Raw genomic sequence first — 56319 nt, 5'->3', positions numbered from 1 at the left:
TTCTGCGCCCACCGCGCTCGCCGTGACGCTCGAGGCGGTCCGCCGGGCGCGCGCGCTGCCGTCGCTCCGGGCCGCCCTCGCGCAGGAGTACGGCCTGGTGCTGTGGTTCGCCTTCACGCAGCCCGACCTCGTCGAGGGCATCCGCGCGCAGGTCGTCGACAAGGACCGCACGCCCTCGTGGTCGCCGGCGCGCCTCGAGGATCTGCCCGCCGATCGGGTCGCCGAGGCGTTCGCCTACGAGCCCACCCCCGCATTGTGGTGACCATCGCATGACCCCTTCGCGGCGGCGCTGGTCGATCGGTCGAATCCTCGACGGGTTCTTCTTCGTCTTCGCCGGTGTCGCCGCGATCTGGCTGGCATACCTCAGCCTCACGCAATCCTTCTCGCTCGGCTGGGGCGGCGTGCTCATGGCGGTCGCGTTCTGGGCGCTGCTGGCCTATCTCGCTCTGCCGCGCCTGCACCGCATCCTCACGGCGATCTACGTGCCCGACTACTTCATGGGTCGCACGCGCACGTCCGACGGGCTGCTCGGCGACCCGGTGAACCTCGCCCTGCAGGGGTCTCGCGAGAACGTCGAGGCCGTGATGGCGGCGGCCGGATGGATCCCCGCCGACCCGGTCAGCCTGCGGTCGTCGTGGCGCATCGTCGTGTCGACGCTGCGCCGTCGGAGCTACCCGCGCGCGCCCGTGAGCCCGCTGTACCTCTTCGGGCGGATGCAGGATCTCGCGTACCAGCAGGAGGTCGCGGGCTCTCCTGCCCAGCGCCACCACGTGCGGCTGTGGAAGTGCCCCGACGGGTGGCTCCTGCCCGGTGGACGCCGTGTCGACTGGCTCGCCGCGGGCACGTTCGACCGGGCGGTCGGTCTGTCGCTGTTCACGCTGCAGGTCACGCATCGCATCGACGCCGACACCGACATCGAGCGCGACCACATCGTCGCGAGCGTGCGCGCGGTGCCGGGCGTCGAGGTCGACGTCATCCGCGACTTCGCCACGGGCTACCACTCGCGCAACGGCGGGGGCGACAGCATCAGCACCGACGGCGATCTGCCGATCATCGACGTCGGCGCTGTGCGGCTGCCCGGACGCGCGGGGGTGTCGGCATCGTGAGCGCGGAACGGCATCCCGAGAAGCGCGTCGCGTTCGAGCCGCCGGTGGACCCGACCACGGCCGATCCGGCGATGCGTCGGCCCGCGTCGATCGTCACCGGAAGCGTCCTCGTACTGCTGCGCGCGGCGGCGGGGGCGCTGTGGGCGGCGAGCGTGGCGTTCTCGCTGCCGCCGTGGCTGCGCGCGTTCGCGGGAGCCGCGAGCGGCAACGCCGACGAGCCGCTCGATCTGAGCGTGTCCGACCTCGGCGTCGGCACGGCGGTGTTCCTGGGCGTGCTCGGCGTCGTCTGCGCGGTGCAGGTGGTGCTCGGCATCCGGATCTTCTTCGGAGGCAACCTCGCGCGGGTGCTCGTGATGGTGATCTCGGTGGGGTCGATCAGCGCGAGCTTCGTGGGGTGGTGGACCTACGGCCAGCAGATCACGGTGAACACGACCCTGATCACCCTGAGCCTCGACATCCTCGTGCTGCTCGCCCTGTCGAGCCGGGATGCCGCGGCGTACGCGCGGCGGCCGGGTCGGCGCCCGCGGCGGCGTCGGGATCGTCGTCGTCGAGGGGCGGATGCCGCGGAAGCGGTGTGAGACCCCGTCGCCTCGGGCCGCGCACAGCCGCGGCGGGTTAGCCTGAGAGGCGCCGCGCGCCCGGGCGGCAGAACGGATGACGCACGTGTTCGACAGCCCCATGTCGTCTTCGGCATACGAGGTGCTCCGCGTCGCGGCCGACATCGACGACGAGGGGCTCCGCCGCGCCTATCGCGTACGTCTGCGCGAGACGCACCCCGACACCGGCGGCGACGCCGCGCTGTTCGTCCAGGTGCAGCGCGCGTGGGAGCTCGTCGGGACGCCGGAGGCCCGCAGCGTCTACGACCGCGGCCGCGGGTCCACCGCGGGTTCATGGGGCGGTGGGTCGCCGGCATCCGCTCCCTCCCGTCCCACCGACACCCGCCCCCGTGCGCGCTCCTACGGGCAGCCCGGCGGCTGGCGTCGCGAGCGTTACCTCGACCTCATCCGCGAGTGGGTCGGTCGCGGCGTCGACATCGCCGACCCGTACGACCCCGCGCTCGTGCGCTCGGCGCCGCCAGAGATCCGGCACATCCTCGCCGACGCGCTCGCCGAGGAGGAGACGGCGCGGCTCGTGTCGGAGCTCGGCATGGGCTACACGGTGTGGCACGACGTGTTCGCCGACCGAGACGGCCGCGACCCCGAACAGAAGCTCGACCACCTCGTGCTCGGTCCGAGCGGTCTCTACGCCCTGCTCAGCGAGGACTTCGGCGGGCCGGTCGGCGTGCGCCGCGGCGAGATCAGCGGCCCGAACGTGATCGGTGCGCCCGTGACCGAGCTGGTCTCTCGCGCCCGCGTGATCGCGCGTGCCGCGGGAGTGCGCTTCAGCGGCGCGATGGTCGTGCTTCCCGACGACGACGTGCTCGAGGCCGTCACCGAGCTCGGCAAGATGCGCGGCACACCGGTGGCCCTCGTCACGCGGAGCGCCCTGACGACGTTGCTGCGCCGCGGCATCCCGGGTGCGCGCGAGGTCGGCGGCACCGAGCTGTTCGACATCCGCACGCGACTGCAGCAGCGGGTGCGGCACGTCTGACGGTTCCCGCGTTGAGGCATCGGTGCTTATGGTGGGGCTATGAGTACCGACGAGACCCCGGATGCCTCGGCATCCGACGACATGAAGCGCAAGTTCAAGGAAGCGCTCGAGAAGAAGAACGGACAGCAGCGGTCGGGTCAGGCGCACCTCGACGGCCACTCCGCCGTGCAGGGCACGCACGGAGCGGTCACCAAGCGCGAATTCCGCCGCAAGAGCGGCTGATCCGCGCCCCCATCGCGCGCATCTCCCCTGAGGTGTCGCCCCCGTTCCGGCGGAGGCGACACCTCAGTGCGTCTCACCGGCGTCGGAGCGGGGCCTCGAAGAACGCCAGCTCGAGGGCCATCGAGCGGCCGTAGGCCGCGGCCATCACCGAGCGTTCGGACGCGGACGCCGACCGCGCTGCACCGTCGACGATCGTCGCCGCCCGAGCCGACGACGCCGCGAACGTCTCGTCGCCGTAGGCGGTGAGCCAGTCGGCGTAGGGGTGGTCGGCGGCGAAGGTCCCCCGCCAGCGGGCGCCGATGTCGGTGTACAGCACGAAACAGGGCAGGATCGCGGCGACCAGGACCGCGTAGGAGCCCACGGTCGATGACGCGTGCAGGTGGTCGGTGTAGTCGAGAGTGGATGCCGCGGGCTCGAGCCCCGCCGGATCGACGTGGGTCCGATGCAGTGCCGCCTCCTCCACCAGGCACGACACCGACGCCTCGGCCCAGAAGCGCTGCTCGTCGACCGTCGGCGCCAGTGCCGCGGCGCGCGCGAGTACGCGCGCGTACTCGCGCAGGTACAGCAGGTCTTGACCGAGATACCAGCCGAAAGCGTCGCGATCCAGATCGCCGGATGCCAACCCCCGCACGAAAGCGCAGGCGTCGACGTCGCCTCTCACCGGGGCCGCGGCATCCCACTGCTCGGTGCTCCATGATGTCGCCGCGATCCGCGGGGCGTTCGACGCGGGCGGACGGAGCTCGATGTGAGGGCGCAGTTCGTGCAGGTGGTCGATGGGACCGTTGCCGCGTCCGACCCGCAGGGCATCGGCGTGCTCGAGGGCACCGGTGAGCCAGTCCTTCGCGCGTGTCAAGGCGTCGGGCCACGACAGACCGTGCGCCGCGAGGGTCGCCATGGCCGACGAAAGCGAGCAGCCGGTTCCGTGGGTGTGACGTGTCGCGACCCGGCGTCCGGGCACGGGGTGGACATCGGCCCCCTCGACGACGGCATCCGGACTCTGTTCGCCGTCGAGGTGTCCGCCCTTCAGCAGGACCGCGGTGTCGGCTCGCGCAGCGAGGGCCTGCGCCTGGGCGACGGCGTCGTCCCAGCTCGTGGCGACGGGTTCGCCGACCAGGACGGCGAGCTCGGGGAGATTCGGGGTGACGAGGTCGGCGCGGCGGCAGAGGGCGCGCACGGCCTCTTCGGCGTCGGCGTCGAGCAGCCGGTCGCCGCTGGTCGCGACCATCACCGGATCGAGCACGACGATGGCGGGGCGCACCTCGGCGAGCCAGGCGTCGACGGTGGCGACGACCTCGGCCGAGCCGAGCATGCCGATCTTCACCGCGTCGATGTCGACGTCGTCGCTGACCGCGCGCAACTGCGCGTGGAGGAACGACGTCGGTGGCACGTGCACCTCGCGGACGCCGAGGGTGTTCTGCGCGACGAGCGCCGTCACCGCGGCCATGCCGTAGCCGCCGAAGGCCGCGATCGACTTGAGGTCGGCCTGGACTCCCGCGCCGCCGGTGGGGTCGGTGCCGGCGATGCTGAGCACGCGGGGGATCGCGCGCGTCGCATCGGGCGTCCCGGGACGCGGTGCGGCGGATGCGGTGTCGAGTGACGAGGCGTTCACGCGACGGCTCCCCACGCGGCGCGGAGGTCTCGGACGACCGCGCCCGGGTCGTCGGCCGCGCACACCGCCGAGACGACCGCGACGCCGGCCGCTCCCGCCACGCGGAGGGCGGTGACGTCACCGACGTCGATCCCGCCGATCGCCACGCAGGGGAGGTCGGTGGATGCCGCGAGCTCGGCGAATCCCTCGATGCCGAGCGGGCGCGGGTGGTCGGGCTTCGTGGCGGTGGCGCGGATGACACCGACGCCGAGGTAGTCGAGGGTGTCGGCCGCGAACGCCGCGGCGGCGGCGAGATGCGCGGAGGTGTTCGCGGTCCAGCCCACGAGGGCGTCGGCGCCGAGCAGGGCGCGCGCGGCCGCGACCGGCAGGTCGCTCTGGCCGAGATGGATGCCGTCGACGCGTGCGCCGCGGTCGCGTGCGGCGAGGACGACGTCGACGCGGTCGTCGACGATGAACGCGCATCGCCCCGCGACGACGTCGGCGAGGTCGAGGGTGCGGGCGAAGAGTTCGGCGCCGGTGGCGACCTTGTCGCGCAGTTGCACGACGGTCACGCCCGCGGCCACGGCCTGGTCGACGATGTCGCGCAGGCGGTCGAAGGGAACCCGGTGGTCGGTGACGAGGTGGAGGGAGAGGTCGGTCATTGTTTACGCCCCGGGCTCTGCGTCGGCGTCGGCTTCTGAGTCCGGGACGGAGGCGGTCCGCACGTGCACCCGGCCCTCGAGGTCTTCTGGGCGGACGGCCGCGAGTTCGTCCAGGAAGGCGACGGCGAACGACCCCGGTCCTCGGGCTCCGGATGCCGCCCGCTCCGACGCCACAGCCCACACCGCGCTTGCCGCGATCGCCGCTTCGAACGGATCGACCACGGCGACGAAGGCCGCCATTGCGGCGCCGAGGGCGCAGCCGCCGCCGGTGACCTTGGTCAGCAGAGCGCTTCCGCCGGGCACGCGGGCCGTGCGCTCGGCATCCACGATGAGGTCCACCTCGCCCGAGACGGCGACGGTGCCGCCCGTGCGGACGGCCAGGGAGCGGGCCGCGTCGAGGGCGTCGTCGGCCGCGTCGGTCGCGTCGACCCCGCGTCCGCCGGCGCCGGCTCCGGCCAGGGCAAGGATCTCCGACGCGTTACCGCGGATGATCGCCGGGCGCTCCTCGAGCAGCTCGTGGGCAAGGGCCGTGCGGATGGGCAGAGCACCCACGGCGACGGGGTCGAGCACCCAGGGTGTGCCGGCGGAGACGGCCTCGCGGGCCGCGTCGCGTTGCTCGGCGGTGGGGGTGCCGAGATTGACGAGCACTCCGCTTGCGATCCCGGCGAACATGCCCGCTTCGCCCGGGATGTCGCACATCGCCGGCGCGGCGCCGAGGGCGAGCAGGGCGTTCGCGGTGAAGTTCGTCACCACCGCGTTGGTGATGCACTGCGTGAGGGGAGCTGCTTCGCGCAGGCGCCCGAGCGCCGTGGCGGGATCGGCTTCCCAGACGGGTGCGGGGGTGGACGGAGACGACGACGTGCGAACGACCATTCGCGACATCCCTTCGCTAGTACGAGCTAGATCAGGTTCAACGGGTGTTCTCTCAGCCCTCGCGGGCACCCCGTGTCACTGCGGGCGACGCTAGCACGACCGGTGCGGGCGTCGTGGAGCAGGCCGGGTGTCCGCGGGCGCGTGACACAACGCAGGAACCGTCGATCGCGGCACGGTCGAGCGCGCGCGATACCGGGATGCGGCCGCCGGATCTCCTGCGTCGTGTCACGTCGCCGGGTCGCGCCGTTCGGTCAGTCGGACTCTCGTCGAGAACGCGCCGACGACGCATCTCCCGCCCCGCGTCGCGGGGTCTGCCCCGGGTTCGGTCGTGCGTCAGAACCGCGCGGAGAACCCGCCGTCGGTGTGGAGGAGCTGTCCGCTGATCCAGCGACCCTCCTCGGAGAGCAGGAACGTCGTGATGCCGGCGATGTCGCGGGGTGTGCCGAACCGGCCGAGGGGGTGGTACCCGGCGAGGGCGTCCCGGGTCTCGGCATCCATCCACCCGGTGTCGATCGGTCCGGGATTGACGACGTTCGCAGAAATCCGCCGGGGCCCGAGTTCGCGTGCCGCCGAGATGACGATGCGATCGAGCGCCGCCTTCGATGCGCCGTACGGCAGATTCCCGGTGGTGTGGTCGCTCGTGAAGGCGACGATCGCGCCTCCGGTCTCGTCGACCTGTCGGGCGAAGGCGGCGATCATCAGCAGGGTCGCCCGGGCGTTGACCGCGACGTGGCGGTCGAAGCTCTCGGCGGTGGTGTCGAGGATGCCGGACTCGACGCCGTGGGCGTGGCTGAGCACGAGGGCGTGGATCGGTCCGCGTTCGCGCGAGACGCGCTCGATGAGTTCGGTCGGCGCCGTGGGACTGGCGAGGTCGCACGGGTAGTCACCGGAATCGAGTTCGCTCGTCACGACCTCCCATCCGTCGGCGTCGAGGCGCGGGACGATGGATGCCGCGATGCTGTTCGCGCGTGCGGCGCCGGTGACCAGGACGAGGGGCATGCCACGAGCGTAAGGGCGCGTGCGGGTCAGGCGCGGCCGAGCTGCATGAGTTTCTCCGGGTCTGGGTAGCTCTCGAAACCGACCCTCTCGTAGAGGCCGTGCGTGTCGACCGTGGACAGAAGTACCCGTTTCAGGTTCAGGGGACGCAGGGCGGCGACGACGGATTCGCTGAGGAGCAGTCCGATGCCGCGACCGCGCGCGGCGGGGGTGACGTACACGTCGCACACCCACGCGAATGTCGCGTGGTCGGTGACGACGCGGGCGTACCCGACGAGCGTTCCGTCGCCGTCCACCGCGCCGAAATTGAGCGACGCGCGGGCGGCCTGATCGACGGTCTCGCGGCTCCGCCCGATCGCCCAGAACGCGTCCTCCGATAGCCATCGGTGCACGACGTCGAAGTCGATCTCGGCGGGGTCCATGGTCACGCGCGGGGATGCCATGTGCTCACCGTAACGACCCGGGCGCGGACAGCAGGTGTGCGTGTCGGCGACGCGGAGCGTGGGCCCGTTATGGCGCGCGCGAGTCCGGTGAGGGAACGCGCGGGAGGGATCAGAACGGCGGGGTCCCTTCTTCGGGGTCGGGTGGGGGTGGGTCGTCGGGGAGGAATCGGATGGCGGGGGAGTAGGGGAGGGGTTCGTCGGTGTAGGTGCGGCCGGTGGGGCTGGTCCAGTGGAGGACGCCTCCGGGGTGTTGTTTCACGGTCCAGCGGGTGAGGTGCTTTTGGGTGTGGTGGCGTTGGCAGAGGTGGGCGAGGTTGGTGATGGTGGTTGTGCCGCCGAGGGCGTGGTCGTGGGTGTGGTCGATGTCGCAGCGGGTGGCGGGGGTGGTGCAGCCGGGGAAGCGGCAGTGGCGGTCGCGGGCGCGGAGGTGGCGGTCGATGGCGGTGGTGCGGTGGTAGGTGTCGGTGTGCAGGACGGTCCCGGTGAGGGGGTGGGTGATGACGCGGTCCCAGGGGAGGGTGGTGGTTTCGGCGAGGGTTTTGGCGGTGCGGGCGTCGAGGGGGCCGTGGCCGACGAGTTCGGCGGGGTCGAGGTTCTCGTTCTCCGGGGCGAGCATGGTCAGGGCGGGGACGATGACCTGGATGCGGGCGCGGAGGGTGCCGAGGGTGCCGGGGCCGTCGTCGGTGCGGGTGGGGTCGGCTTCGGGTGCGGCGGTGAGGAGCAGGTCGGCGAGGATGTCGGCGCGCAGCTGCGCGGTGGTGCGTTCATCGGTGAGGGCTTCGGCGGTTTCGGGTGAGGAGCCGCGGGCGTCGATGATGGCCCGGCTTTGCTGGGTGAGGCGGTCGTAGATGCCGACGGCGAGGACGGTGGGGAGGGTGGCGACGAGGTCGGACATCCCGTCGACGCCCGGGATGAGGCGGACGCTGCGGGTGTCGCGGCCGCGGTGGTGTCGTTCGGTGAGGGTGGTGGGGTGCAGGCGTTCGGCGAGCATCGCCAGGCGGGAGCGTAACCGGCCGGGGCTGAGGTCCTCGGCGGTGGCCACGGCGAGCAGGTCGAACTCGGCGCGGGCCTCGACGGGAAGCGGGGCCCCGATGTCGAGGATCGCGTGCACGTGGGCGCGGGTGATTGCTGCCGCCTCCCACGCGGCGAGGGTGTGCGGGTAGTCGTCGACGAGGGTCATGGCCCGCCCGATCTGGGTCTGCATCGAGCGGTCGGAGAGGTTCTCGGCGGCGGCGAGTTCGGAGGCGACCTCCCGTAACGCCAGTTCCGCGGCGCGGGCGGTGGCGCGTTGGTCGGCCATGACCTCGAGGGCGAGATGCCCCGCTTCCGCGAGCGCGCGAATGCGAGCCACCTCCGCAGCGGCCAGGGTGGCGCCCGCGCAGAGCACGTCCTCGAGGACCGCGGTGAGGGGTCGCGGCGGGTGGGGTGGGTCTGGTGGGGGAGGGTCCGGCGGGGGTGCGGGGACGGTGTCGATGTGCATGTGTGCATGCTAGCGACGACCTCCGACATTGAACCTGGTCGAGTGGAGTGGGCGGGGATGAATGCGCCCCTGTCGCATCTGGGGAGAAGGGATGCTCCCTCACGGTGCAAGGTGACGCCCGTCCTTACTCGGATGTAGGAGGAGCGGTTGCTTCGGCGGGCTGAACGACCTCGATCCGCGCGTCAGCCCTCGCCCAGCGCCGCCCGCACCAGCGCCACCGCGTCATCTGGGTCGATCCCCAGACGCCGGACCGTCTCGGCATACGCCCGAGCAGCCTGCGCCGCCTGGGACGACGCCTTGTCGCCCCCGCGGACGATCGTGCCGGCGCGTCCACGGGTCTCGACGTACCCGGCCTCCTCGAGTTCGCGATATGCGCGGGCGACGGTGTTCGCGGCGAGGTTCAGCTCGGCGGCCAGCGTCCGCACGGGCGGAAGGCGCGTCCCTGCCACGAGCGACCCGTCGTCGATGGCGGCGATGACCTGCGCCCGCACCTGCTCGAACGGCGGCGTGGGCGACGTGGCATCCAGGGAGAAGTCCACGGTTCAGTCGTTCAGGCCGAAGAGGTCGAGCGGGTGCGTCAGACGCCACCACGGACTCGGCGGTTCGATCTCGCTAGCGAGGCGCACGTGGACGGTGTCGGCGTCGACGGGACCGGTCGCGGTGAAGGTGCCGACCGTCGTGCCGGGGTCGGTGGCCTCGCCCAGGTCGAAGCTCGCCGAGGTTTGCGCTGCGCCGCCGTTCCACAGCACCACGGTCGCGTCGGAGGCGGTGACCAGGTCGATGTCGTCGCTCCACCGCGTCTCGACCTTGCCGACGACGGTGCCGGCGACGACCGAGGGGGTGGGCTGCAGTTCCTGCTCGATGCGCGCGAAGAGGTCGCGGGTCGCCTGGTTGCGGGTGTCGGGTCCGGGCTGGCCGAGAACCGCGGCGTAAGCGCGGATGGTGGCGTCACCGACGGTGATGTCTTTGGCGGTCAGCAGGTTCCATGCGTCGAGCGTGCCGGTCTTGACGCCGATCACGCCCGGATCGGAGAGCAGGGCGTTGCCGTTCGTGAACGTGCCCGCACCGGGGAGCGTCAGCTCGGGCGTGCGCACGATCTCGGCGATCACGGGGTTGGCGAGAGCCCGTTCGGCGAGCGCGATCAGGGCGGCCGGGGTGGCGGTGTTGCCCTCCTCGATGCCGGTGGGGTTCACGATCGTGATCCCCTCGATGCCCCGCTCGGCGAGGTACTGGTTCGCGGCGGTCGAGAACTCGGCATCCGTTCCGAAGAGGTCGGATGCCAGACGCTGGGCGTAGTTGTTCGCCGAGGCGATCAGCATGCCCTGGAGCATCTGCAGCTCGGTGAGGCTGCCGTCGACGGGAACATCGAGAGAGGACTCGCCCCGCGCGCGGTACTGCCAGTAATCGGCGCTGTCGGCTTGCGTGAACGCGTACGACGGTCCCTGCTCGCCGGGAGCCAGGGGCAGGCGGTCGAGCACGACGAGGGCGGTGACGACCTTGGTGATGCTCGCGATCGACTCGGGCGCCGTGGCCGCCGTCGTCAGGGTCTCGGGAACGCCGTCGATCGCGATGGCGGCCTCGCCCTCGGCCGGCCACGCGGGAGAGGCGGCGGGGGCGGCGACGGGTTGCACGCCGACGACGCGGGTCGTGGGGGCGACCGCGTTCAACGGCCACAGCAGGGTCGCCGCGGCGTACAGCCCGAGGATCAGCACGATCAGCACCGGCGGCACCACGGTCGCCGGACGCAGGCGACGGCGGCGACGACCCGCCAGCAGATCTACCGGCCGAGAAGCGGTGCCCGAGACGACGAACGCGGGTGCGGGGCGCGTGTCGGCGGCGTCGTCGGGGTCGAGCCAGGTCAGCGCCCCGATCAGGACGGGGGCTCCGGATGCCGCGGGCGTCCGGGACGCGGAGGCGGGTGCCGTGCGCGCCGGGTCGACGGGGGTGCCGGATGCCGCGGGACCCGCGGACGCGGGAGCGTCTGCGCCGGGACGGTCGGACGACACGCCGCTCGGACTCGTCGTCGCGCCCGCGGACGGGGCACTCCCGGCATCCATCGCCGACACCGCCGGGTTCGTGGTCGCTTCGCCCGTCGCCCCGGAGTCGAGACCCGCGGACGCCCCTCGACGGCGCTCGTCGCGTCGCGTGGCCGGGGTCTGCTCGTGCACCCGCCCACGCTACCCCGGGCATCCCCCTATACTCGTCACGTCAACCACGGGAGTCCGGTGAGCCGGGCTGAGAGGAAGCGATCCACGCTTCGACCGTCGAACCTGATCCGGATCATGCCGGCGCAGGGAGGAGTAGGAAATGCACACGTCCACGTCTGCGCGCACGGCACCCGCCGTGGCATCCGCGAACCGCTTCCAGTGGCGCGTCGTCGACATCGTCGTCGCGGCCGTGCTCGGTGTCGCGATCGGTCTGGTCTTCTGGGGATGGAACACCGTCGGCGGCCTCTGGTTCGTCGTGATGGACGGCCTCACCCCTGGGCTCGGCGGTATCGCCGTCGGTATCTGGCTGATCGGCGGTGTGATCGGTGGTCTCGTCATCCGCAAGCCCGGGGCGGCGCTGTTGGTCGAAGTGATCGCGGCCGTGGTCTCGGCGCTCATCGGCAACGTGTGGGGCGTGACGACGATCTTCTCCGGCCTGGCGCAGGGGCTCGGCGCCGAGCTCATCTTCCTGGCCTTCCTCTACGTGCGCTTCACCCTGCCCGTCTCGATGCTCGCGGGCGTCGGAGCCGGCGTCGGAGCGTGGGTGCTCGAACTGTTCATGTCGGCGAACATCGAGAAGTCGGTCGAGTTCAACCTCCTCTACCTCGGCACCCTCGTCGTCTCGGGTGCCCTGCTGGCCGGTCTCGTCGGCTGGCTCCTCGTGCGCGCCCTCGCCGCCACCGGGGCGCTCAGCCGCTTCGCCGTGGGCCGGGAAGCGCGCCGCGACGTCTGATGACGGGCCCCGCGCACGTCGACGTCGAGGGCTGGGGATGGCGCTACGCCGGTCGCAAGCTGGCCGCCACGCGTGACGTCGACCTGACGATCGAGCCCGGAGAACGCGTGCTGCTGCTCGGTGCGTCGGGAGCCGGGAAGTCGACGCTCCTCGCGGGCCTCGCAGGTCTCCTGGGCGGCAGCGACGAGGGGGAGAGGACCGGGCGCATCCGCGTCGACGGGCGGGCGCCGGAAGAACAGCGCGGCCGGATCGGCCTGGTGCTGCAGGACCCCGAGTCGCAGATCGTGCTGTCGAAGGTCGGCGACGACGTCGCGTTCGGCTGCGAGAACCTCGGCGTGCCCGCGGACGAGATCCCGGCACGCGTGGCCGAGGCCGTGGCATCCGTGGGTCTGGCCGTGCCGCTCGACCGCCCCACGAAGGAGCTCTCGGGCGGGCAGAAGCAGCGCCTCGCCCTCGCCGGCGTGCTCGCGATGCGGCCGGGGCTGCTGCTGCTCGACGAACCCACCGCCAACCTCGACCCCGAGGGTGTCGGCGAGGTGCGCGCGGCCGTCGAGAACGTCGTCCGCGCCGACGGCGCGACCCTCGTTCTCATCGAGCACCGCACCGACGTGTGGGTCGACCTGATGACCCGCGTCGTAGTCCTCGCCCCGGGTGGCGGCGTGCTGGCCGACGGACCGCCCGCGCGGGTGTTCGCGGAGTACGGCGACGCGCTCGCCGACGCGGGCGTGTGGGTGCCGGGGCGCCCCGTCGACCTCCCGGTGCTCGCGCCGTTGGAGACACCGGATGCCGTGCTGTCGGCCGCGGCGCTGTCGATCGGGCGCGAGAAGCGCACGGTCGTGGCATCCGGGCTCGACGTCGTCGTCCCCCGCGCGGCCGGAACCGTGGTGACGGGGCCCAACGGCGCCGGCAAGTCCACCCTCGCACTGACCCTCGCCGGGCTGCTCCCCGAGCTCTCGGGCGAGGTCGTCGCGTCATCCGGGCTCGCCGCCCGCGGCATCCGTCGCCCCTCGCGCTGGCGGTCGACCGAGCTGCTGACGCGCATCGGCACGGTGTTCCAGGAGCCCGAGCACCAGTTCCTCGCCCCGACCCTGCGCGACGAGCTCGCCGTGGGTCCGCGGGCTCTGCGGATGCCGGCGGCCCAGGTCGACGCGATCGTCGACGAGCTGCTCCACCGGTTGGATCTGGCATCCCTCGCCCTCGCCAACCCCTTCACCCTGTCGGGCGGGCAGAAGCGGCGCCTGTCGGTGGCGACGGTTCTCGCCGCCTCGCCGGAGGTGATCGTGCTCGACGAACCCACGTTCGGACAGGACCGCCGCGGGTGGAGCGAGCTCGTCGGCCTGCTGCAGCGGGAGATCGCGCGCGGGCGCACGGTCGTCGCCGTCACGCACGACGCCGACGTGGTGCGGCACCTGGGGCAGCATCGGATCGCGCTCGGCGGTGCGGCATGAGTGCCCCGACGCTCGTGTCGGCGCGGCCGGTGTGGCTCGACGGGGTGAACCCCGTCGCCAAGGTCGCGATGGTCGTCGTGCTCGCGGTGCCCCTCTTGGTGTCGATCGATGCGGTGAGCGCGGCCACGGCCATCGTGCTCGAGCTGCTGTGCGTGCCGCTCACGGGTGTCGCCCTCGGCGTGGTGCTGAAGCGCCTGCTGCCGGTGCTGATCTTCGCGCCGGTCGCGGGGATCAGCATGCTGTTGTACGCCCGCCCGGGCGGGACCGTCTACGGCAGCTTCCTGTTCGCCACGATCAGCGACAACTCGATCTCGCTGTCGATCGCGGTGCTGCTGCGCGTGGTGGCCCTGGCGTTGCCGATGATCCTCCTGTTCGCCCGCACCGATCCCACCGAGCTCGCCGACGCGCTCGCGCAGGTGGCGAAGCTGCCGAGCCGCTTCGTGCTCGGCGTGCTGGCCGGCGCTCGCACGGTCGGACTCTTCGTCGACGACTGGCGCACGATGACCCTCGCGCGTCGCGCGCGGGGTCTGGGCGACCGGGGGGCGGTGCGCCGGTTCTTCTCGATGGCGTTCGTGCTGCTGGTGTTCGCCGTGCGTCGCGGTACGAAGCTCGCCACCGCGATGGAGGCCCGCGGTTTCGGCTCCGGCATCGATCGCACCTGGGCGCGCCCGTCGACGCTGTCGGCTCGGGATGCCGTCGCCGTCGCCGGCGCGGTGCTGCTCATGACCGTGGCGCTCGGGGCCGCGGTGGTGACGGGCGCGTTCCGCGTGGTCGGATCCTGAGGCGGTTCGGTTTCGCCGTCGTGGGGTCCTGGCGTCCGCGCGGGGAGGACGGCTACGTCGCGTTCCAGAGTTCGCGGTAGAAGGCCAGGCGAGTGGCATCCGGGGCCACGCCGTAGGCGTCGATGAGGGCGTCGTGCCATCCGGGTCCGTAGTTCCACTCGGTCGACATGGCCGCGACCGCGATGTCGGCCCACCGGTCGGCGACGCCGAGAGCGCCGAGGTCGACGTGCGCGGTCCACTCGCCGTCATCGCCGATGAGGGTGTTGGGCGCGCACGCATCGCCGTGGCACACGACCAGCCGGTCGACCGGCGGGGCGTGGCGAAGATCGTCGGGGACACGGATGCCGCGGACGGCGGCGTTCGCGACGCGGTCGGTCACGCTCCACGAGAACGGGCATCGCTCGAGCGGCAGGGCGTCGTGCAGAGCGCGGAGCCCGCGACCGAGCGCGCGCACCGCCCGCGCCGGTTCGGCGATCCAGCGCGGATCGACCGCGGAGAGTCCCGCGACGCCGGCGGTCACGAGCCATTCGTGCGTGGCATCCCGACCCTCCGCGAGCACGCGGGGCACGGGCGTGAAGGGCGCAGCCCACCGCAGACGCTCGGCCTCGGCGCGCATCGAGGTCTCGGCGTCGCGCGGCCCCCACTTCACGTACCGGATGCCGTCGGCGTCGGTCGCGCGGAATGTCAGGCCACCGAGGTTGTTCCGCCAGACCGGCTCGAGCGCCGCGCCGCCCGCGAGCGTGCGGACGCGGTCGGGGACGGGCTCGCTCGCGTCGGGGATGCTCACAGTCCGATCCTCGCGCACGCGCGGGGCGGGGTCACCGGGCGTGCTTCAGCTCTGGTCGATCCGGGCGAGCGTCCAGAACACCCGGAGGAGGTGCCCGGGGGTCGTGGACACACGGGGGACGCATCCGGCCGGGCGGTCGCGCAGTGGCATCCACCGCGAACCCCGCGCGTCAGAGCACGTACTCGAAGCACAGCGAGAGCGGCATCGTCTCGATGTACGGCTCGTACACCGGGATCGGCGTGAAGCCGGCGGTGGCGTACAGGTGGAGGGATTCGGGCTGCATCCGACCGCTCTGCAGGATCACGCGGGCCGCGCCGCCGCGACGAGCGAGGTCGACGATCTCAGCGGTGAGGGCACGGCCGACGCCGCGCCGGCGCGCTGCCGCGACGACGACGAGACGCTTGAGCTCCCACTCGTCACCGAGGCGGCGGAGGATCACGTGCCCGAACGGGGTGTCGTCGGCATCCAGCGCCAGAAGCGTCGCGACCACCTGCTCGGGATGCACCGCGAGCGCCGCCTCGCGCTTCGCGGCGAACGAGGGGGTGTCGTCGGCATCGGCGTCGCGGTAGCGCTCGTCGAGATCGTCGTCGAGGATGCCGCGCAGCGCGACCGCGCGTGGATCGTCGACCGGCACCTGTTCGATGCGGAACCCCGGCTCGCTCACCCGACGAGCCTACGTGGGGACGATCCGCCGACGGGCGGGTCGAATGACCGGCGCCGCGACCCGCCCGTGCTGTGAGAGCGCTCGGTGTGGTGAGCGCCCGGGTGGTCACGGGGCACAATGACACGAGGGGGTGTCATGGGGCTGTCGCTCGTTCTTTTGGCGATCAGCGTCGCGGTCGCGACGACGGTGCTCTTCGTCGCGCTGCCGCGCGTGGGTACCCCCGGAGTGATGCTCCTGTTCCTGCGGTTCGCCGCGGTGTCGGGCGTATGCGCCGTCGGATCCAGCGCGATGTACCTCATCTACGCCACGGGTGGCGGCATCCTCAGCCTCGTGATGGGCGACGTGGCGATGGTCCTCGCCCCGGCCCTGATGTTCGTGGCCCTCGGGGTGCTCGACGGACGAGGGGCCGTCCGATCGTCGCTGATGGCGGGGGGACTGGCCGTGGCGGTGGCCGTGGTCTCGGCGACGGTGCCGCTCCCGGGCTCGCTGGTCGTCAAGGCGCTGGCGCTGACGGCGGCGTGCACGGCGACCGCGTGGACGGCGTTCCGCTCGGGGGCGCCGGCTCGCGGTCCGCTCCGCCTCATCGCCCTCACCAACGCGGTGTACGCGGTCTACTGCGTCGCGCGCGTGGTGGCGGGGGTCGTCGCGGGGTGGGAGTCCGCGGTGTACCTCGCCGCGTTCTCGTTCGCCCCGGCGACGATGCTCGGGGCGCTGGCCGTTCTGCTCACGGGGCTCGCCGTCGTGCGCCTGCGTTTCGGTCGACGCCGGATCGAGAGTGCGCACAGCCGGCCGGGGGGCACGGCCGTCGTCATCGGGGACTGGGACCTGGCCTCGACCGCGTACGGTCCGGATCGCATGCGCACCCTCGTCGCCGAACTCCGCGCCGCGGCCACGGACGTCGACCCGGGTGCCGCCCACGTCCCGCGCGGAGCCGCGCTCTCCGTGTCGGACGCCGAGGCGGTGGTCGGGAGTCGGCTCGCGGCGGACTACGCGTGGCCGCCGGAACAGGTCGCGCTGCTGGTCGACGGAGCCACCACCGGGCCCGTGCGCACCCACCCGGGTCGCGGCCGGGGGCGACGACGCCGACCCTCCGCGCGATCCTGAGTCTCGACTAGGGTGGGACCGGGTTTCAGCTTCGAAGGAGAACGCATGGACATCGCAGGAGCCTCCGCCCTCGTCACCGGCGGTGCATCGGGCCTGGGCCTGGCCACGGCCCGCCGTCTCACGGCGGCGGGCGCGCACGTCACGATCGTCGACCTGCCCTCCTCGACGGGAGCCTCCGTCGCCGAGGGACTGGGTGGTTCCTTCGTCGCCGCCGACGTCGCGGATGCCGAGCAGATCGCGGCCGCCGCCGCCCACGCCGCCGAGGCCGGCCCCCTGCGGGTCGTCGTGAACTGCGCCGGCATCGCCCCGCCCGCGAAAGTGCTGGATCGCGACGGCGCCCCGAACCCACTGGCCGACTTCGAGCGCGTCATCCGGGTCAACCTCATCGGCACCTACAACGTGGTCGCGCAGACGTCGGCCGTGATGGCGAGGACCGACCCCGCCGAGGGCGGCGACCGCGGCGTCATCGTCAACACCGCCAGCGTCGCGGCCTTCGACGGCCAGATCGGTCAGCCCGCCTACTCCGCGAGCAAGGGCGGGGTGCACGCGATGACGCTGCCGATCGCGCGAGAGCTCGCCCGCCACGGCATCCGGGTCGTCACCATCGCCCCCGGAATCATGGAGACGCCGATGCTGAAGGGGCTGCCGCAGGCAGCGCAGGACTCGCTCGGCCAGCAGGTGCCCTACCCCTCGCGCCTCGGCGCTCCCGACGAGTACGCGCGTCTCGTGCTCGCGATCGTCGACAACGGTTACCTGAACGGCGAGACCATACGCCTCGACGGCGCGATCCGGATGGCACCGAAATGACCGACGGCATCCTGCTCCACGTGGAGGACGGCCTCGCCCGCGTCACGTTCGACCGCCCGGCTTCGCTCAACGCGATGGACTTCCCCATGGCCGCGCGCTGGCGCGATGTCGCGCACGAGGTGACCGCCGATGCGTCCATCGGGGCGGTGATCCTGGATGCCAACGGCCCCGCGTTCTGCGCGGGCGGCGACGTCGTGGCGATGGCGACGACCGGTGCGTCCGGCGCGGACGTGACGCGCACCGCCGAGGCGATCCACGACGGCATCCGTACCTTCGCCGAGGCTCCGCTGCCGATGGTCGCCGCCGTGCAGGGAGCGGTCGCGGGCGGCGGGCTCGGCCTGATGCTCACCGCCGACTACGTCGTCGCGAGCGAGAACGCCCGCTTCGTCAGCCGTTACGCCAACATCGGCCTCACCCCCGACCTCGGCGTCTCGACGCTTCTGCCCGCGGCCATCGGCCAGCGCCGTGCGCTTCAGCTGCTGCTGCAGGACCGGATGCTGTCGGCCGCCGAGGCGCGGGACTGGGGTCTCGTCGCCGAGGTCGTGGCATCCGGAGATCTGGCCGCCCGGGTCGAGCAGATCGCGCGCTTCTGGCTCGACGGCGCGACCGCGGCGTTCGGGCAGGCGACGCGACTCGTGCGCGTGGGAGCCGGGCGCACACTGGCCGAGAACCTCGTCGACGAGGCCGCGACGATCGGCGCCGCCTTCGACACCCCCGAGGCGAGGGCGCGCGTCGCGGCGTTCGCCGCCGCCTCCGCGAAAGGACGCTCATGAGCACGTCGCCCTCGCCCGGCGCCCCGCTGGCCGGCAAGACGATCCTGATGTCGGGCGGAAGCCGCGGCATCGGCCTCGCGATCGCCTTGCGCGCGGCCCGCGACGGCGCGAACGTCGCGTTGCTCGCGAAGACCGACACCCCGCATCCGAAACTCGAGGGAACCGTGCACACCGCCGCCGAGGCGATCCGCGCGGCGGGCGGGCAGGCGCTGCCCATCGTCGGCGACGTGCGCGACGAGGCGTCGATCACCGAGGCCGTGCTCCGGACGGTGGGGGAGTTCGGCGGCATCGACATCGTCGTCAACAACGCCAGCGTCATCGACCTCTCGGGCTCGCAGGAGCTCGCGACGAAGAAGTACGACCTCATGCAGGACGTGAACGTGCGCGGAACGTTCCTGCTGTCGCGGGCGGCGGTGCCCCAGCTTCGCGATGCGGCGAACCCTCACATCCTCTCGCTCTCGCCGCCCCTCAACGTGACGCCCAAGTGGCTCGGGGCGCACACGGGCTACAGCCTCGCGAAGTTCGGCATGACGATGGCCACCCTGGGCCTGGCGGCGGAGTTCGCGGATGCCGGGATCGCCGCCAACACGCTGTGGCCGCGGACGACCATCGCGACCGCGGCCGTGCAGAACGTCATCGGCGGCGACCGGCTCATGCGCGTGTCGCGGACGCCGGAGATCTACGCGGATGCCGCGTACGAGGTGCTGTGCGCACCGTCGCGCGAGCTGACCGGTGAGACGCTCATCGTCGAGGACGTGCTGCGGGCCGCCGGGGTGACGGACTTCGCGGGCTACGCCGCCGTGCCGGGCACGCCGGATGAGGCGATGTACCCCGACATCTTCCTGGACTGACGCGGGGGCTGGTCCGGGGGAGGACCGGCGTGTGGTGTGGCGCGCGGGGTAGTGCGCGCGGGGCGTGCGGTGTGGTGCCGCGGTGCGGTGCGTCAGCGTCCGGATGCCGCGTCCGGATACATCGTCGGGATGCCGCGTCGGGGTGTGGCGCTGGGCGGGGCGTAGTGCGCGCGGGGCGTGCGGCGTCGGATGTGGCGCTGGGCGGGGCGTAGTGCGCGCGGGGCGTGCGGCGTCGGGGTGTGGCGCTGGGCGCGGCGCTGAGAAACGCGATCCGCGCGGGGAAACGCCCAGTCAACGCGTTTATCGCCGCGGAAGGCGTTTCTCGGTGGAGGGTGTCGCGCGCGGGGTGCGGCGGCGGTCGGGCCTGGCGGGTCGGCCGGGTCGACTTCGCGTCAGTGCGGGGATGCCGAGAAACGCGATCCGCGCGGGGAAACGCCGTGTTGACGTGTTTCTCGCCGCGGGTGGCGTTTCTCAACGGAGGGTGCCGCGCGGTGGATGCGGCGGCGGCCGGGCCGGTCTCGCGCGCGGGGTGCGCCGGCCGGGTGCGAGATGCACGGCGCCGGCGCGAGCACGAGCCGCACGGAGCACCGAGAAACGCGATCCGCGCGAGGAAACGCCGCGTCAACGCGTTTGTCACCGCGGGAGGCGTTTCTCGGTGGAGGATGCCGCTCGCACGACGCGCTCGCGGCCGGGCCGGCCTCGCGTGAAGTGGGCGGGGCCGGCGCGAGCACGAGCCGCGCAGAGCACCGAAAAACGCGATCCGCGTTGAGAAACGCGCTGCCGGGGCGTTTCTTTGCGCGGATTGCGTTTCTCGACGCCGGGTGCGACCTGGGTGCGTGACGCCGGGCGCTCGACGCCGGGCGCGCGACGCCGGGCGCGTGACGCCGGGCGCGCGACGCCGGGCGCGTGACGCCGGGCGCGTGACGCCGGGCGCGTGACGCCGGGCGCGTGACGCCGGGTGCGCGACGCCGGGCGGACAGCGACGGGACGGGTCAGGCGCTCAGGTCCACCGTCGTGCCGAGCCCCCGCTCGCGGGCGGCGCGGATGAAGACGTCGGCGACGGCGACGTCCTGCGCGCCGATCCCGACCGAGTCGAACAGCGTGATCTCCTCCGGCGACCGGCGGCCCCGCACCCGTTCGGCGACGACCTCTCCGATCGTGCCGACGACGTCGGCCTCGGAGATCGCGCCCTCCGCGATCGCCCGCAGCAGGTCGCCCGACTTCGTGCGCGCCGTCGCCCGATCGTCGACCCAGATCGAGGAGCGCGCCATGGCTTCGCCGTCGACCTCCCGCTCGTCCGCACGCGGGCGGGCTCCGACGACGTTGAGGTGCTGCCCCGGGCGTAGCCACGCGCCCTCGACGATGGCCTCCACCGAGGGGGTCAGGGTGCAGACGACATCGGTTTCCTCCACCACCTCTCGAGGGGATGCCGCGATGTCGATCGCGGTGGGCCACCCCTCCTCGCGAAGGTCGGCGGCGAGACCCTCGGCGCGCTCGCGCGTTCGCGACCACACCACGACCCGGTCGAACGGCCTCACGTCGCAGAGGGCCAGGGCGTGCTCACGGGCCAGGGCCCCGGCGCCGATGAGACCGAGGGTCCGGCTGTCGGGGCGGGACAGCGTGCGGGTGGCCACCGCACTCGCGGCGGCCGTGCGCACCCGGGTGGGCACGGAGCCGTGCAGCAGCGCGACGGGGGAGCCGTCGACGCGATCGACGACGAGGATCATCGAGCGCTGGGTCGGGAGGTGGCGCCCGGCGTTGTCGGGCACGTCGGCGAGCAGTTTCACCCCCGCGAGATCGGATGCCTCGGACACGGCCGACATGAGGATGAAGCGGTTGGAGTCCGCGGGTGTCGACATCGAGGTCGGGCCGGGCTGGTCGGCGCGGCCCTCCGCGATCTCGGCGAACCCCCGGGAGACGGCGTCGGCGATGGCCCCGCGGTCGACGAGGCCCTCCAACTGGGGCGTGCTGAGCAGCAGCATCAGGCGCGGCTCCCCTCGGTCAGTTCGAGGGCGTCGGCCACGACGGCACCGCGGAAGAACACGGTGCGATCGCTCAGGCGGTCCATGACGGCCGCCGTCACGGTGTCTCCGGCGACCAGCACGAGGTCGGCGGGATCGCCGACGTCCACGCCGGGGCGCTCCGCGCCGAGAGCGGGCATGGGTGCGCGCCCCATCACCGCGCGGCCGCCCACCGTCGCGATCGCGACGCAGTGCTCGATGTCGTCGTCGCGGCGGAAGCCGTTGGTGAACGCGAGCTGCCAGGTGCGGTCGAGCATGTCGGTGTTGCCGTACGGCGACCAGTAGTCGCGCTGGCCGTCCTGTCCGAGGCCCAGAGCGATGCCGTACTCGTCGAGCAGGCGGGTGGGCAGCGGCGTCTGCGGCGCCACCGTCGCCATCGAGATCCCGAGGTCTCGGAACTGCGCGAGCAGCGCCCGCAGCTCCGCCTCGGGAAGGCGGCCGAGGCCGTAACCGTGCGAGATCGTGACACGCCCGCGCATGTCGAGGGCACGGGTGCGCTCGATGATCAGCTCGGCCGAGAACTTCGCGAGCTGGTCGGGCTCGTGCAGGTGGATGTCGACGGGGGCGCCGTGGCGCTCCGCGATGTCGAACACGGCGTCGAGGTGGCGCACCGGGTCGCGGTCCAGGGCGCACGGGTCGATCCCGCCGACCACGTCGGCGCCGCGGGCCATCGCCCGATCGAGAACCTCGATCGACCCCGCCTCGCGCAGCAGACCCGCCTGCGGGAACGCGATGATCTCGACCTCGCACCGGTCGAGGTTGGCCTCGCGCGCCGCGAGCACGGCATCCAGTCTCTCGAGGTCCGCGTCGACGTCGACCTGGGCGTAGGTGCGCACCTGGGTCGTGCCGCGCGCGATCGCGCCCTCTAGCGTGGTCGCCACGCGGTGCTCCATGCTCCGCTCGGCGTGGCGCCAGTTGTCGCGGTCGTTGAGCATCATGCCCCACACCCCGGGCACCCCGGTGTGCGGCCGGAACGGCAGCCCGATGCGGGTCGAGTCGAGGTGCACGTGCACGTCGGCGAACGACGGGAGCAGGATGCGTCCGCGGCCCGACACCGTCTCGGCCGAGGGGTCGATCGCCCCCGTGCCCGCCGGATGGATGCCGGCGATGCGGCCGTCCGCGAGGATGACGTCGGAGAGGGCACCGCCCCACGGGCGGACGTCGCTGAGGACGGTGGAGGTCATTCGAAGCTCGTTCCGGTGAAGTCGTACAGGCCGTCGGCACGCGGGGTCCAGCGCAGTCCGCTGACCGCCGCGAAGTTGTTGAACGGCACGTACAGCGGCACGAAGTATCCCTGCGTGTTGCTGTAGTCCAGCAGCTTCGCGAACACCTCCTGGCGCGCGTCGCCCTCGACCCCGCGCTGCTCCGCGGCCCAGGCTGCGGTGGCGGGGTCCTGTGCGTAGTTGTTGTTGCCGGCCGTCTCGTAGAAGTCGGTGAGGGGCAGGTCGCCGTCGAGCGTCGACGGCGCCCAGGTGTTGAGGTAGATGCCCTGCATCTCGCGACCGCGCACCTTCAGCGTGTGGCTCTGCTGGTCGGCGCCGCGCATGTCGACGGCGATCCCGACGTCCTGCAGGTAGCCCTGGATGCTCTGGGCGACCTCGCTGGAGAGGGGGATGCGACCGTCGGTGGCGTAGTCGAACGGGATCGGCGTGCCGTCGTAGCCGGCCTCGGCCAGCAGCGCTCGCGCACCGTCGGGGTCGTACGCGATGGGCTCGACGGAGTCCGAGTAGCCCTCCACCGCCGGCGCGATCATGGCCTTCGCGGGCTCGGCGAGTCCTGAGAGCAGCGAGTCGACGATCGCCTGGGTGTCGACGGCCTTGGCGACGGCCTCGCGCACCCGCACGTCCTGCAGGGCACCGGCGGTGGAGTTGACGCCGAGGAAGACGACCCCGTTCGAGGCGGCCGAGAAGGTCTGGGCCGACGGCGCGGCCTGCACCGACGACACCTGCGTGGGGCCGATCTGGGCGACGTCGAGGCTGCCCGAGAGCACCCCGTTCGCACGCGATTCGGTGGATGACACCGGCTGCAGCGAGATCTCCTCGAGGGCCGGAGCCGGGCCCCAGTAGTCGTCGTTGCGCTTCAGGTCGTACGACACGCCCGTGGTGATGCTGTCGAAGACGTAGGGTCCCGAGCCGATGGGCTCCCGCGCGTAGGCGTCGGGTCCCATCTCCTGGTAGGTGTCGGCGGGCACGATCGAGATGAGCGAGGTGTTGCGGGGGAAGGCCGAGAAGGGCTGCTTGAGCGTGAAGCGCACGGTCGTGGCATCCACCGCCTCGACACTGTCGAGGGAGGAGAGGTAGGCGTAGTTCTCGCCGCTGGGGTCGCTCAGGATCGTCTCGTACGTGAAGACCACGTCGTCGGCGTCGATGGCCTCCCCGTTGCTCGCGGTGACGTCGGGGATGAGGGTGAACTCCCACTCGGTGAGGTCGTCGTTGGCCTTCCACTCGGTCGCGAGCTTGGGCTCGAGGGTGCCGTCGGCGGCGATCTTCACCAGCTGGTCGTGCGTGTGGAAGAACACCGACAGCACCACGAGGGCGCCGGAGCGGATGGGGTCCATGGAGCTGGGGTCGGTGGGCAGAGCCGCGGTGATGCTCGTGCGGGCGGTGCCGCCCGAGGCGGTGGGGGAGTCGAATCCACCGGCGCATCCGGCGAGGATCACGCTGCCGAGGGTGAGGGCGGCGAAGCCTGCGAGGGCGCGGCGGGCTGTCGAGCGGGTCATGAGTGGGCCTTTCGGGTGGGTGAGCCGGAGAGCGTGGGCGAGAGGGCGGGATCGGGGGAGGCGGAACGGGTGGGCGGGTCGGGGAAGAGGTGCGGGATGGCGTCGAGCAGGGTGCGGGTATACGGATGCCGGGGGTCGGCGAACACGCGCTCGGTCGGGCCCTCCTCGACGATGCGTCCGGACTGCATCACGACGACGCGGTCCGCGATGCCGCGTACGACGCCGAGGTCGTGCGAGACGAAGAGGTAGGCGAGCCGTTGCTCGCGCTGCAGCCCGCCCAGCAGGTCGAGCACCTGCGCCTGGATGGAGACGTCGAGCGCCGACACGGGCTCGTCGAGCAGCACGATCGCGGGGTCGAGGGCCAGCGCACGCGCGATGCCGACGCGCTGGCGCTGCCCGCCCGACAGGCGGGTGGGCAGACGGTCGTCGAAGGAGCGGTCGAGACCGACACCGTCGAGGAGCGCCCGCACGCGTGCCGAGGTGAATGCCCGGCGGATCTTCAGCGGTTCGCCGACGGAACGGGCGACGCTCATGCGCGGGTCCAGCGCCGACGACGGGTCTTGGAAGACCACCTGGGCGCGCGAGCGCAGCTCGGCACTGCGCCCGGCGATGTCGGGCGAGGCGGTGCGGCCCTCGAAGCGGATGGTGCCCGCGCTCGCCGGGGTGAGGCCCAGGATGGCGCGCAGCAGCGACGACTTGCCGCATCCGGACTCCCCGACGACGGCGACCGTCTCTCCCGCCCGGACGCGCAGCGAGACGCCGTCGACCGCGCGGGTGCGGCGTCCCCGACGACCGGGGTACTCGACGACGAGGTCGCTCACGTCGAGCGCGGGCTCCTCGGCGGTCTCGACGAGCGCCGGACGATCCGCCCCGGTACGGGTCGAAGGTGCCGCCGCGAGCAGCCGACGCGTGTACTCGTGCGCGGGTGCCGACAGCACCGCGCGGGTCTGCCCGCGTTCGACGACCCGTCCCGACCGCATCACGACGAGGTCGTCGGTGTGCTGGGCGACGAGGCCCAGGTCGTGGCTGATGAGCGCCAACGCCGACCCGGTGCGCTCGCGCACCTCGTCGAGCAGGGCCATGACCTGCGCCTGGACCGTGACGTCCAGAGCGGTCGTGGGCTCGTCGGCGATGAGCAGCAGGGGGTCGTTGGCGATGGCCATGGCGATGACCGCGCGCTGGCGCATGCCGCCCGACCACTGGTGGGGCCGTGACGCCGCGCGTTCGGCGGCGTCTCGCACCCCGACCGACTGCAGCAGCTCGACCGCGCGCCGACGGGCGGCTGCGCGCGAGGCGGCGGGTGAGTGGGCCCTGACCGCGGCGGCGACCTGCGCCCCCACGGACCGCAGCGGGTTGAGCGCCGACATCGGGTCTTGGAACACCATCCCGGTGACCCGCCCGCGCATGCTGCGCAGGTCCCGCTCGCTCATCGACGTGACATCCCGGCCGTCGATGCGCACGCTCCCGGAGGCGACGCGCACGCCCGGGGGCAGCAGGCCGAGGGCGGCGAGCATCGTCAGGCTCTTGCCGGAGCCGGACTCCCCCACGACGCCGAGGGCGGCTGAGGGCGCGACCTCGAACGAGACGTCGTGCACGACGGTGCGGGGCGCGTCGTCGGTCGTCGCATCCAGACGCAGGTTCTCGACGGACAGGACGGGGCGGGTCATCGGCGGGCTCCCTTGCGCAGGAAGGCGCCACGCGCCTCGGCGGTGAACTGCTGGCTGAGGAACTGCACGCCGCCCACGGCGAGGAACATCGCCAGGCCGGGGAGGATCACCAGCCAGGGGTCGGTGGCCAGGTACTTCTGACCGTCGAAGATCATGGCGCCCCAGCTGGGCGTGGGCGGCTGCACGCCGAGACCGAGGTACTCCAGCGACGCCTCGATGAGCACGATCGTGGCGATGTCGGTCGCCGCGATGATGAGCGTGTGCGGCCAGACGTTCGGCAGGACGTGTCGCGTGAGCGACCAGAAGCGGTCGGCGCCCTGCGTGCGCGGTGCGACCACGAAGTCCTGCGCCCGAAGGGCGGCGGCGACGTTGCGGGTGACGCGGGCGTAACCGACCCACCAGGTGCAGCCGACGACGAGGATCGTGAGACCGGCACTGGGCGGGACGACGGCGCAGACGGCGATGAGCAGGAGCACGACCGGCATCGCCAGCACGGTGTTCGACAGCACCGACAGGGCGGACTCGATGCGCCCTCCGAAGAAGCCGGCCAGGATGCCGACCGTGGTGCCGATCACCGCGTTCAGGCACACGATCGCCACCGTGATGCCGAGGGTGACGGCCGAGGCGAGGGCGATCCTGCTGAGCAGGTCGCGTCCGAGCGGGTCGGTGCCCAGGGGATGCGCCGGGTCGACGAACGGGGCCAGCAGGGCGCGGGACAGATCCTGGCCGAAGGGGTCGAAGCCGGGAAGCAGCGGGCGCAGCGCCGTCACGCCCACGATCACGCCGAGCATCACCGCGCCGACGACGGCGGAGGGACGCGGGCGTCCGCGACGGGGGCGGCGAGGGGGCGCCGTGGTGGCGGTCTCGGGGATCGGGGGAAGGGCGACGGTGGTCATGAGGTGGCCGTTCGGGGGTCGATGCGGGCGACGAGAAGGTCGACGAGGGTGTTGACGACCACGAAGGCGACGGCGACGAAGAGGAGCCCGGCCTGGACGATCGGGAAATCGCGCTGACTCACGGCGGCCGTCAACAGGCTGCCGAGGCCGGGCCAGGCGAACACCACCTCGACCACGACGGTGCCGCCGAGCAGACCGCCGAGGTTCAGACCCGCCATGCCGAGAACCGGCGGCAGGGCGTTGGGGAGCATCTGGGTGAAGAGGATCCTCGGTCGCGACTGGCCGATGGCGAAGGCCGTGCGCACGTAGTCCTGCTCGGCTTGATCGCTCAGCGCCGCGTCGAGCAGGCGCAGGTACATGACGAACTGACCGGTGGCGAGGGTCACGACCGGGAGCACGAGACTCGCGGGGCTCGTGCGGCCCAGCGAGGGCAGCACGCCCAGGGCCACCGAGAAGACCAGGACCAGCAGCAGGGCGAAGAAGAAGTCGGGCACGGCCTGCCGGGTGGCCCCCAACCAGCCGACGACCGCTCGCAGCACCGTGCTGCCGCTGAGGTGGATGACCACGGCCGCCACAAGGGCGAGGGCGAAGCCCGCCAGGAACGCCCAGAAGGCGAGTTCGACCGTGGCGGGGAGGCGCTCCCACACGAGTCCGAGTGCGGACTCGTGCAGGCGGTAGGAGTCGCCGAGATCGCCGACGACGACCCCGCGGAGGAAGTCGAGGTACTGCACGAGCACCGGGCGGTCGAAGCCGAGGCTGGCGTTGAGCGCGTCGACGTCGGTGCTGCTGGCGTTGTCGGGGAGCAGGAGTGCGCCGGGGGCGCCGGTGAGGCGACCCAGGACGAAGCCGATCGTGACCACGAGGAAGACCGTGGCGCCGGCCAGGGCGAGGCGGCGGAGGAGGAAGGCGAGCACGGAGGCGACGCTACGGTGCGCAACGGGTATACCAAGGCGATGTAACGAACACGCAATATGATCCTTACGCCCGCGTCACTTTGGAGTACCAGATGGACCATTTGACAGTCTGTGGGGCGTTTTATAGACACCGCGGGATACCAAATCGCGGTTTCGCCCCACGTCCCGCCCCTGTCAGGATGGACACGTGGACGACGACATCGACGCGACCGGCCGACGCATCGCGCATGTGCTGCGCGAGCGCATCATCACCGGCGAGATCGACATGGGGCACAAGCTCGGCGAGCGCGACATCGCCGAGGAGCTCGGCGTCTCGCGGGTGCCGGTCAGGGAGGCGCTGCACGTGCTCGAGGCCGAGGGGTTCGTCTCCTCGGCCCATCGCCGCGCCGCGGTCGTGCACCGTTTCACGGCGGAGGACGCGCGTGAGCTTTTCGACATGCGCATGCAGCTCGAGCCCTTCGCCGCCGGGCTCGCCGCGGAGCGTGCCGCCGCGGGTGCCGACACCACGGCGCTCCGCGCCGCCCTGGAGGTGGCGCACGTCGCCTCCGTGGCGGAGGCGTCCGCGTCGACGCGCAACTCCGACCTGCACGACGAGATCTTCGCCCTGGCCGGTCACGCTCTTCTCTCGCGGATGAGCGGCCTGCTCACGGGACGCACGCGATGGCTCTTCCGCCTGACGCCCGAACGCGACACCGTCGGTCGGTGGGACGAGCACGCCGAGATGGTGGAGGCGATCGTCGGAGGACACGTGTCGCTGGCGCAGACCCTCGCCGCCGCCCACGTGGAGCGGGCGCGCGTGGAGTCGATGCCGGGCTTGACCGAGCGCCTTCCGCCCGTCGAACGACCCGAACGTCGGCGCCGGTCTCGCCGGGTCGTCGCGGAGTCCTGAGTCTTCCCCGGAGCCTCGCCGTCGGTCGCGCGGCGTCGCCGTTGCGTTCCGTGGCGGCGGAGCCGCTTCGCGTTCGGGTCGCACCGTCGCGCGACCCGCGGGTCGCGCCGCATCGCGCTGCCGCTCAGCGGGCGGCGACCTCCTCGGCATCGCGCAGCACGCGCAACGAATTGCGGCCGGCCAGCGCGAGGAGCTCCTCGTCGCTCCAGCCGCGAGCGGACAGCTCGGCGAGCAGACGCGGGTATCCGGACACGTCGCCGAGCCCGTCGGGCAGATCGCTGACGCCGTCGAAGTCGCTGCCGAACCCCACGTGCGCGACGCCCATGACGTCGCGGGCGGCGTCGACGTGATCGGCGACGTCGGACACGCGCACGGCCGGCGCCGGGTGCGTGTCGCGCCACTGCTCGAAGGCCCGGCGGGCGGCGGCATCCGCACGGGGGAACTGCGCGACGTTGGCGTCACGGGCGTCGTCGGCCGACTCGGCGGGACGGGGAGCGCGTGGCCAGGGCATCGACGTCGTCATCCCGAACCGGGTTCGCGCGGCCTCGGCCTCCGCCGACCAGTCGGCGAACGCCCGCGAGACGAACTGTGCGACGAAGGCGACCTGCAGCACCCCGCCGGCGGCGGCGAGACGGCGCAGCACCTCGTCCGAGACGTTGCGGGGGTGGGCCGCGACCGAGCCGACACCCGAGTGCGAGAACAATGCGGGCGCGGCGGAGACGTCGAGCGCTGCCAGCTGCGTCGCCTCGGACGTGTGCGAGAGGTCGACGACGACGCCGAGGCGGTTCATCTCCTGCACGATCGCACGGCCGTCCGCGTTCAGCCCGCGCGCGCGAGGCGCATCGGTCGCGGCATCCGCCCACTCCAGCGACGAGTTGTGCGTCAACGTCATGGTGCGAACGCCCAGCCGGGCGAACATGCGCAGCACACCCAGCGAGTTCGCGATCGAATGGCCCCCCTCGATTCCGAGGAACGACGCGATCCGACCCGCGGCGATGCAACGTTCCGCCTCCGCCACGCTCGTGACGATCTCGAGGTCGTCGGGATAGGCGGCGGCGAACCGGTAGGCGGCATCGATCTGCTCGAGGGTGCCGACGGTGGCCTCGGCCTCCGGTTGCAGGCCCGACACGAAGACCGACCAGACCTGGGCCGAGACCCCTCCGCGTCGCAACCGCGGAATGTCGGTGTGGAACTCGGCCCGGTGCTCGCCGAACCCGTCCACCGCGTATCCCCGGTAGCGGCGCAGGCCGCACATCAGGTCGTTGTGCGTGTCGAGGAGCACCTCGCCGGCGATCAGATCCCTCGCGCGGGCGATACCGACATCGGTCATCTCGTGGTGGATGCCGGGTCGACCGGCATCGGTCCGATTCCGCGCCGCCGCGAGAACACCAGGGTCGTGTAGGTGTCAGCAACGACCGGGTCGCTCGTGACACAGTCCAGGACGAAGTCGCTGAGATCATCGGTCGTCGAGGCCACGACCTCGATGAGGTAGTCGTCCTCCCCGGCGACGAGCCACAGGTTGACCACCTGGGGGAGTTTCGCCATCGCCTCGGCGAACCTCGCATTCTCGGCGCGCGAGTGCTCCTTGAGCTGCACGCGCAGGATCGCACGCAGCCCCTGGCCGATGCGGCGCGGGTCGACCTCGGCATGGAAACCGGAGATGACGCCGTTCTCGATGAGGCTGCGCACGCGCGCCAGACACGACGAGGGTGCGAGTCCCACGCGATCGGCGAGTTCCTTGTTGGGGATGCGGCCGTCCTGGATGAGCACCGCGACGATCGCACGATCGACGTCGTCGAGTCGGACAGGCCTAATTATGTTCGGCAGGATGGCGACCTTTCGCTGTGTTCCCGCATGGGAACGCGCTGTATCTGAGTAGATGCCGAACATAGTACAGACAAGTTGTCCTGCAATGCCTGAGAGTGCAGAATTTTGCCTAAATCCCCGAACGCAGTGCGCTGGTCCCCTCGACAGGGCATTGCCCCCATTCCCCGGGTGCGATTCCTGCGCCCGTCCCAGAGAGGGCACCACCAACACATGAAAAGGTTCTCCAAGGTCTTCACTGCCGCGGTCGCTCTGACCGCCGCGGTGGGCCTTCTCACCGCCTGCAGCGACGGCGGCGCCGACCCCTCGGCATCCGGGGGCGGCTCTGCTCACGTCCTGACCGTCGGCAAGCTCCTCCCGCTCCAGGCCGTCGATCCCCACAAGGTCAACGACGGCATGTCGAACGAGGTGCTCACCGCCGTCTTCGACGGCCTCTACTCCCTCGACGAGAATCACGAGCTCGAACCGCTCATGGCGGAGAGCTTCGAGAAATCGGACGACGGGCTCACCTACACGTTCCACCTGCGTGACGACCAGTGGAGCAACGGCGACCCGGTCACCGCCGCCGACTTCGAGTTCTCATGGAAGCGGCTGGTCAACCCGGCCACGGCCGCACCGAACAGCAACGAGGCGGTGGCCGCGGGCATCAAGAACGCCAACGACATCGTCAACAACGGGATGGACTACAACGAGCTCGGTGTGAAGGCCCTCGACGACAAGACCCTTCAGGTCGAGCTCGCGGCCGACGTCCCGTACTTCCAGGCTCTGCTGGTGCGTCCCGCGTTCCTCCCGGTCAACCAGAAGTACCTCGCGCAGGTGGGCGACCAGTACGGCCAGACGCCCGAGACGACCATCTACAACGGCCCGTTCACGTGGGACTCGTGGGACTTCGCGAACAACTTCTCCGCGAAGAAGAACCCCGACTACTGGAACGCGGCGAACATCGGGATCGACGAGATCAAGTGGCAGGTCGTCAAGGACTCGCAGACCGCCGCCCTGCTGCAGGAGAGCGGCGATCTCGACTTCACGGAGATCTCGGGAAGTCTGATCGACCGCTACGCCGACTCCGACGAGCTGACCACGGCGCTGGAAGTGCACATGTGGTACATGTACCCGAACATGTCGAACCCGGTGCTGGCGAACAAGGACATCCGCACGGCCCTCGCCACCTCGTACGACAAGGCCGCGCTCGCGAACGACGTGCTGAAGAACGGCGCGGAGGCCGCCGACTACTTCGTCGGTAAGAACCTCGCGGTCGGACCCGACGGCGAGCAGTTCCGCGACACGGGCGACACCTACCTTCCCTACGACCTGGATGCCGCGAAGAAGGCGTGGGACAAGGGCCTCGCCGCCCTCGGTACGGACTCCGTGACGCTGCGCCTGTCCTACTGGGACGACGAGTCCTCGATCGCGCAGGCCGAGTACATCTCCTCGCAGTGGGAGGCGGCCCTGCCCGGTCTGAAGATCGAGCTGACCAGCCAGCCCAAGGCGACGGCGAACGAGCAGGCGCTGGCCGGTGACTTCGACCTGTATCTGTTCCGCTGGGGCCCCGACTACAAGGACCCGATGGCGTTCCTCGAGCTGCTGTCGTCGACCTCGCAGCGGGACTTCGGCGGGTACGCCAACCCCCAGTACGACGCGATCATCGCGGCGGCGCGCACGCCCGAGATGCTCAGCCAACCCCAGGCGCGGTGGGACAGCCTGCACGAGGCGGAGAACATCCTCCTCGGCGACGTCGCGGTGTTCCCCACGGTCCAGAACGGCATCGCGATGCTGATCAACCCCAAGGTGCACAACATGGACGTCCGCAACGTCAGCCTGACGTGGAACTACCGCATCGTGACGAAGGACGACTGACGAGATGACCGACTGCCGAGAGGACGTGGCGAGATGACGGCGAAGAAGACCCTCCGCGAAGTGATGGAGGCGGGCAGCGTCCTGGCGCCGTGCGTGTTCGACTGTTCGTCGGCCCGCGCGGTGGAGCTGGCCGGGTTCGAGGCGATGCTCCTGAGCGGGTCGGAGGTGTCGATGTCGATGAAGGGCATCCCCGACCTCGGGCTGCTCTCGCTCGAGGAGCTGCTGTGGGCCGTCGAGCGGATCGTGGACATGTCGCCCCTTCCCCTCGTTGTCGACATCGAGGACGGGTTCGGCGCCAGCCCCCTGCAGGTCTACGAGACCTGCCGGCGGGTGGCCAAGGCCGGGGCGATGGCCGTGCTGATGGAGGACGAGTTCGAACCGGGCTATGCCCGGGACGTCTCGATCGACAACATGCTGCCGCGCGAGGAGTACTACGCCAAGGTGCGTGCGGCGGTGAAGGCCGTCGAGGGCACCGACTGCATGGTGATCGCCCGCAGCAACTACGGCAGCGCGAATCTTGAAGAAGGCATCCAGCGCATGATCGACTGCGTCGAGCTCGGCGCCCACGCCACGGTCGTGGTGAACGTCACGACCCTGACGGATGCCGCCGAGGTCGCCCGCCGGGTGCCGGGGCTGAAGATGTTCGCCGACATCAACGCCAAGCGAGGGCTCGAGCAGATGTCGTTCGCGCAGCTGTCCGCGTTGGGATACGACCTCATCACGATGCATTTCACGATGAAGGCGTCCATGGCCGGCATGCTCGAAGCCGGTCGGGCGAACCTCGCCGAGATGGGTAACACCTACTCGAACGAGATGCTCCCCGATGAGTACCCCGGTCACAGTGGGATGGCGTTCTTCGCCGCGCAGGAGCTGCTCGACCTCGAAACCGAGTTCACCGGGCGTGCGCAGAGCTTCAACGATCCGCGGGCCATCCACTCCGCCTGACCCGTTCGTCTCACCTCCGAACCGCCCCGCCGCGTCTCGTACGCGGCGGGGCGGTTCTGCGGTGTCGACCGAAGGATATTCGGCGCGAGGGTCGAGATGCCGCGTGTGCCGGCCGAACGAAATTCGGCAGGACGCGGCGCGTTCGCGTGGCATCCCGTCATTCCGCGGTCATATCCATCCAGTTCTGAATCATGTTCGGATCGTTTGCCGATTTGATTTGTTCTGTGCAGGATTAACGCATTGATACCGAACGCTCCGAGACCCGATCCGGATCGACGAAAGAGGCACGATGACTGAATTGGCGGCGCCCACGCTGGCCGCGACCACGACCGTCGAGATCGACGGGTTCTCGCTCGACATCGACACCATCGCGCTCGTCGCGCGCGGCCTGCCCGACGGCTCCTTCCCCGTCGTCGTGCTCTCCGACGAAGCCCGGCGGGTCACCAACGAGGCCCGCGCCTACGTCGAGGCGCACTTCCTCGCCGAAGACGCGCCCGCCATCTACGGCATCAACACCGGTCTCGGTCGCCTCATGGACGTCCGCGTCCCGACCGAGGACCAGGCGCGTTTCCAGCGTCTGGTCATCAACTCGCATTCGGCGGGCATCGGTGAGCCGCTGCCCCTCGACGAGACCCGCGCCCTGCTCCTGCTCCGGGCCAACGCGATCGCGAAGGGCATGTCGGGGGTGCGCATCGAGTGCATCGACCGCCTCATCGAGATGCTGAACGCCGATGTGCTCCCCGTGATTCCCGGGCAGGGTTCGGTCGGCGCCTCGGGCGACCTGGCCCCCCTCGCGCACCTGGTGAGCGTCATGGTCGGCCACGAGAAGGCCGAGGCCTACCACCGCGGTGTACGGATGCCGGCGGTCGAGGCCCTCACCGCGGCCGGGCTGGCGCTGGACTTCGAGCTCAAGCAGAAGGACGTCCTCGCCCTCATCAACGGCTCGACCATCTCGCTCGCGACCGCGTGCCTCGCGCTGACCGACGCGTGGAGCCTCACCCGTCAGGCGGACGTCGCCCTCGCCCTCTCGCTCGAGGCCGTGCGCGGTGAACTCGACGCGTTCGACGAGCGCATCCACACCGCACGCAACGCCCCCGGCCAGGTGTCGGTCGCCGCGAACGTCCGCGCCCTGACGCAGGGCAGCGAGCGCACCGTCGAGGAGGCCCGCGAGATCCAGCTCCCCGACGAGCAGCGTCCCGGCGGGTACAAGCGCCGCGTCCAGGACGCCTACTCGCTGCGCTGCGCCCCCCAGGTACACGGCACCACGCGCGAGTCGCTCCTGTTCGCCGAGACGCTGCTGGTGCGCGAGGCCAACGCCGCCACCGACAACCCGCTCGTGCTCAGCGACGGCAAGGGCGGCTACGACGTGCTGTCGGGCGGGAACTTCCACGGCGAGCCCATCGGCGTCGCGGCCGACCTCATCGCGATCGCCGTCGCGGAGATCGGGGCGATCTCCGAGCGTCGTTCGTTCCGCCTGACGGACCCCAACCTCAGCTACGGCCTGCCGCTGAACCTCGTCGGCGGTCAGCTGGGCCTGAACACGGGCTTCTCGATCGTGCACTGCGCGGCGGCGGCCATCGCCTCTGAGAACAAAGTGCTGTGCTTTCCCTCGGTCGTCGACTCGATCCCCACGAAGGCCAACCAGGAAGACCACGTGTCGATGTGCACGTTCTCGTCCCGCAAGGCGCGCAGCATCATCAAGAACACGCAGATCATCCTCGGTATCGAGTTCATCCTCGCCACCCAGGGCATCGATCTCGGCGCCCCGCACCTCGGTGGTCGTCGCCTCGGACTCGGGAGCCAGGCCGCCTACGACGCGGTCCGTGAGATCGTCCCGATGACCCGTGAGGACATCTACCAATCGGAGCAGATGGTCAACGCTCAGGCCATGGTCGTGCTGGGCTCCGTGTTGGAGCGCGTCGAAGAGGTCGTCGGGGGCGTTCGGTGACCCGCGGCACCGGTGGATCGGGCGTCGTCCGCGGCCGCATCGTCACCCCCGATCGTGTGATCGACGAGGGCGCTGTCGTGATCGAGGACGGCCGCATCTCGGCCGTGCTCGGCGACGACGCCGCCGCGGCGGCCATCGCGGGAGCGACGCGCGTGCTGGGCGGCCCCGGTCTGCTGGTGCTGCCCGGGGCGGTCGACGCCCACGTGCACGCGTTCTCGGAGCCGACCGAGACGTTCGACGGCGCCACCGCGGCCGCGGCGGCCGGCGGCGTCACGACGATCATCGACATGCCCTACGACGCGGGCAACCCCATCAACACCGCGGCCGCGGTCGCGGGCAAGCGCGAACGCATCACGCGGGAGGCGCGCGTCGACGTCGCCCTGCACGGCACCGTCCGACCCGGCGACGGTGTGCGCGACATCGACGGAATGATCGACGAGGGCGTCAGCGGCTTCAAGGTCTCGCTGTTCGAGACCGACCCCGTGCGCTTCCCGCGCATCCCCTCGGACCAGCTCCTCGAGGCGTTCACGGTGATGGCCGCCCGTGGTGTGCGCGTGGGCGTGCACGCAGAGGACGGCGAGATCATCTCCGCTCTCGTCGCCGCCGCGAAGGCCGCCGGGCGCACGGCCCCGATCGACCACAACCGCTCGCGGCCCCCCGTGTCGGAGACCACCTCGGTCGCCCTCGGCCTCGAGGTCGCCGCCGCGGCCGACGCGCGCTTCCACATCTTCCACGCCAGCCTGCCCGACACCGTGACGCTCGTGACCGAGAAGGCCGCGCACGGCCTCGACGCGACGCTGGAGACCTGCCCCCACTACCTCGTCCTCACCGAGGACGACATGGACCGGCTCGGCCCCTTCGGTAAGATCAACCCTCCGCTTCGCACCTCGGAGCACGCGGAGGGCATGTGGGCGGCGCTCGCCGACGGCCGCATCGACATGGTCACCAGCGACCACGCGCCCTGGCCCCTGACGAAGAAGGGCTTCCCGGAGATCTTCGACAACGCCTCCGGTGCCCCGGGCGTGCAGACGCTCGTTCCCATCGTCGTCGGCGCCGGGTATTTCGAGGGACGGATGTCGCTGCTGCGCACCGCCGCGGTCCTCGCCTCCAACCCCGCCCGGGCGTTCGGTATCGACCACCGCAAGGGATCGATCGTCGCGGGTCTCGACGCCGACTTCGTCGTGATCGACCCGAGCGGGACGACGGCGATCGACGACATGCGGATGTACTCGACCGCCACGTGGAGCCCCTACTCCGGCATGAGCTTCCCGGGTCTCATCCACTCCACGATCGTGCGCGGCGAAGAGGTCTACACGGATGCCGAGGGCCTGATCGCCGAGCCCGGCGACGGCGTCTTCATCGGACGGGGGCGCTGATGGCCGACCAGTCGATGCGCACCTACCTCGACGCCCTCTCCGCCGTCGGTGAACTGATCGAGGTCGCCAGCCCCGTGGACGCGCGCTTCGAGCTAGCGAGCGTCCTCGCCCTGCTCGATCGCGGCCCCGCCGTGCGGATGACCACCGTCGACGGATCCCCCCACCCGGTCGTCGGCAACGTGCTGAATTCGCGTGAGCGACTCGCCCGCGCGATCGGCGCCGACGTGCGCGACCTCCTCCCCCGGCTCGCCGCAGCCGTCGCCGATCGTCAGCCGGTCGAGGTCGTGGCGGACGGCCCGGTGCAAGCGGTGACGCTGCCCGCGGCCTCCGTCTGGACCGAGGTCGTGACCCCGACGTTCTTCGAGAAGGACTCGGGCGGCTACATCACGGCGGGCATGATCGTCGCGCACGACCCGGTCACCGGCCACCGCAATGCGTCGTACGCCCGCATCAAGCCGCTCGACGAGACCACCGGCTTCGTCGGAATCGCCCCCAACCACCACCTCACCGCGATGGCGCGCTCGGCCGCATCGGCCGGACAGGGGCTGCCCGTCGCGGTCGTGCTGGGTGCGCATCCGGCCATCCAGCTCGCGGCGTGCTGCTACCTGGGTCTCGGCGACGACGAGCTCGAGCACGCCGCCGCCCTGCTGGGCGAGCCCGTGCGCGTGGTGCGGGGCGTCACGAGCGAGGTGCTCGTGCCCGCTGACGCCGAGATCGTCATCGAGGGTCTCATCCACGCGGATCGACCCGTGCACGAGGGACTCGTCAACGAGTACCACGGCATGTACGAGGACTACGGCGACGGCTTCACGTTCGAGGTCACGGCCGTCACCCGCCGCGCCGACCCGGAGGTCCATGTGATCCTCCCGGGCCTGTCCTCCGAGCACAGCTACATCGCCGCGCTCCCCATCGCCGCCGGCATCCGCCACGCCCTGCGCAACATCGGATGCGACATCGTCGATGTCGCCGTGACGCACTCCGGCGGCGGGCGGGTCGACGTCGTCGTCTCGATCGCCAACGCCCGCCCCGGCGGGGCGAAGCGCGTCATGTTCGGTGCCTTCGCCGCCGTCAGCATGGTCAAACAGGTCACCGTGGTGGATGCCGACGTCGACGTGTGGGACGAGGAGCACGTGCACTGGGCGCGTACCAGCCGTATGCGCTGGGACCGGGATCTCGTGCTGGTCGACGGCGTCGCCACCGACCGCAATGTCCCCATGCAGCGCGACGGCATGGTGACCAAGGTCGGTATGGATGCCACCGTCACCGCGGGCGACCGCGCGGTGGGCCCCGAGCTGGCCGTTCCCCCCGCCGAGGTCGTCCGCGAAGTGAGAGACCGACTCGTGGGCGAAGGATGGGGAGACCGGCTGCGCCCCGCGATCGTCGTTCACAGCGCGCTCGTGGCCGACAGGGGGAGGATCCGCGCATGAAGACCGACATCGGTCTGCCCGACGCCGCGCGCCTGAGTGCCGACCTGGAGGAGATCTCCCGCCTCGTCGACACCTCTCGTCCGGGCTGGAGCCGGGTGGCCCTGAGCGAGGTCGAAACCGACTCCCGCCATCACGTGGCCGCGCTCATGCGCGCGGCCGGCCTCGACGTGCGCGTCGACAACATCGGCAATGTCATCGGGACCCTCGCCGGCACCGGGAGCGATCGCCGCGCGATCGTCATCGGTTCGCACACCGACACCGTCGACGGCGGCGGGCGCTACGACGGGATCGTCGGCGTGCTCGGTGCCATCGAGGTCGCACGGATGCTGCGCGAGAACGGCATCCGCTTGGCGCACGACCTGCGCGTCGTCGACTTCTACAACGAAGAGGCCAATCGCTTCGAGCTGTCATGCCTGGGCAGTCGCGCCCTGGCCGGTTCGCTCACCACGACCCACCTCTCCGCCACGGACGAGACCGGGCGCACCCTCGGGGCCGCACTCGCCGCGGCCGGCTACGACGACCCGCTCGGCGGCACGCGGTGGGGCGACGACGAGGTCCTCGGCTTCCTCGAGCTGCACATCGAGCAGGGGCCGGTCCTCGAACGGGCGGGTCTGCCGCTCGGCATCGTCACTTCGATCGCCGGGATCTCGCGTTTCCGCACGCTGTTCACCGGTCGCCGCGATCACGCCGGCACGATGCCGATGTCGCTGCGCCACGACGCCGGGTGCGCCGCTGCGGGCGTGGTGCTCGCCGTCGAGAGCATCGCCGGTTCCGCCGATCAGGCGGTGGGCACCGTCGGCGCCGTCACCTTCACCCCCGACGCGACGAGCGTGGTGACCGAGGCGGCCCTGCTCACCGCGGAGTTCCGCAGCCCCGACCTCGGTTGGTTCACTCTCGCGCGCGATCAGATCGCCGAGATCGCGGCGAAGGAGGCCGAGAAGCGCGGCTTGAGCCACGAAGTCACCTGGCTGCCGTGGGAACGCCCCACCGCGGTGGACCCGCGCCTGTCGTCGGCGATCGAGCGATCGATCTCGGCCCTCGGGCATCCGGCCGCGCACCTGTACAGCGGCGCGGGTCACGACGGCGTGCAGATGGCCAAGCTCGGCCCCATCGGCATGATCTTCATCCCCTCTCGCGACGGGCGCAGCCACTGCCCCGAAGAGTTCACCGAACTCGACGACATCGTCGTGGGCGTGCACGCCCTGGCGCGTTCGGTGATCACCCTGGATCAGGAAGGACTCTCATGAACCGCACCCGACAGGAGCCCCCCGGGCGCGTGATCGTCGCGATCACCGGCGCCTCCGGCGTGGGGATCGGCGTCCGCATCCTCGAACTGCTCCGCATGGATCCGGGGCTGCGCAGCGATGTCGTCATCTCCAAAGCCGGCGCCATGACGCTGCAGCAGGAATGCGGGCTCAGCCAGAAAGAGGTCGAGGCGCTCGCGGACGTGGCGCACCGCCCCTCGCACATCGGTGCCTCGATCGCCTCCGGCTCGACGCCCACCACCGCCATGATCGTGGCGCCGTGCACCGTGAAGACGCTCAGCGGGATCGCCTACGGCCTCGCCGACAACCTCGTGACCCGGGCGGCCGACGTGTGTCTGAAGGAGGGCGTTCCGACCCTGCTCATGGTGCGCGAGTCGCCCCTGCACCGCGGACACATCGCGGCGATGGATGCCGTGGCCCGCGCCGGCGGCATCATCGCGCCCCCGGTGCCCGCCTTCTACACCCGCCCGCAGTCGGTGGACGAGATCATCGACTCCCTCGCGCGCCGGGCCCTCGTGCGCGTGGGCCTGACGCAGTTCCACGCGCGATCGTGGGAGGGCATCCCGCGCGATGCGCAGAGCGTGGAGTCCGCCGATGTGCTGGGCGACACCTCGGGGTGGGGCGGGGCGCCGTGACCAAGTTCGTCGTGACCCGGCTGCTGACCTCGGTCTTCACGATCCTCGCCATCGCGATCGTGATGTTCGCCCTGCTGCAGCTGCTGCCCGGCTCGCCCTTCAACAACGAGAAGCTCGACGAGATCCAGCGCGAACTCCTCACGCAGAAGTACGGCTTGGACGAGCCCGTCATGCTGCGCCTGGGCACGTATCTGCTCAACCTGCTCCGCGGAGATTTCGGGGTGTCGTACAACCTCATCCCCGACTTCCCCGTCGCGCAGATGCTCGGCTCGCGCCTCCCCGTCGCCATCCGCATCGGCCTGCAGGCCCTCGTCCTCGGCGTCGTCCTGGGCCTGCTCATCGGCATCGTCTCGGCCATCAAGAAGCGCGGCTGGTTCGACAACCTCTCGACCTTCGTCTCGGTCATCGCGTTCAGCGTGCCGTCGTTCGTCATCGCGCTGCTGCTGGTCTATTTCGTCGGCTTCGAGTGGAAGCTGCTCCCGATCCGCTACTCCGAGGACGACCCGTTCGTCTCGAGCATCCTCCCGACCATCTCGCTCGCCGCGTACGTGATGGCCGTCACGGCGCGATACGCCCGCTCCGAGATGCTCGACTGCCTCGACAGCGACTACATCCTGCTGGCCAAGGCGAAGGGGCTGAGTCCCGCGAAGGTCATCGGCCGGCACGCGCTGCGCAACACGATGGTCTCGATCATCACCGTGCTCTCGCCCCTGCTGATCGGCCTGATCACCGGCTCGGTCGTGATCGAGCAGATCTTCGGCGCCCCCGGCCTCGGGCAACTCCTGCTGACGGCGATCCAGAACGTCGACTACAACATCGTCATCGCGATCAGCCTCGTCTACAGCGTGATCTACATCATCGTGATGCTCGCCGTCGACGTGCTCTACGGCCTCATCGACCCCCGCATCCGATTGGCAGGACAGACGCGATGACCGACCCGAACGTGCAACCCGATCGCGTCGCACCCACCACTGCCCTCGACCCGGGCATCGCGCCCGAGGGCCTGCGGCTCGTCTCCGCCGCGAACCGTCCTACCACCTCCGTCATCACGGCCGGTCGCAGCGGCAAGGGCGGGCTGCACGACATCGTGCGGCGGTTCCGCCGCAACGGGCCCGCAATGGTCGGACTCGTCGTGCTGGCCGTCATCGTGCTGCTGGCGATCGTGGTTCCTTTCTTCCCGACCGCAGGGGACACCGCGAACGTCGCCTATCGCTTTCTGCCGCCGAAGGTGCCGGGGCTCGAGGTGCTCGGCATCCTGAACGGCACTCGCGACGGCGTCGACCAGTACGCCAAGGCGAACGTGCCGGCCGGCACGTATTTCCTCTTCGGGACCGACGAGCTCGGACGCGATCTGTTCGAGCGCGTGTGGAGCGGGACGCGCGTCTCGCTGCTGGTCGCGGTGATCGCGTTCGCCATCGACGTCGTGATCGGCATGACCTACGGACTGGTCTCGGGCTACTTCGGAGGCCGCATCGACGGCGGGATGCAGCGGGTCGTGGAGGTGCTCTCCGGCATCCCGCAGCTGGTGATCGTCACCCTCTTCGTCGTCGCGGTCGGCCCGGGCATCGGCGCGATCGTGTTCGGCCTGCTGCTGAGCAACTGGCTCGCGATGAGCCGCGTGGCGCGCGCCCAGGCGCTGCGGCAGAAGGGCGAGGAGTACGTGCTCGCCTCGCGCACCCTCGGGGCGCGCAACGGCCACATCGTGTTCGTCGAGATCCTGCCGAACATCCTCGGCCCGATCGTGACCATGAGCATGTTCTCGATCCCCGCCGCCATCTTCACCGAGTCCTACCTGTCGTTCGTCGGTCTCGGCGTGCAGGCGCCCATGGCGTCGCTCGGCTCGCTCGTCAGTATCGGCTACAAGTCGTTCCTGTCGTACCCCTCGCTCGTGATCATCCCCGTGGTGGTCCTGGGCCTGCTCATGGTCGCCTTCACGCTCGTCGCCGACGGGCTCAAGGAGGCGACCGACCCCCGTCTCATCAGCCGGAGAGGATGACCGTGACCGCCAACGACACCACCGCAAGCGGCCGTGCCCGCCGCCGCGTGCTCTCGGTGCGCGACCTCGCCATCGAATTCCAGGGCGAGACCGCCATCACCGCCATCCGCGGCGCGAGCTTCGACCTGTACGAGGGCGAGGTGGTCGCGATCGTCGGCGAGTCCGGCAGCGGCAAGTCGGTGACCGCGCGCGCGATCCTCGGCCTCATGGCCTCCAATCAGCGCATCACCGCGGGCTCGATCGAGATCACCCGCTACGGAGACGACGGCGCCCCGCTGACCCGCGACATCGCGCAGATGAGCGAGAAGCAGATCCGCCGGGAGATCTGCGGGCGCCGCGTCGCGATGGTGTTCCAGGACGCCCTCACCTGCCTCGACCCCACCATGACGGTCGGCAAGCAGGTGATGGAGGGCATGCAGGAGCACTTCGGCCTCGATCGCCGCGCCGCGCGGGCGCGGGCCATCGAGCTGCTCGCCGAGGTGGGCATCGACCAGCCCGAGCGGCGCTTCAGGCAGTACCCCCACCAGCTGTCGGGCGGCATGTGCCAGCGCGTGAACATCGCGATCGCGCTGTCGTGCAACCCTGACATCCTCATCTGCGACGAACCCACCACGGCTCTCGACGTCACGATCCAGCTGCGCATCCTCGAACTGCTCACGCGGCTCCAGGCGGAGCGCGGGCTGTCGGTCATCTTCATCACCCATGACCTGGGCGTCGTGGCCACCGTGGCCGACCACGTCAACGTCATGTACGCCGGGCGCATCATCGAGCAGGGCACCGCCGAGCAGGTCTTCTACGATCCGCGGCATCCGTACACGTGGGGACTCCTGTCGGCAATGCCCGACCTCGCAACCGACGCCTCGGAGTTGTTCGCGATCCCCGGGAGTCCTGCGAGCCTGGCGAATCTTCCGGAGGGCGACCCGTTCGCGGCGCGCAATCCCTTCGCGCTCGAGATCGATCTGGTGCGTGAACCGCCCCTCTTCGACGTCGGCGAGGGCCACCGGGTCGCTTCGTGGCTCGCCCACCCCGACGCGCCGGACGTCGACATGCCGGCGCCCCTGCGCCAGAAGATCGACGCGATGCTCGCCCTGCACGAAGGATCGGACCGATGACCACCGCTGAGCAGAACCTCCTGTCCGTCCGCGGCCTCACTCAGATCTTCCGTCTCGGCCGGCACCACTCGGTCACCGCGATCGGCGGGGTCTCGTTCGACATCCGCCGGGGCGAGACGTTCGGTCTCGTGGGGGAGTCGGGCAGCGGGAAGTCGACCATCGGGCGCTCGATCATCCGCCTTCTCGACCCCACGGGCGGCGACGTCACCCTCGGGGGCGAACGCATCAGCGGGCGGCTGAGTCCGTCTGCGCGCTCCCATCTGCGATCGAGCATCCAGATGATCTTCCAGAACCCGATGTCGAGCCTGAACCCGCGCAAGAAGGTCTTCGACATCGTCGCGCAGGGGCTCATGACCCAGCACCGGTACGCCACCACGGCGGAGCGCGACGAGAAGGTCTACGCGATCCTCGAGAAGGTCGGCCTCGCGCGCGAGTACGCCGATCGCTACCCGCACCAGTTCTCGGGCGGCCAACGCCAGCGCATCGGTATCGCCCGGGCGCTGGTCATGCAGCCCGACCTCGTGATCGCCGACGAGTGCGTGTCGGCTCTCGACGTGTCCATCCAAGCCCAGGTCGTGAACCTCATGCGCGCCCTGCAGAAGGAGCTCGGCACCGCCTACCTCTTCATCGCGCACGATCTGGCGATGGTGAAATACATCTCCGACCGCATCGGTGTCATGCACCGCGGCTACCTCGTCGAGACGGGCACGACCGCGGAGATCTTCGGATCGGCCGTGCACCCCTACACGCAGTCGCTGCTGCGGGCGGTGCTGTCGGCGGATCCCCGCGCGATGCGCCGCCGCACGGCATCCGAGCCCTACGACCCGGTCGCCCGGGGCATCGACTACGCCAAAGGCCGCGAGCACTCCTTGTCGCAGACCCACCGCGTGCTCGCCACCGATGCGCAGCTGGCGGAATGGACGGCGGTCGAGCCGACGGCGTGACCCGGTCGCGGCCTTCGGATGCCACGGCGTCCGGTCGCCTCGATCCGCCGGAGCCGGGGCTCGGGGCCCCCGTGCCGCGCAACGTCAGATCAGGCCCAGCTCCGCGAACGCGTTGTGCACGCCGTCTTCCAGGACTGCGGTCGTCACGCGGCCCGCGAGGCGCTGCAGCTCCGGTTCGGCGTTGCCCATCGCGACGGGGGTGCCGACGACCTCGAACATCTCGACGTCGTTCCAGCTGTCGCCGATGCCGATGGCATCCGTCGCCGACAGCCCGAGAACGCCGAGGACCTCGGTGATCGCCGAGCCCTTGGTCACGCCCGCCATCCCGATCTCGCCGTTCGACCCGCCGGGCAGGGGCATCGATCCGGGGATGACGTGGAAGCCGGCGCCGAGCTCGGCCGCGGCGTGCGCGACGGTGTCGGGGGAGGGGCTGACGAACACGGCCTTCGCGACGCGGTCCCGGTCGACCTCGTCCACGGCGCGCAGGTCGCGCTGACGGTGGTCGATGTCGGACGGCAGTCCGAGCGCCTCGAGCTCCTCGGCCCGCTGGGCATGGCGGGCGCGCAGGAACTCCTCCATCGTCTCGGCCATTCCGGGCGAGGCGTGCACGGCGTCGTGCGTCTGGAGGAAGTAGTGGATGCCGTGGGCCCGGAAGTAGGCCTCCAGGGCGTCGACGTCGCCGCGGGGAAGGGGGCGCTCGACGAGCGTCTCGCCGTCGCGGGTCGCGTAGGCGCCGCCGTTGGAGATCGCCCCGTCGAAGCCGATGGCCACGACGTCGGGATGGATGTCGGCTTCGGCCCGGCCCGTGCACAGCCACACGAGGTGGCCGTTGGCGCGGGCCTGCCGGATGGCCTCGACCGTGGAGGGCGCGATCACCGAGCCGTGCTCGAGGATCGTGCCGTCGACGTCGAGGAAGGCGATGCGGGTCATGGGGCACTCCAAGGGGTCGGCCCCGNTCCCGGGGCCGAACCGGACGGGGGTCAGCGGGTGAGGGATGCGCCGTTGGATCGGATGACGTCGGCGTACCAGCCGAACGACTTCTTCCGGTAGCGATCCAGCGTTCCGGTTCCGTCGTCGTTTCGGTCGACGTAGATGAAACCGTATCGCTTGCTCAGCTGAGCGGTGCTGGCGCTGACGATGTCGATGCACCCCCACGAGGTGTAGCCGAGCACGTCGACGCCGTCCTCGAGCGCCTCGCCCACCTGCACGAGGTGGTCGTTGAGGTACGCGATGCGGTAGTCGTCGACGACCGTCTTCTCGCCGTCGACCTCGACGAGCTGGTCGCGCGCGCCCAGGCCGTTCTCGACGATGAACAGCGGTTTCTGCCAGCGGTCCCAGAACTGGTTCAGCACCAGGCGCAGCCCCACGGGGTCGATCTGCCAACCCCACTCGCTCGCTTCGAGCGTGGGGTTGTAGACACCGCCCATGATGTTGCCCTCGCCCTCCGCGCGCTTCGCGGGATCGGCGGTCTCGGCGATCGACATGTAGTAGCTGAACGAGACGAAGTCGACCGTGTTGGTCAGGTCGTCGCGGTCGGCGTCGGTGATCTCGAGCTCGATGCCCTTCTCGCGCAGCGTCCGCAGGAAGTACCCGGGGTACGCGCCGCGGGTGTGCACGTCGCCGTAGACGAGGTTGCCGTGGTCGGCATCCATCACGGCGCGCGCGTCGTCGGGCGACGGGGTCAGCGGGTAGATGGGCATCGACAGCACCATGCAGCCGACCTTCGCCTCGGGGGCGACCTCGCGGGCGATGCGGGTGGCGCGGGCGGATGCCACGAGCTCGTGGTGCATCGCCTGGTAGAGCTGCTGCTCGGGCACGCCGCCCTCGGGGATCGGGATGCCGCCGCTCATGAACGGCGCGTGCAGCAGCGAGTTGATCTCGTTGAAAGTCAGCCAGTACTTCACGCGCGAGCCGAAACGCTCGAAGAGCGTGCGGGCGTAGCGCTCGTAGAACCCGATGAGCTCGCGGTTCGTCCATCCGCCGTACGCCTCCGCGAGGTGCAGCGGGGTCTCGTAGTGCGAGATGGTCACGAGCGGTTCGATGCCATGCTTCTCGAGCTCGTCGAGCACGCGGTCGTAGAACGCCAGGCCCGCCTCGTTAGGTTCCGCGTCGTCGCCGTTCGGGAAGATGCGGCTCCACGCGATCGAGAAGCGGTAGACGCCGAAGCCCATCTCGGCGAACAGGGCGATGTCCTCCGCGTAGCGGTGGTAGTGGTCGATGCCGACGAGCTTGAGGTTGTCGGGCGTGGGCCGATCGCTGCGGGGGGCCGAGATGCCGCGGGGCATCACGTCCTGCACCGACAGTCCCTTGCCGTCCTCGTCGTACGCGCCCTCGATCTGGTTCGCGGCGGTCGCGCCGCCCCAGAGGAAGCCGTTGGGGAAGGGGGTGTTCGTCATGTTTCGTGTCTCCGGGGGATCAGCGGGCGGTGGTGAGGGCGTCGACCGAGACGGCGCGGAACAGCGTCTCGCCGTGCGAGAGGGGTCCGGATGCCACGTCGGCGACGTCGGGATAGAGATCGCCGTTGGTGACGATGACCGGGGTGATGAGGTCGTAGCCGGCTTTCTCGATGGCCTCGCCGTCGAACTCGAGCAGCAGGTCACCGGTCTTCACCTCGGTGCCGGACTGCACCTTCAGGGTGAAGTGCTGGCCGCCGAGCTTGACGGTGTCCAGGCCCACGTGGATGAGCAGTTCGACGCCGTCGGTTCCCCGCAGTCCGATCGCGTGACCGGTGGGGAAGGCGGCGACGACCGTGCCGTCGAAGGGGGCGTAGACCGCGCCCGACGTGGGGCGGACGGCGACGCCCTTGCCGAGGGAACCGTCGGCGAAGGCGGCATCCGGAACCTCCGAGAGGGGCGCGACGGTGCCGTCGACGGGGTTGCGCACCACGGTGTCGGTGGCGACGGCCGCGGTCGCGGGGGCGGTGGCGTCGACCGGGTCCTTGAATCCGAAGACCACCACCAGGACGAAGGGCACGACGACGGCCACGGCCAGGCCGATGGCGAGCATGACCATGTTGCCGTTGCCGAGCAGGGCGGGCAGAGCGAGGCCGGAGGGGACGACGAACGCCTTCGAGAAGACCCCGCCCATCGCGATGAGCGCGCCACCGAGCGCACCGCCCACGATGCCGAACGCGAAGGGACGCTTCAGGGGCAGGTTGATGCCGTAGATCGCGGGCTCGGTGATGCCGGCGAGGAAGCCCGAGAGGGTGGCCGGGGCGGCGAGCGAGCGCAGGTTCTTGTTGCGGGTGCGCACGAGCACACCGGCGACCGCGGCGGCCTGAGCCAGCACCGCCGTGAACACGGGGCCGATGAGCAGGATCTGGCCGGTGGTCTGGTATTCGAGCTGGAACAGCGGCACGAGGCCCCAGTGCAGGCCGAAGATCACGAACACCTGCCACAGGCCGCCCATGATCGCCCCGCCCAGCCACGGCAGCGTCTGGAACACCCAGCCGATGCCCGCGGCGAGACCGCCGCCGATGAGGCTGGAGAGGGGGCCGATGGCGAGGAACACCAGCGGCACGGCGACGAGCACCACGATCATCGGGGTCAGGAAGCGGCGGACGGCGCCGGGCAGGACCTTGAGCAGGAACCGCTCGGCGTGGCTCTGCAGCCACACGATGATGATCACCGGGATGACGCTCGAGACGTAGCTGACCATCGTCACCGGGATGCCGAAGAACGTGATGTCGGGCTGACCGTTCAGCGCGACGATCGAGGGGTAGACCAGGGCCGCGGCGATGGCGAACGAGGTGAACTCCGAGGCCTTGAAGTACCGCGCCGCGGTGATCGACAACGCGATCGGGAGGAAGTTGATCAGCGCGTCGGAGAGGGCGTTGAGGATGACGTACGTCGAGCTCGTGGCATCCAGCCAGCCGAAGGTGACGGCCGCGGCGACGAACGCCTTCAGCAGACCGGTCCCCGCGAGGGCCCAGAGGATCGGCGTGAAGATCGCCGAGATCATCTTGATGAAGCGGTTGAAGAGGTTGCCCTTGGGGCCCTCCTCACCGCCCTCGCTGCCCGCGCCGCCGAGCTTCGTCTGCGCCTGGATCGCGGCATAGACGTCGGGAACGTCGTTGCCGATCACGACCTGGTACTGCCCGCCCGCCTGAGCGGTGGTGATGACGCCGGGTGTCGCGCGCAGAGCCGCGGCATCCGCTTTGCCCTCGTCCTTCAGGACGAATCGGAGCCTCGTGGCGCAGTGCACCATCGAGGTGATGTTGCTTTCCCCGCCGACGCCGGTCAGTACCGCCGTCGCCGTCTTCGCGTGATCCACCATCGGAATCCGCCTGCCTTTCGCCGCTTCGGTGCGGCCTGTTCGAATGTTCTGTGGCGACGACCCCGGGTGTTTCGGGCAATAAAAAAGACCCGAATCCGTTCATCGCTCGTCAGCGATGTGGATTCAGGTCTTGCCCGCTCGCGCGGTAACAATCCGGAAATCGTCGGCAGGTGTGAGCCTGCGTCGGTGACTATAGCACCGGTGCGTCGGGTCCGCCAGAGGTGTCTGCGCGACCCAGGCTCGTTGCGAGACGCTCAACGTGCACCGTCAGGTAGAGCACCTCTTCGTCCGTCAGGGTCGACCCGGTCGCCGCGAGCACGTAGGCCTTCACGGCCTCGGCGATGCCGAAAGCGCGCGGGTAGCGGTGCTTGGCGAACTCGAAGAACGACGAGTCGCCGCTGGTCAGCATCGCGCGGTTCACGAGCCGCTGGAGGAGGAATCGCACGTGCAGGATGAAACGCGCGAAGTCGGGGCTGTCGGTGTCGAGCGAGACGCCCAGCCCCGTCTCGACGGTGCGGACGACGTGCTGGACCCGTCGGAACAGCAGCGCCGCCGTACCGTTGGGCTCGTCGCGCGTGGCGTTGAGCAGATGCATCGTGAGGAACACCCCCTCCTCGGGGGGAAGCTCCCGATCGAGGGATGCCGCGATCGAGGCGGCCATGTGCTCCGCCGCGCGAGACTCGTCGGGGTGCAGGATGCGCAACTCGGGCATCGAGGTGCCCGGGATGCGGATGCCCTGGTTGAGGCGCTCGATGACGTAGTTCACGTGGTCGATGACCGCGAGAGGAAGACGCCGACCCAGATCGCGGCCGAGCTCGCGCTCGGCCTCGTCGACGGCGTGGAGCACCGCCTGCACGAGCGCGTAGGGAGCGTCGGTCAGCAGCTTCTGCGCGTGCGCGGTGTCGGTGGCCTGATCCAGCACGAACGTCTTCTCGACCTTCGCGGGGTCGACGCGCCCCTCGTGCTTGAGCTGGAAGCCGATGCCCCGGCCCATCAGCACGCGCTCGCGGCCGTCGGCGTCGATCGCCACGACGACGTTGTTGTTCAGCAGTCTCTGCACGCCGCCGGGCGGGAGGGAGGCGTCACCGGCACCGGGCATGGGATGCAGTTTATGACCGGGGTCGGGCGGCCGGTCGGTCCGCATCGCGCGGTCGGACACAACGCAGGAGATTCGTGGACGGATGCAGGGCGCCGCCGTCGTCGCCGGGTTCTGCGTGGCCGTGAGCTCGGAATCTCCTGCGTTGTGCGCTCCCGGCGAGGGGCGAGACGCCCAGCCGCGGCGCAGGCGCACCCCGGTACCCTGGAAAACATGACCGATCAGCCCCCCGTGCGCTCCACCACGCCCCGGCAGGCGCGCCCCGCGGGGGCCCCGGCCGACACCGCCGTCCGCGAGACGCGGCCGAAAGACACCGGCATCCGCCAGGTGCGGCCGAAGACCGAAGGGTGGCAGCAGGCCAAGGACGAGACCGGTCGCCCGCTGCTGCAGTTCGCCAGCCCCAAGCGCGGCAAGCCCCCGGTGCACCTCGCCGACCTCACGCCCGCCGAGCGCGTGGCGAAGGCGAAGGAGCTGGGGCTCCCCGGCTTCCGCGCCAAGCAGCTCGAGAAGCACTACTTCACGCACTACACGTCCGACCCGGCCGCCATGACCGACCTCCCGGCATCCGGTCGTGACGAGCTCGTCGCGGGAATGCTCCCGCCGCTGCTCACCGAGGTGCGCCGGCTCGAGACCGATCGCGGCGACACCATCAAGTTCCTCTGGAAGCTGCACGACGGCGCGCTCGTGGAGTCGGTGCTCATGCGCTACCCCGGCCGCATCACGCTGTGCGTGTCGAGCCAGGCCGGGTGCGGCATGAACTGCCCGTTCTGCGCGACCGGCCAAGCGGGCCTGACCCGCAACATGTCGGCGGCCGAGATCATCGAGCAGATCGTGCGGGCCAACGCCCTCATCGCCGCCGGCGGACTGGGGGGCAAGAAGAGCACCGACCATTCGCTCGACCGCGTCTCGAACATCGTCTTCATGGGCATGGGCGAGCCGCTCGCGAACTACAACCGCGTCATGCAGGCCGTACGCGTCATGGTCGACAAGGACCATGGGCTCGGCATGAGCGCCCGCGGCATCACGGTGTCCACCGTGGGTCTCGTCCCCGCGATCAAGAAGCTCGCCGACGAGGACATCCCGGTGACCTTCGCCCTGTCGCTCCACGCCCCCGACGATCACCTGCGCGACGAGCTCATCCCGGTGAACTCGAAGTGGAAGGTGGACGAGGCCCTGGATGCCGCCCGCGCCTACTTCGACAAGACCGGGCGCCGCGTCTCGATCGAGTACGCCCTGATCAAGGACATGAACGACCACGCGTGGCGCGCCGACCTGCTGGCCGAGAAGCTCAACGCCCGCGGTCGCGGCTGGGTGCACGTCAACCCGATCCCGCTGAACCCGACTCCGGGCTCGATCTGGACGGCATCCGAGGTGCCCGTGCAGAACGAGTTCGTGCGGCGCCTCAACGACGCCGGCATCCCGACGACCCTGCGCGACACCCGCGGCAAGGAGATCGACGGGGCGTGCGGCCAGCTCGTCGCGACCGAGGACGACGAGGCGGCCGCGGCGGTCACGCCCGTCGGCTGAGACTTCATCGTCGCCGCGGCGCGGGGCGGTGGGAAACGCGATCCGCGCCGAGAAACGCCCCGTCGACGCGTTTCTGCCCGTGGATCGCGTTTCTCAGGGCGGTGTGGCCGGCTCACCGCCTCGCCGGAACGCGCCCCGCGGTCGTGGGATGCCAGGCTGCTCGGCACATCCGCAGGCTCCGATCGAGCCCGCCACGCCAGACTGAGGGCATGAGCGAGAGCGTCGTCGAGGTCGAGAACCTGCGCAAGACCTATCGAGGGGGACTCGAGGCGCTGCGCGGCGTGACCTTCGACATCCACCGCGGCGAGACGTTCGCGCTGCTCGGACCCAACGGCGCGGGCAAGAGCACGGTCATCGAGATCCTCGAGGGCTACCGCGACCGCACCGGAGGCGACGTGAGCGTGCTCGGCGTCGACCCGCACCGCGGCGGTCTCGATTGGAAGGCGCGGCTCGGCATCGTGCTGCAGAACACCGGTGAGGCGCCGACGGCGACGGTCCGCGAACTGCTCGCGCATTTCGCCTCCTTCTACCCGCGTCCCCGCGACGTCGACGAGGTGATCGCCTCGGTGGGGCTGACCGAGAAGGCGAAGGTCAGTGTGCGCAAGCTCTCGGGCGGTCAGCGTCGTCGCGTCGACGTGGCACTCGGCATCGTCGGTCGCCCCGAGCTGTTGTTCCTCGACGAGCCCACGACCGGGTTCGACCCCGAGGTGCGGCGTCAGTTCTGGGATCTCATCCGCGACCTGCAGCGCGAGGGCACCACGATCCTGCTGACCACGCACTACCTCGACGAGGCGGCCGAGCTCGCGGAGCGCGCCGCGATCATCGTCGGCGGGCAGATGGCATCCGTCGGTCGGATCGACGAGCTCGGCGGACCCGACGCCCGCGTGCCGCTCGTGCGGTGGCGCGAGGGCGGGGTGACGCGCGAGGAGCGCACCGACGACCCGGGAGCGTTCGTCTCCGCCCTGTACGCCCGAGGCGGCGAGCCGGAGCGGCTCGAGGTCGTGCGCCCGAGCCTCGAGGACGTATACCTCTCATTCCTCGGCGACGAGGCTCGGCGGTCCACGGCCGGGGATCTCGCGTGAGCCGCGTGCTGCGGCTGGGCGCCGCGCGCATCGCCTTCGAGGTGCGCTCCTACTTCCGCCAGGGCGACTCGGTGTTCTTCACGTTCCTGTTCCCGGTGATGATCCTGCTGATCTTCGCCGTCGCCTTCGACGCGCAGACCTTCGGTCCTCCGGGCGATGAGGTGGATGCCGCGCAGTTCTACCTCCCCGCGATGCTCGCCGCGGGCGTGCTGCTGTCGGGACTGCAGAACATGTCGATCGACATCGCGATGGAGCGCAGCGACGGCACGCTCAAGCGCCTCGGCGGAACCCCGCTGAGCCCGGTGTCGTACTTCATCGGCAAGCTCGGCCAGGTGCTGGTGACGGGATTCCTGCAGTCGGTGCTGCTGATCGTGGTCGCGGCGGTGTTCTTCGGTGTGCCGCTGCCGACCGATCCGGAACACTGGCTCACCTTCGCGTGGGTGTTCCTGCTCGGGGTGACCACGTGCGCGATCCTCGGCATCGGGCTGTCGGCGCTGCCGCGCACCGGCCGCAGCGCCACCGGCGTCGTCATCCCGATCGTGCTGCTGCTGCAGTTCATCTCGGGCGTCTACATCAACTTCGCCGCCCTGCCGGAGTGGCTGCAGAATTTCGCGAGCATCTTCCCGCTGAAGTGGCTCGCGCAGGGGTTCCGGTCGGTGTTCCTGCCCGAGGGCTTCGCCGCCGCCGAACCGTCGGGGTCGTGGGATCACCCGCTCATCCTGCTGGTGACCCTGATCTGGCTGGTGGTCGGTCTCGCCGTCGTGCGGGTGACGTTCCGCTGGATCCGCAAGGACTCCTGACGCGACTCCCGTGCCTCGGCTCGCTCAGGCAGGGTACGGGTGAGTTTGCGCGGGGTGGGCGCGGGGCGCCGGGCATCGCGCGGGGTGTTGGCGCGGGGAGTGGCGCCGGGGTTCGCGCGAGTGGGCGCGGGGTGTTGGCTCGGGATAGGCCGCGGGGTTGCGCGGGCGGACGTGGGCAGCTTGCGCGGGGTGGGCGCTGGGCTGCGCGCGGGATGCGCCGCGGGCGTCGCGCGAGGGTGGGCGCGCGGTAAGAGTGAGCGTTGCGCGAGGGTGGGCGCGGGGCGCGAGTGAGGGTTGCGCGGGGTTCGTTCGCGGGGCGTGCGGTGCGGCTGGTTCTTCGCGAGAAACGCGATTCGCGGGCAGAAACGTGTGCTCGCGGCGTTTGTGCCCGCGAATCGCGTTTCTCGGTGGAGGGAGGGATGCCGCGGCCCCGGTGTCGGAGGGGAGCGTTAGCGTTGAGGGATGGTCGGTTATCGCTACCTCGGAAACAGTGGATTCAAGATCTCGGAGATCACCCTCGGCAACTGGGTGACCCACGGTTCGCAGGTCGGTGACGACGCCGCGATCAAGACCGTGCATGCGGCGCTGGACGCGGGCATCACGACCTTCGACACCGCCGACACCTACGCCAACACGGCGGCCGAGACGGTGCTGGGTAAGGCCCTCGAGGGTCAGCGGCGCGAGTCGCTCGAGATCTTCACGAAGGTGTACTTCCCCACCGGTCCGATGGGGCCGAACGACACCGGTCTGAGCCGCAAGCACATCATGGACTCGATCAACGGCTCGCTGACGCGTCTCGGCACCGACTACGTCGACCTCTACCAGGCGCACCGCTTCGACTACGAGACGCCGCTCGAAGAGACGTTCCAGGCGTTCGCCGACGTCGTCCGCCAGGGCAAGGCCCTCTACATCGGCGTCTCGGAGTGGACCGCCGAGCAGCTGCGAGAGGGTCACGCGCTCGCGAAGCAGCTCGGCATCCAGCTCATCTCGAACCAGCCGCAGTACTCGATGTTGTGGCGCGTCATCGAGGGCAAGGTCGTGCCCACCAGCGAAGAGCTGGGCATCTCGCAGATCGTCTGGTCGCCGATGGCGCAGGGTGTGCTGAGCGGCAAGTACCTGCCCGGCCAGCCGGTGCCCGAGGGCTCGCGCGCGACCGACGAGAAGAGCGGCGCGAACTTCATCAAGCGGTTCCTCGACGACGGCACGCTCGAGGCCGTTCAGCGCCTCAAGCCCATCGCCGACGCGGCCGGGCTCGCCATGCCGCAGCTCGCGATCGCGTGGGTGCTCCAGAACCCCAACATCGCCGCGGCCCTCGTGGGAGCCTCGCGTCCTGAGCAGCTCGCCGAGACCGTGAAGGCATCGGGCGTGACCCTGGATGCCGATACCCTCGCCGCCATCGACGAGGCGCTCGGCGATGCCGTGTTCTCCGACCCCGAGAACACCTACGAGGTGTCGCCGAAGCAGCGACTGGTCTGACCCACGAGAGGCGGCGGGTCGGGCGTTCGCGCCCGGCCCGCCGCCCTCCGCCCTATGGGCGCGGCTGGGTAGGCCGGTGACGGCTCCTGCGGGCCTGCGGGTTCTGTGGCTTCCGCGCTCGCTCGGCGCGGGTGGCGTCCGGCGCGTCGCCGGTCGGGCGTCGAAATGACCCGTTCTGCGCGAGATCACGGAGTTTTCGTCGCAACCGGGCGTGATCTCGTGAAGCGGGTGTGATCTCGCGTCCGCCAGATGTGGCGGCCGCGGGCACGGCGCGGGCACGGCGCGGGCACGGCGCGGGCACGGCGACCGCGCGCCCGACGCGGGGCAGCGCCTCAGGCGCCGCTCAGGAGAGAGCAGGGAACGCGTCGTACCCTGTGCGAATGTCCTTTTCCGCTCACCGACCCGGCCGCTTCGGCTCCGACGGTCGTATCGAGTTCACGACGGACGAGGAACGCGAGCAGTATCTCGACGACATCCTCGCCGCGCAGAACGCGGTGAAACCCGACGCCGCGACACCCGACCACACCTCCGAGCCCTGGGGCGCGCCCCCCGCCGACGACGAGCCGCGCGACCCCTTCGCCGACGACGACACCCTCCGCTTCGACCGCGATTTCGCGGTATCCGCTTCTGACGACGAGACCATCCGCCTCGACCGCGACCCGGCCGACGTGACGACGGAGGCTCCCGCGCCGCCGCCCGAGGCCGCGCCGAGCCCTGTGGCATCCGAACCTCGTCCGACCCGCCTGCGGCGCCACGATCCCCGCCGCCCGAGTCTGTCGCTGATCCGGCGCATGGCCGTGCTCGGCGGAGCGGACAACGACGTGCTCGACGAGGTTCCCGAAGAGGTTCCGCGCTTCGTGCAGATGTTCCTCGTTCTCGGGGGGACCGCGCTCGTCTCGGCGCTGTCGATGATGTTCGCCCTGCTCACCGGTGTGCGCGTCAGCATCCTCCTCGCGATCCCGCTGGCCATCGTGTGGGGCCTGATCATCTTCAACCTCGACCGCTTCCTCACCTCGACGATGCGCTCGACCAAGAACGTCTTCCGGCTGCTCGGTCTCGCCCTGCCGCGCGTGATCATGGCCGCGCTCATCGGCATCGTGGTGGCCGAGCCGCTGGTGCTGCAGGTGTTCCAGAACGACATCGTGCGCGAGGTCAACTCCACCAACGTCACGCAGGCGCTGACCGATCAGGATGCCATCACCGGCGGCCCCGAGAAGCAGGCGCTCGATGCGGCCAGCGCGCAGGTCGCGGCGCTCGAGAACCAGGCGGCGACCGGCATCGTGAGCGGCACGTCGTCGACGTCGGCCGAATCGGCCGCCGCGCAGCAGACCGTCGACCAGCTCACGCAGCAGCTGGCCGCCCAGCAAACCGTGATCGACCAGGCTCGAGCCGTGTACCAGTGCGAGCTCACCGGCCAGGGCGCGGGTACCGTTCCCGGCTGCACCGGTCTCGCCGGCAGTGGCGCGAGCTCCGACGCGGCGCAGGCGCAGCTCGCCCAGGCGCAGTCGGCGTACGACTCCCTGTCGACGCAGCTGCAGCAGGCGCAGTCCACCCTCGCGGCCGCCAACACCGCGGGCGCCGAGGCTGCGGCATCCACCTCCGAGGCCAACAAGCAGCAGGCCGAGGATCAGTTGCCCGCCGCCCGCACGCAGTACGAGTCGGCGCTCGCCGCGTACAACGCGCGGTCGGAGTCCGTCGCCGACGGCAACGCGGGGGCGGTCGGCCTGCTGAGCCAGATCACCGCGCTCGAACGCCTTTCGGATCGCGAGCCCGTACTCCGCTGGGCGCACTATCTCATCGCGGCGCTGTTCTTCATGATCGAACTGCTCCCGGTGATCGTGAAGGTGCTCACCAGCTTCGGCGGCCCCTCGCTGTACGAGAAGGCCGAGAAGATGCGCGGCCAGATCGCCCTCGACAGGGTGTCGGCTCGCACCTACCGCAAGCGCGCCGACATCATCGCCGACGAGGCGAACCGGGTGCCGGCGGCGGTGTCCTGATGGTCGCCTGGAGCGCGGGGCTGCTGCTGTACCGCCTCACCCCCGCGCCCCAGGTGCTCATCGCTCATATGGGCGGGCCGTTCTGGGCGGAGAAGGACGCGGCCGCGTGGTCGATCCCGAAGGGCGAGTTCGATCCCGACTCCGAGGGAGCTCTGGATGCCGCGAAGCGCGAGTTCCGCGAAGAGCTCGGCGTCGAGCCGCCCGACGTCGAGTGGGCGGAGCTCGGCACGTTCGCGTACTCGAGCGGCAAGAAGGTCGTGGTGTTCGCCGGCGACGGGGCCGGGTTCACGGCATCCGCCTTCGCGTTCGGCACGTTCGAAATGGAGTGGCCGCCCCGCTCCGGCAGGACGGCCTCGTTCCCCGAGGTCGACCGCGCCGAGTGGATGGGTCTGGATGCCGCCCGCGAGGCCCTCGTGAAGGGTCAGCGCCCCGCGGTCGATGTGCTCCAGACGGCGCTGCGGGAGCTGCCCGGCGCCTGAAACCCGCGCCCTGTCCCGCTGCTCCGCGCGGGCGAG

Annotated in this window: 52 protein-coding genes and 2 riboswitches (1 of these 54 running past the window's edge); of the genes, 30 read left to right on the top strand and 22 right to left on the bottom strand. The window is 70.8% G+C overall.

Features of this window, described 5'->3' with window-relative positions:
- From ACTJJP_RS09910 to ACTJJP_RS09890, 5 genes are all read left to right on the top strand, one after another.
- Positions 1-262 carry the 3' end of an enoyl-CoA hydratase/isomerase family protein gene (locus ACTJJP_RS09910; RefSeq protein WP_440774853.1) on the top strand. 803 nt of this gene lie to the left of the window's left edge, so the window shows 262 of its 1065 coding nt (coding positions 804-1065); the start codon falls outside the window, past its left edge; its stop codon occupies positions 260-262.
- 7 nt (positions 263-269) lie between these two features.
- Entirely contained in the window at positions 270-1106 is an 837-nt protein-coding gene (locus tag ACTJJP_RS09905) for an LssY C-terminal domain-containing protein (RefSeq protein WP_440774852.1), read from the top strand.
- The gene (locus tag ACTJJP_RS09900; protein WP_440774851.1) at positions 1103-1684 is read left to right on the top strand and encodes a hypothetical protein; all 582 of its coding nucleotides are present in this window, start codon (positions 1103-1105) and stop codon (positions 1682-1684) included. Before ACTJJP_RS09905 ends, ACTJJP_RS09900 begins: the two co-directional genes overlap by 4 nt.
- An 85-nt stretch (positions 1685-1769) precedes the next feature.
- Complete coding sequence (locus ACTJJP_RS09895; protein ID WP_440774850.1) at positions 1770-2696, top strand: DnaJ domain-containing protein; 927 nt, start codon at positions 1770-1772, stop codon at positions 2694-2696.
- Positions 2697-2735: 39 nt separating this feature from the next.
- Positions 2736-2918: a DUF5302 domain-containing protein gene (locus ACTJJP_RS09890; protein WP_440774849.1), complete on the top strand. Its 183-nt coding sequence runs from the start codon at positions 2736-2738 to the stop codon at positions 2916-2918.
- Between the two features lie 73 nt (positions 2919-2991).
- Here the strand turns inward: ACTJJP_RS09890 and ACTJJP_RS09885 are convergent, their stop codons facing one another.
- From ACTJJP_RS09885 to ACTJJP_RS09850, 8 genes are all read right to left on the bottom strand, one after another.
- Positions 2992-4527: a bifunctional hydroxymethylpyrimidine kinase/phosphomethylpyrimidine kinase gene (locus ACTJJP_RS09885; RefSeq protein ID WP_440774848.1), complete on the bottom strand. Its 1536-nt coding sequence runs from the start codon at positions 4525-4527 to the stop codon at positions 2992-2994.
- Positions 4524-5168 (bottom strand): thiamine phosphate synthase, encoded by a 645-nt coding sequence (gene thiE, locus ACTJJP_RS09880; RefSeq protein WP_440774847.1) that lies wholly within the window; start codon positions 5166-5168, stop codon positions 4524-4526. The genes ACTJJP_RS09885 and thiE overlap by 4 nt, the downstream gene beginning before the upstream one ends.
- Positions 5169-5171: 3 nt before the next feature.
- A complete protein-coding gene (gene thiM, locus ACTJJP_RS09875) occupies positions 5172-6041 on the bottom strand; it encodes a hydroxyethylthiazole kinase (protein ID WP_440774846.1) in 870 nt (289 codons plus the stop codon).
- Positions 6033-6124, bottom strand: a riboswitch (TPP riboswitch). (Overlaps the previous gene by 9 nt.)
- Positions 6125-6374: 250 nt before the next feature.
- Complete coding sequence (locus tag ACTJJP_RS09870; protein ID WP_440774845.1) at positions 6375-7040, bottom strand: SDR family oxidoreductase; 666 nt, start codon at positions 7038-7040, stop codon at positions 6375-6377.
- 26 nt (positions 7041-7066) lie between these two features.
- Entirely contained in the window at positions 7067-7480 is a 414-nt protein-coding gene (locus ACTJJP_RS09865; protein WP_440774844.1) for a GNAT family N-acetyltransferase, read from the bottom strand.
- A gap of 109 nt (positions 7481-7589) precedes the next feature.
- Entirely contained in the window at positions 7590-8960 is a 1371-nt protein-coding gene (locus ACTJJP_RS09860) for a DUF222 domain-containing protein (RefSeq protein WP_440774843.1), read from the bottom strand.
- Positions 8961-9142: 182 nt separating this feature from the next.
- Entirely contained in the window at positions 9143-9499 is a 357-nt protein-coding gene (locus ACTJJP_RS09855; protein WP_440774842.1) for a GntR family transcriptional regulator, read from the bottom strand.
- Between the two features lie 3 nt (positions 9500-9502).
- Positions 9503-11128, bottom strand: coding sequence for a D-alanyl-D-alanine carboxypeptidase (locus ACTJJP_RS09850; RefSeq protein WP_440774841.1), 1626 nt, complete (start codon positions 11126-11128; stop codon positions 9503-9505).
- A gap of 36 nt (positions 11129-11164) precedes the next feature.
- Positions 11165-11274, top strand: a riboswitch (TPP riboswitch).
- Here ACTJJP_RS09850 and ACTJJP_RS09845 point away from each other — a divergent pair.
- From ACTJJP_RS09845 to ACTJJP_RS09835, 3 genes are all read left to right on the top strand, one after another.
- Positions 11268-11900, top strand: a complete 633-nt coding sequence (locus tag ACTJJP_RS09845) for an ECF transporter S component (RefSeq protein WP_440774840.1) — start codon at positions 11268-11270, stop codon at positions 11898-11900. (Overlaps the previous riboswitch by 7 nt.)
- The gene (locus tag ACTJJP_RS09840; RefSeq protein WP_440774839.1) at positions 11900-13348 is read left to right on the top strand and encodes an ABC transporter ATP-binding protein; all 1449 of its coding nucleotides are present in this window, start codon (positions 11900-11902) and stop codon (positions 13346-13348) included. Before ACTJJP_RS09845 ends, ACTJJP_RS09840 begins: the two co-directional genes overlap by 1 nt.
- Positions 13345-14130 (top strand): energy-coupling factor transporter transmembrane component T family protein, encoded by a 786-nt coding sequence (locus ACTJJP_RS09835; RefSeq protein WP_440774838.1) that lies wholly within the window; start codon positions 13345-13347, stop codon positions 14128-14130. Before ACTJJP_RS09840 ends, ACTJJP_RS09835 begins: the two co-directional genes overlap by 4 nt.
- A gap of 52 nt (positions 14131-14182) precedes the next feature.
- Here the strand turns inward: ACTJJP_RS09835 and ACTJJP_RS09830 are convergent, their stop codons facing one another.
- Positions 14183-14917 carry a phosphotransferase gene (locus ACTJJP_RS09830; RefSeq protein ID WP_440774837.1) on the bottom strand — a complete coding sequence of 245 codons (735 nt, stop codon included), beginning with the start codon at positions 14915-14917 and terminating at the stop codon, positions 14183-14185.
- A gap of 169 nt (positions 14918-15086) precedes the next feature.
- Positions 15087-15581: a GNAT family N-acetyltransferase gene (locus ACTJJP_RS09825; RefSeq protein ID WP_440774836.1), complete on the bottom strand. Its 495-nt coding sequence runs from the start codon at positions 15579-15581 to the stop codon at positions 15087-15089.
- 135 nt (positions 15582-15716) lie between these two features.
- Between ACTJJP_RS09825 and ACTJJP_RS09820 the strand changes: the two genes are divergently transcribed.
- Genes ACTJJP_RS09820 through ACTJJP_RS09805 form a run of 4 tightly spaced genes read left to right on the top strand, consistent with a single transcriptional unit; the run spans position 15717 to position 19116 of the window.
- Positions 15717-16685: a hypothetical protein gene (locus ACTJJP_RS09820; protein ID WP_440774835.1), complete on the top strand. Its 969-nt coding sequence runs from the start codon at positions 15717-15719 to the stop codon at positions 16683-16685.
- Between the two features lie 45 nt (positions 16686-16730).
- Entirely contained in the window at positions 16731-17492 is a 762-nt protein-coding gene (locus tag ACTJJP_RS09815) for an SDR family NAD(P)-dependent oxidoreductase (RefSeq protein WP_440774834.1), read from the top strand.
- A complete protein-coding gene (locus ACTJJP_RS09810; protein WP_440774833.1) occupies positions 17489-18265 on the top strand; it encodes an enoyl-CoA hydratase/isomerase family protein in 777 nt (258 codons plus the stop codon). The genes ACTJJP_RS09815 and ACTJJP_RS09810 overlap by 4 nt, the downstream gene beginning before the upstream one ends.
- Positions 18262-19116 carry an SDR family oxidoreductase gene (locus tag ACTJJP_RS09805; protein ID WP_440774832.1) on the top strand — a complete coding sequence of 285 codons (855 nt, stop codon included), beginning with the start codon at positions 18262-18264 and terminating at the stop codon, positions 19114-19116. The genes ACTJJP_RS09810 and ACTJJP_RS09805 overlap by 4 nt, the downstream gene beginning before the upstream one ends.
- Before the next feature lie 992 nt (positions 19117-20108).
- Here the strand turns inward: ACTJJP_RS09805 and ACTJJP_RS09800 are convergent.
- From ACTJJP_RS09800 to ACTJJP_RS09775, 6 genes are read right to left on the bottom strand one after another with little or no spacing between them, the layout of a single operon-like run.
- Positions 20109-21098 (bottom strand): ornithine cyclodeaminase family protein, encoded by a 990-nt coding sequence (locus ACTJJP_RS09800; RefSeq protein WP_440774831.1) that lies wholly within the window; start codon positions 21096-21098, stop codon positions 20109-20111.
- Positions 21098-22321 carry an amidohydrolase family protein gene (locus tag ACTJJP_RS09795; RefSeq protein WP_440774830.1) on the bottom strand — a complete coding sequence of 408 codons (1224 nt, stop codon included), beginning with the start codon at positions 22319-22321 and terminating at the stop codon, positions 21098-21100. The genes ACTJJP_RS09800 and ACTJJP_RS09795 overlap by 1 nt, the downstream gene beginning before the upstream one ends.
- On the bottom strand, positions 22318-23856 hold the full coding sequence (locus ACTJJP_RS09790) for an ABC transporter substrate-binding protein (protein ID WP_440774829.1): 1539 nt from the start codon (positions 23854-23856) through the stop codon (positions 22318-22320). The genes ACTJJP_RS09795 and ACTJJP_RS09790 overlap by 4 nt, the downstream gene beginning before the upstream one ends.
- Positions 23853-25523 carry a dipeptide ABC transporter ATP-binding protein gene (locus ACTJJP_RS09785; protein WP_440774828.1) on the bottom strand — a complete coding sequence of 557 codons (1671 nt, stop codon included), beginning with the start codon at positions 25521-25523 and terminating at the stop codon, positions 23853-23855. The genes ACTJJP_RS09790 and ACTJJP_RS09785 overlap by 4 nt, the downstream gene beginning before the upstream one ends.
- Entirely contained in the window at positions 25520-26419 is a 900-nt protein-coding gene (locus tag ACTJJP_RS09780) for an ABC transporter permease (protein ID WP_440774827.1), read from the bottom strand. The genes ACTJJP_RS09785 and ACTJJP_RS09780 overlap by 4 nt, the downstream gene beginning before the upstream one ends.
- Positions 26416-27333, bottom strand: a complete 918-nt coding sequence (locus ACTJJP_RS09775) for an ABC transporter permease (RefSeq protein WP_440774826.1) — start codon at positions 27331-27333, stop codon at positions 26416-26418. Before ACTJJP_RS09775 ends, ACTJJP_RS09780 begins: the two co-directional genes overlap by 4 nt.
- A gap of 187 nt (positions 27334-27520) precedes the next feature.
- Between ACTJJP_RS09775 and ACTJJP_RS09770 the strand changes: the two genes are divergently transcribed.
- A complete protein-coding gene (locus ACTJJP_RS09770; protein ID WP_440774825.1) occupies positions 27521-28222 on the top strand; it encodes a GntR family transcriptional regulator in 702 nt (233 codons plus the stop codon).
- Between the two features lie 124 nt (positions 28223-28346).
- Here ACTJJP_RS09770 and ACTJJP_RS09765 read toward each other — a convergent pair whose 3' ends face one another.
- Together ACTJJP_RS09765 and ACTJJP_RS09760 are read right to left on the bottom strand one after the other, a co-directional pair.
- Positions 28347-29552, bottom strand: coding sequence for a dipeptidase (locus ACTJJP_RS09765; protein ID WP_440774824.1), 1206 nt, complete (start codon positions 29550-29552; stop codon positions 28347-28349).
- On the bottom strand, positions 29549-30112 hold the full coding sequence (locus ACTJJP_RS09760) for an Lrp/AsnC family transcriptional regulator (protein ID WP_440774823.1): 564 nt from the start codon (positions 30110-30112) through the stop codon (positions 29549-29551). Before ACTJJP_RS09760 ends, ACTJJP_RS09765 begins: the two co-directional genes overlap by 4 nt.
- Before the next feature lie 147 nt (positions 30113-30259).
- On the opposite strand from ACTJJP_RS09760, the gene ACTJJP_RS09755 reads away from it, so the two are divergent.
- From ACTJJP_RS09755 to ACTJJP_RS09705, 11 genes are all read left to right on the top strand, one after another.
- Positions 30260-31903: a peptide ABC transporter substrate-binding protein gene (locus ACTJJP_RS09755; protein ID WP_440774822.1), complete on the top strand. Its 1644-nt coding sequence runs from the start codon at positions 30260-30262 to the stop codon at positions 31901-31903.
- 33 nt (positions 31904-31936) lie between these two features.
- On the top strand, positions 31937-32848 hold the full coding sequence (locus ACTJJP_RS09750; RefSeq protein WP_440774821.1) for an isocitrate lyase/phosphoenolpyruvate mutase family protein: 912 nt from the start codon (positions 31937-31939) through the stop codon (positions 32846-32848).
- Positions 32849-33137: 289 nt separating this feature from the next.
- Positions 33138-34796 (top strand): HAL/PAL/TAL family ammonia-lyase, encoded by a 1659-nt coding sequence (locus tag ACTJJP_RS09745; protein WP_440774820.1) that lies wholly within the window; start codon positions 33138-33140, stop codon positions 34794-34796.
- Complete coding sequence (locus tag ACTJJP_RS09740; protein WP_440774819.1) at positions 34793-36172, top strand: dihydroorotase; 1380 nt, start codon at positions 34793-34795, stop codon at positions 36170-36172. Before ACTJJP_RS09745 ends, ACTJJP_RS09740 begins: the two co-directional genes overlap by 4 nt.
- Positions 36172-37599: a UbiD family decarboxylase domain-containing protein gene (locus ACTJJP_RS09735; protein WP_440774818.1), complete on the top strand. Its 1428-nt coding sequence runs from the start codon at positions 36172-36174 to the stop codon at positions 37597-37599. Before ACTJJP_RS09740 ends, ACTJJP_RS09735 begins: the two co-directional genes overlap by 1 nt.
- Entirely contained in the window at positions 37596-38846 is a 1251-nt protein-coding gene (locus ACTJJP_RS09730) for a M20 family metallo-hydrolase (RefSeq protein ID WP_440774817.1), read from the top strand. Before ACTJJP_RS09735 ends, ACTJJP_RS09730 begins: the two co-directional genes overlap by 4 nt.
- On the top strand, positions 38843-39499 hold the full coding sequence (locus ACTJJP_RS09725) for a UbiX family flavin prenyltransferase (RefSeq protein ID WP_440774816.1): 657 nt from the start codon (positions 38843-38845) through the stop codon (positions 39497-39499). The genes ACTJJP_RS09730 and ACTJJP_RS09725 overlap by 4 nt, the downstream gene beginning before the upstream one ends.
- Positions 39496-40431: an ABC transporter permease gene (locus ACTJJP_RS09720; protein WP_440774815.1), complete on the top strand. Its 936-nt coding sequence runs from the start codon at positions 39496-39498 to the stop codon at positions 40429-40431. The genes ACTJJP_RS09725 and ACTJJP_RS09720 overlap by 4 nt, the downstream gene beginning before the upstream one ends.
- Complete coding sequence (locus tag ACTJJP_RS09715; RefSeq protein WP_440774814.1) at positions 40428-41495, top strand: ABC transporter permease; 1068 nt, start codon at positions 40428-40430, stop codon at positions 41493-41495. The genes ACTJJP_RS09720 and ACTJJP_RS09715 overlap by 4 nt, the downstream gene beginning before the upstream one ends.
- 2 nt (positions 41496-41497) lie before the next feature.
- A complete protein-coding gene (locus ACTJJP_RS09710) occupies positions 41498-42607 on the top strand; it encodes an ABC transporter ATP-binding protein (RefSeq protein WP_440774813.1) in 1110 nt (369 codons plus the stop codon).
- Entirely contained in the window at positions 42604-43551 is a 948-nt protein-coding gene (locus ACTJJP_RS09705) for an ATP-binding cassette domain-containing protein (protein WP_440774812.1), read from the top strand. Before ACTJJP_RS09710 ends, ACTJJP_RS09705 begins: the two co-directional genes overlap by 4 nt.
- 84 nt (positions 43552-43635) lie before the next feature.
- Here the strand turns inward: ACTJJP_RS09705 and ACTJJP_RS09700 are convergent, their stop codons facing one another.
- The 4 genes from ACTJJP_RS09700 to ACTJJP_RS09685 form a co-directional block, all read right to left on the bottom strand.
- Positions 43636-44481, bottom strand: coding sequence for a Cof-type HAD-IIB family hydrolase (locus tag ACTJJP_RS09700; RefSeq protein ID WP_440774811.1), 846 nt, complete (start codon positions 44479-44481; stop codon positions 43636-43638).
- Between the two features lie 50 nt (positions 44482-44531).
- Positions 44532-45947 carry a glycoside hydrolase family 1 protein gene (locus tag ACTJJP_RS09695; RefSeq protein ID WP_440774810.1) on the bottom strand — a complete coding sequence of 472 codons (1416 nt, stop codon included), beginning with the start codon at positions 45945-45947 and terminating at the stop codon, positions 44532-44534.
- Between the two features lie 19 nt (positions 45948-45966).
- Positions 45967-47826 (bottom strand): beta-glucoside-specific PTS transporter subunit IIABC, encoded by a 1860-nt coding sequence (locus tag ACTJJP_RS09690; protein ID WP_440774809.1) that lies wholly within the window; start codon positions 47824-47826, stop codon positions 45967-45969.
- Positions 47827-48016: 190 nt separating this feature from the next.
- Positions 48017-48925: a PRD domain-containing protein gene (locus ACTJJP_RS09685; protein ID WP_440774808.1), complete on the bottom strand. Its 909-nt coding sequence runs from the start codon at positions 48923-48925 to the stop codon at positions 48017-48019.
- 210 nt (positions 48926-49135) lie between these two features.
- On the opposite strand from ACTJJP_RS09685, the gene rlmN reads away from it, so the two are divergent.
- The 6 genes from rlmN (at position 49136) to ACTJJP_RS09655 (ending at position 56283) form a co-directional block, all read left to right on the top strand.
- The gene (rlmN, locus tag ACTJJP_RS09680; protein ID WP_440774807.1) at positions 49136-50449 is read left to right on the top strand and encodes a 23S rRNA (adenine(2503)-C(2))-methyltransferase RlmN; all 1314 of its coding nucleotides are present in this window, start codon (positions 49136-49138) and stop codon (positions 50447-50449) included.
- A 209-nt stretch (positions 50450-50658) separates the two neighbouring features.
- Entirely contained in the window at positions 50659-51531 is an 873-nt protein-coding gene (locus ACTJJP_RS09675; RefSeq protein WP_440774806.1) for an ABC transporter ATP-binding protein, read from the top strand.
- On the top strand, positions 51528-52331 hold the full coding sequence (locus ACTJJP_RS09670) for an ABC transporter permease (protein WP_440774805.1): 804 nt from the start codon (positions 51528-51530) through the stop codon (positions 52329-52331). The genes ACTJJP_RS09675 and ACTJJP_RS09670 overlap by 4 nt, the downstream gene beginning before the upstream one ends.
- 462 nt (positions 52332-52793) lie before the next feature.
- Entirely contained in the window at positions 52794-53807 is a 1014-nt protein-coding gene (locus ACTJJP_RS09665; RefSeq protein ID WP_440774804.1) for an aldo/keto reductase family protein, read from the top strand.
- Positions 53808-54187: 380 nt separating this feature from the next.
- Positions 54188-55804 carry a DUF4407 domain-containing protein gene (locus tag ACTJJP_RS09660; protein WP_440774803.1) on the top strand — a complete coding sequence of 539 codons (1617 nt, stop codon included), beginning with the start codon at positions 54188-54190 and terminating at the stop codon, positions 55802-55804.
- Positions 55804-56283, top strand: coding sequence for an NUDIX domain-containing protein (locus ACTJJP_RS09655; protein ID WP_440774802.1), 480 nt, complete (start codon positions 55804-55806; stop codon positions 56281-56283). Before ACTJJP_RS09660 ends, ACTJJP_RS09655 begins: the two co-directional genes overlap by 1 nt.
- Positions 56284-56319: the final 36 nt, after the last annotated feature.

Origin of the sequence: Microbacterium sp. 22296, assembly GCF_052045385.1 — a bacterium.
In the GTDB taxonomy this organism is placed as follows: Bacteria; Actinomycetota; Actinomycetes; order Actinomycetales; family Microbacteriaceae; genus Microbacterium.
Note: the sequence above shows the minus strand (reverse complement) of the source record. Positions and strands in the feature narration are given on the sequence as shown.

Coding starts and splice junctions, on each gene's coding strand:
- ACTJJP_RS09755 (WP_440774822.1), top strand. CDS start 30,260: ATGAAAAGGTTCTCCAAGGTCTTCACTGCCGCGGTCGCTCTGACCGCC.
- ACTJJP_RS09730 (WP_440774817.1), top strand. CDS start 37,596: ATGAAGACCGACATCGGTCTGCCCGACGCCGCGCGCCTGAGTGCCGAC.
- ACTJJP_RS09835 (WP_440774838.1), top strand. CDS start 13,345: ATGAGTGCCCCGACGCTCGTGTCGGCGCGGCCGGTGTGGCTCGACGGG.
- thiE (WP_440774847.1), bottom strand. CDS start 5,168: ATGACCGACCTCTCCCTCCACCTCGTCACCGACCACCGGGTTCCCTTC.
- ACTJJP_RS09795 (WP_440774830.1), bottom strand. CDS start 22,321: ATGACCTCCACCGTCCTCAGCGACGTCCGCCCGTGGGGCGGTGCCCTC.
- ACTJJP_RS09675 (WP_440774806.1), top strand. CDS start 50,659: ATGAGCGAGAGCGTCGTCGAGGTCGAGAACCTGCGCAAGACCTATCGA.
- ACTJJP_RS09860 (WP_440774843.1), bottom strand. CDS start 8,960: ATGCACATCGACACCGTCCCCGCACCCCCGCCGGACCCTCCCCCACCA.
- ACTJJP_RS09905 (WP_440774852.1), top strand. CDS start 270: ATGACCCCTTCGCGGCGGCGCTGGTCGATCGGTCGAATCCTCGACGGG.
- ACTJJP_RS09655 (WP_440774802.1), top strand. CDS start 55,804: ATGGTCGCCTGGAGCGCGGGGCTGCTGCTGTACCGCCTCACCCCCGCG.
- ACTJJP_RS09685 (WP_440774808.1), bottom strand. CDS start 48,925: ATGCCCGGTGCCGGTGACGCCTCCCTCCCGCCCGGCGGCGTGCAGAGA.
- ACTJJP_RS09805 (WP_440774832.1), top strand. CDS start 18,262: ATGAGCACGTCGCCCTCGCCCGGCGCCCCGCTGGCCGGCAAGACGATC.
- ACTJJP_RS09785 (WP_440774828.1), bottom strand. CDS start 25,523: ATGACCCGCCCCGTCCTGTCCGTCGAGAACCTGCGTCTGGATGCGACG.
- ACTJJP_RS09815 (WP_440774834.1), top strand. CDS start 16,731: ATGGACATCGCAGGAGCCTCCGCCCTCGTCACCGGCGGTGCATCGGGC.
- rlmN (WP_440774807.1), top strand. CDS start 49,136: ATGACCGATCAGCCCCCCGTGCGCTCCACCACGCCCCGGCAGGCGCGC.
- ACTJJP_RS09725 (WP_440774816.1), top strand. CDS start 38,843: ATGAACCGCACCCGACAGGAGCCCCCCGGGCGCGTGATCGTCGCGATC.
- ACTJJP_RS09745 (WP_440774820.1), top strand. CDS start 33,138: ATGACTGAATTGGCGGCGCCCACGCTGGCCGCGACCACGACCGTCGAG.
- ACTJJP_RS09765 (WP_440774824.1), bottom strand. CDS start 29,552: ATGACCGATGTCGGTATCGCCCGCGCGAGGGATCTGATCGCCGGCGAG.
- ACTJJP_RS09845 (WP_440774840.1), top strand. CDS start 11,268: ATGCACACGTCCACGTCTGCGCGCACGGCACCCGCCGTGGCATCCGCG.
- ACTJJP_RS09820 (WP_440774835.1), top strand. CDS start 15,717: ATGGGGCTGTCGCTCGTTCTTTTGGCGATCAGCGTCGCGGTCGCGACG.
- ACTJJP_RS09780 (WP_440774827.1), bottom strand. CDS start 26,419: ATGACCACCGTCGCCCTTCCCCCGATCCCCGAGACCGCCACCACGGCG.
- ACTJJP_RS09665 (WP_440774804.1), top strand. CDS start 52,794: ATGGTCGGTTATCGCTACCTCGGAAACAGTGGATTCAAGATCTCGGAG.
- ACTJJP_RS09810 (WP_440774833.1), top strand. CDS start 17,489: ATGACCGACGGCATCCTGCTCCACGTGGAGGACGGCCTCGCCCGCGTC.
- ACTJJP_RS09695 (WP_440774810.1), bottom strand. CDS start 45,947: ATGACGAACACCCCCTTCCCCAACGGCTTCCTCTGGGGCGGCGCGACC.
- ACTJJP_RS09660 (WP_440774803.1), top strand. CDS start 54,188: ATGTCCTTTTCCGCTCACCGACCCGGCCGCTTCGGCTCCGACGGTCGT.
- ACTJJP_RS09890 (WP_440774849.1), top strand. CDS start 2,736: ATGAGTACCGACGAGACCCCGGATGCCTCGGCATCCGACGACATGAAG.
- ACTJJP_RS09800 (WP_440774831.1), bottom strand. CDS start 21,098: ATGCTGCTGCTCAGCACGCCCCAGTTGGAGGGCCTCGTCGACCGCGGG.
- ACTJJP_RS09715 (WP_440774814.1), top strand. CDS start 40,428: ATGACCGACCCGAACGTGCAACCCGATCGCGTCGCACCCACCACTGCC.
- ACTJJP_RS09790 (WP_440774829.1), bottom strand. CDS start 23,856: ATGACCCGCTCGACAGCCCGCCGCGCCCTCGCAGGCTTCGCCGCCCTC.
- ACTJJP_RS09865 (WP_440774844.1), bottom strand. CDS start 7,480: ATGGCATCCCCGCGCGTGACCATGGACCCCGCCGAGATCGACTTCGAC.
- ACTJJP_RS09840 (WP_440774839.1), top strand. CDS start 11,900: ATGACGGGCCCCGCGCACGTCGACGTCGAGGGCTGGGGATGGCGCTAC.
- ACTJJP_RS09700 (WP_440774811.1), bottom strand. CDS start 44,481: ATGACCCGCATCGCCTTCCTCGACGTCGACGGCACGATCCTCGAGCAC.
- ACTJJP_RS09690 (WP_440774809.1), bottom strand. CDS start 47,826: ATGGTGGATCACGCGAAGACGGCGACGGCGGTACTGACCGGCGTCGGC.
- ACTJJP_RS09750 (WP_440774821.1), top strand. CDS start 31,937: ATGACGGCGAAGAAGACCCTCCGCGAAGTGATGGAGGCGGGCAGCGTC.
- ACTJJP_RS09735 (WP_440774818.1), top strand. CDS start 36,172: ATGGCCGACCAGTCGATGCGCACCTACCTCGACGCCCTCTCCGCCGTC.
- ACTJJP_RS09760 (WP_440774823.1), bottom strand. CDS start 30,112: ATGTTCGGCATCTACTCAGATACAGCGCGTTCCCATGCGGGAACACAG.
- ACTJJP_RS09705 (WP_440774812.1), top strand. CDS start 42,604: ATGACCACCGCTGAGCAGAACCTCCTGTCCGTCCGCGGCCTCACTCAG.
- thiM (WP_440774846.1), bottom strand. CDS start 6,041: ATGGTCGTTCGCACGTCGTCGTCTCCGTCCACCCCCGCACCCGTCTGG.
- ACTJJP_RS09870 (WP_440774845.1), bottom strand. CDS start 7,040: ATGCCCCTCGTCCTGGTCACCGGCGCCGCACGCGCGAACAGCATCGCG.